This is a genomic window from Natronorubrum halalkaliphilum (assembly GCF_009834785.1).
Lineage (GTDB): Archaea > Halobacteriota > Halobacteria > Halobacteriales > Natrialbaceae > Natronorubrum > Natronorubrum halalkaliphilum.
In genome coordinates, this window is record NZ_WUYX01000069.1 from 203,368 (window position 1) to 261,038 (window position 57,671).

The 57,671-nt window shown below is 64.8% G+C and carries 50 protein-coding genes and 2 pseudogenes (2 of these 52 only partly in view); 33 read left to right on the forward strand and 19 right to left on the reverse strand.

Annotated elements, in window-relative coordinates; translation table 11 throughout:
- From GS429_RS19095 to GS429_RS19115, 5 genes are all read left to right on the forward strand, one after another.
- Window positions 1–2,597: the 3' portion of a leucine--tRNA ligase gene (locus tag GS429_RS19095; RefSeq protein WP_160067145.1), read on the forward strand. It extends 166 nt beyond the left edge of the window; the window shows 2,597 of its 2,763 coding nt (coding positions 167–2,763); its start codon lies beyond the left edge, outside the window; it ends in the stop codon at window positions 2,595–2,597.
- Window positions 2,598–2,788: 191 nt separating this feature from the next.
- Window positions 2,789–3,085 carry a DdfA family disk-determining factor gene (gene ddfA, locus GS429_RS19100; protein ID WP_160067147.1) on the forward strand — a complete coding sequence of 99 codons (297 nt, stop codon included), beginning with the start codon at window positions 2,789–2,791 and terminating at the stop codon, window positions 3,083–3,085.
- A gap of 58 nt (window positions 3,086–3,143) precedes the next feature.
- Window positions 3,144–3,746, forward strand: coding sequence for a DUF420 domain-containing protein (locus tag GS429_RS19105; protein ID WP_160067149.1), 603 nt, complete (start codon window positions 3,144–3,146; stop codon window positions 3,744–3,746).
- A 54-nt stretch (window positions 3,747–3,800) separates the two neighbouring features.
- Window positions 3,801–4,295, forward strand: coding sequence for a pyridoxamine 5'-phosphate oxidase family protein (locus tag GS429_RS19110; protein ID WP_160067151.1), 495 nt, complete (start codon window positions 3,801–3,803; stop codon window positions 4,293–4,295).
- A 116-nt stretch (window positions 4,296–4,411) separates the two neighbouring features.
- Window positions 4,412–7,501 (forward strand): PAS domain S-box protein, encoded by a 3,090-nt coding sequence (locus GS429_RS19115; protein WP_160067153.1) that lies wholly within the window; start codon window positions 4,412–4,414, stop codon window positions 7,499–7,501.
- Window positions 7,502–7,571: 70 nt separating this feature from the next.
- On the opposite strand, the gene GS429_RS19120 is transcribed toward GS429_RS19115, so the two are convergent.
- The 3 genes from GS429_RS19120 to GS429_RS19130 all read right to left on the reverse strand — a co-directional run bounded on the left by GS429_RS19120 (window position 7,572) and on the right by GS429_RS19130 (window position 10,750).
- Window positions 7,572–8,345, reverse strand: a complete 774-nt coding sequence (locus GS429_RS19120) for an ABC transporter permease (RefSeq protein WP_160067155.1) — start codon at window positions 8,343–8,345, stop codon at window positions 7,572–7,574.
- The gene (locus GS429_RS19125; protein ID WP_160067157.1) at window positions 8,342–9,316 is read right to left on the reverse strand and encodes an ABC transporter ATP-binding protein; all 975 of its coding nucleotides are present in this window, start codon (window positions 9,314–9,316) and stop codon (window positions 8,342–8,344) included. The genes GS429_RS19120 and GS429_RS19125 overlap by 4 nt, the downstream gene beginning before the upstream one ends.
- Before the next feature lie 93 nt (window positions 9,317–9,409).
- Window positions 9,410–10,750, reverse strand: coding sequence for a metallophosphoesterase (locus tag GS429_RS19130; protein ID WP_160067159.1), 1,341 nt, complete (start codon window positions 10,748–10,750; stop codon window positions 9,410–9,412).
- A 154-nt stretch (window positions 10,751–10,904) separates the two neighbouring features.
- Between GS429_RS19130 and GS429_RS19135 the strand changes: the two genes are divergently transcribed.
- Entirely contained in the window at window positions 10,905–11,861 is a 957-nt protein-coding gene (locus tag GS429_RS19135; RefSeq protein ID WP_160067161.1) for a TIGR03557 family F420-dependent LLM class oxidoreductase, read from the forward strand.
- A gap of 27 nt (window positions 11,862–11,888) precedes the next feature.
- Here GS429_RS19135 and GS429_RS19140 read toward each other — a convergent pair whose 3' ends face one another.
- Window positions 11,889–12,212, reverse strand: coding sequence for a HalOD1 output domain-containing protein (locus GS429_RS19140; protein ID WP_160067163.1), 324 nt, complete (start codon window positions 12,210–12,212; stop codon window positions 11,889–11,891).
- Window positions 12,213–12,783: 571 nt separating this feature from the next.
- On the opposite strand from GS429_RS19140, the gene GS429_RS19145 reads away from it, so the two are divergent.
- Together GS429_RS19145 and GS429_RS19150 are read left to right on the forward strand one after the other, a co-directional pair.
- Window positions 12,784–13,371, forward strand: a complete 588-nt coding sequence (locus GS429_RS19145) for a GrpB family protein (protein ID WP_160067165.1) — start codon at window positions 12,784–12,786, stop codon at window positions 13,369–13,371.
- A gap of 36 nt (window positions 13,372–13,407) precedes the next feature.
- A pseudogene (locus GS429_RS19150) lies at window positions 13,408–14,412 on the forward strand (formate/nitrite transporter family protein); the annotation flags it as partial.
- Window positions 14,413–14,454: 42 nt separating this feature from the next.
- Here GS429_RS19150 and GS429_RS19155 read toward each other — a convergent pair.
- On the reverse strand, window positions 14,455–14,865 hold the full coding sequence (locus GS429_RS19155; RefSeq protein ID WP_160067167.1) for a universal stress protein: 411 nt from the start codon (window positions 14,863–14,865) through the stop codon (window positions 14,455–14,457).
- 218 nt (window positions 14,866–15,083) lie between these two features.
- Here GS429_RS19155 and GS429_RS19160 point away from each other — a divergent pair, with 218 nt between their 5' ends.
- Window positions 15,084–16,091 carry an aldo/keto reductase gene (locus GS429_RS19160; protein ID WP_160067169.1) on the forward strand — a complete coding sequence of 336 codons (1,008 nt, stop codon included), beginning with the start codon at window positions 15,084–15,086 and terminating at the stop codon, window positions 16,089–16,091.
- A 132-nt stretch (window positions 16,092–16,223) separates the two neighbouring features.
- Here the strand turns inward: GS429_RS19160 and GS429_RS19165 are convergent, their stop codons facing one another.
- Window positions 16,224–16,865, reverse strand: coding sequence for a DsbA family protein (locus GS429_RS19165; RefSeq protein WP_160067171.1), 642 nt, complete (start codon window positions 16,863–16,865; stop codon window positions 16,224–16,226).
- 66 nt (window positions 16,866–16,931) lie between these two features.
- Window positions 16,932–18,398, reverse strand: a complete 1,467-nt coding sequence (locus GS429_RS19170) for a heme o synthase (protein WP_328821491.1) — start codon at window positions 18,396–18,398, stop codon at window positions 16,932–16,934.
- A gap of 61 nt (window positions 18,399–18,459) precedes the next feature.
- On the opposite strand from GS429_RS19170, the gene GS429_RS22300 reads away from it, so the two are divergent.
- Window positions 18,460–18,837, forward strand: coding sequence for a DUF7410 domain-containing protein (locus GS429_RS22300; protein ID WP_235920859.1), 378 nt, complete (start codon window positions 18,460–18,462; stop codon window positions 18,835–18,837).
- A 25-nt stretch (window positions 18,838–18,862) separates the two neighbouring features.
- On the opposite strand, the gene GS429_RS19180 is transcribed toward GS429_RS22300, so the two are convergent.
- On the reverse strand, window positions 18,863–19,171 hold the full coding sequence (locus tag GS429_RS19180; protein ID WP_160067173.1) for a DUF7111 family protein: 309 nt from the start codon (window positions 19,169–19,171) through the stop codon (window positions 18,863–18,865).
- A gap of 251 nt (window positions 19,172–19,422) precedes the next feature.
- Here GS429_RS19180 and GS429_RS19185 point away from each other — a divergent pair, with 251 nt between their 5' ends.
- Window positions 19,423–20,343: a DUF3267 domain-containing protein gene (locus tag GS429_RS19185; RefSeq protein ID WP_328821492.1), complete on the forward strand. Its 921-nt coding sequence runs from the start codon at window positions 19,423–19,425 to the stop codon at window positions 20,341–20,343.
- 68 nt (window positions 20,344–20,411) lie between these two features.
- Complete coding sequence (locus GS429_RS19190; protein WP_160067175.1) at window positions 20,412–20,711, forward strand: helix-turn-helix transcriptional regulator; 300 nt, start codon at window positions 20,412–20,414, stop codon at window positions 20,709–20,711.
- Between the two features lie 63 nt (window positions 20,712–20,774).
- Here GS429_RS19190 and GS429_RS19195 read toward each other — a convergent pair whose 3' ends face one another.
- Entirely contained in the window at window positions 20,775–21,923 is a 1,149-nt protein-coding gene (locus GS429_RS19195) for an acyl-CoA dehydrogenase (protein ID WP_160067177.1), read from the reverse strand.
- A gap of 82 nt (window positions 21,924–22,005) precedes the next feature.
- Window positions 22,006–22,649 (reverse strand): annotated as a pseudogene (locus tag GS429_RS19200) (SDR family oxidoreductase).
- Between the two features lie 260 nt (window positions 22,650–22,909).
- On the opposite strand from GS429_RS19200, the gene GS429_RS19205 reads away from it, so the two are divergent.
- From GS429_RS19205 to GS429_RS19260, 12 genes are all read left to right on the forward strand, one after another.
- Window positions 22,910–23,956: a phytoene/squalene synthase family protein gene (locus GS429_RS19205; protein ID WP_160067179.1), complete on the forward strand. Its 1,047-nt coding sequence runs from the start codon at window positions 22,910–22,912 to the stop codon at window positions 23,954–23,956.
- 207 nt (window positions 23,957–24,163) lie between these two features.
- Entirely contained in the window at window positions 24,164–24,457 is a 294-nt protein-coding gene (locus tag GS429_RS19210; RefSeq protein ID WP_160067181.1) for a hypothetical protein, read from the forward strand.
- A gap of 61 nt (window positions 24,458–24,518) precedes the next feature.
- Entirely contained in the window at window positions 24,519–24,671 is a 153-nt protein-coding gene (locus GS429_RS19215) for an AbrB/MazE/SpoVT family DNA-binding domain-containing protein (RefSeq protein ID WP_160067183.1), read from the forward strand.
- A 373-nt stretch (window positions 24,672–25,044) separates the two neighbouring features.
- A complete protein-coding gene (locus tag GS429_RS19220) occupies window positions 25,045–25,638 on the forward strand; it encodes an SRPBCC family protein (RefSeq protein WP_160067185.1) in 594 nt (197 codons plus the stop codon).
- Window positions 25,635–26,522, forward strand: coding sequence for an FAD binding domain-containing protein (locus tag GS429_RS19225; RefSeq protein WP_160067186.1), 888 nt, complete (start codon window positions 25,635–25,637; stop codon window positions 26,520–26,522). The genes GS429_RS19220 and GS429_RS19225 overlap by 4 nt, the downstream gene beginning before the upstream one ends.
- Window positions 26,519–27,169, forward strand: a complete 651-nt coding sequence (locus GS429_RS19230) for a (2Fe-2S)-binding protein (RefSeq protein ID WP_328821493.1) — start codon at window positions 26,519–26,521, stop codon at window positions 27,167–27,169. The genes GS429_RS19225 and GS429_RS19230 overlap by 4 nt, the downstream gene beginning before the upstream one ends.
- Window positions 27,166–29,649 (forward strand): aerobic carbon-monoxide dehydrogenase large subunit, encoded by a 2,484-nt coding sequence (locus tag GS429_RS19235; protein WP_160067188.1) that lies wholly within the window; start codon window positions 27,166–27,168, stop codon window positions 29,647–29,649. The genes GS429_RS19230 and GS429_RS19235 overlap by 4 nt, the downstream gene beginning before the upstream one ends.
- Window positions 29,650–29,774: 125 nt before the next feature.
- Entirely contained in the window at window positions 29,775–31,085 is a 1,311-nt protein-coding gene (locus GS429_RS19240) for an XdhC family protein (RefSeq protein WP_160067190.1), read from the forward strand.
- Window positions 31,082–32,185, forward strand: a complete 1,104-nt coding sequence (locus GS429_RS19245) for an AAA family ATPase (protein WP_160067192.1) — start codon at window positions 31,082–31,084, stop codon at window positions 32,183–32,185. The genes GS429_RS19240 and GS429_RS19245 overlap by 4 nt, the downstream gene beginning before the upstream one ends.
- On the forward strand, window positions 32,182–33,642 hold the full coding sequence (locus GS429_RS19250; RefSeq protein WP_160067194.1) for a VWA domain-containing protein: 1,461 nt from the start codon (window positions 32,182–32,184) through the stop codon (window positions 33,640–33,642). The genes GS429_RS19245 and GS429_RS19250 overlap by 4 nt, the downstream gene beginning before the upstream one ends.
- Complete coding sequence (locus tag GS429_RS19255; RefSeq protein WP_160067196.1) at window positions 33,639–34,643, forward strand: Rossmann-like domain-containing protein; 1,005 nt, start codon at window positions 33,639–33,641, stop codon at window positions 34,641–34,643. The genes GS429_RS19250 and GS429_RS19255 overlap by 4 nt, the downstream gene beginning before the upstream one ends.
- A 39-nt stretch (window positions 34,644–34,682) precedes the next feature.
- Complete coding sequence (locus GS429_RS19260) at window positions 34,683–35,852, forward strand: XdhC family protein (RefSeq protein WP_160067198.1); 1,170 nt, start codon at window positions 34,683–34,685, stop codon at window positions 35,850–35,852.
- Window positions 35,853–35,899: 47 nt separating this feature from the next.
- On the opposite strand, the gene GS429_RS19265 is transcribed toward GS429_RS19260, so the two are convergent.
- Window positions 35,900–37,228, reverse strand: coding sequence for a hypothetical protein (locus GS429_RS19265; RefSeq protein WP_160067200.1), 1,329 nt, complete (start codon window positions 37,226–37,228; stop codon window positions 35,900–35,902).
- 242 nt (window positions 37,229–37,470) lie between these two features.
- Here GS429_RS19265 and GS429_RS19270 point away from each other — a divergent pair, with 242 nt between their 5' ends.
- The 3 genes from GS429_RS19270 to GS429_RS19280 all read left to right on the forward strand — a co-directional run bounded on the left by GS429_RS19270 (window position 37,471) and on the right by GS429_RS19280 (window position 40,085).
- A complete protein-coding gene (locus GS429_RS19270) occupies window positions 37,471–38,250 on the forward strand; it encodes a hypothetical protein (protein ID WP_328821494.1) in 780 nt (259 codons plus the stop codon).
- 180 nt (window positions 38,251–38,430) lie between these two features.
- Window positions 38,431–39,225, forward strand: a complete 795-nt coding sequence (locus GS429_RS19275; protein WP_160067202.1) for a class I fructose-bisphosphate aldolase — start codon at window positions 38,431–38,433, stop codon at window positions 39,223–39,225.
- 2 nt (window positions 39,226–39,227) lie between these two features.
- On the forward strand, window positions 39,228–40,085 hold the full coding sequence (locus GS429_RS19280) for a class 1 fructose-bisphosphatase (protein WP_160067204.1): 858 nt from the start codon (window positions 39,228–39,230) through the stop codon (window positions 40,083–40,085).
- A 28-nt stretch (window positions 40,086–40,113) separates the two neighbouring features.
- Here the strand turns inward: GS429_RS19280 and GS429_RS19285 are convergent, their stop codons facing one another.
- Together GS429_RS19285 and ppsA are read right to left on the reverse strand one after the other, a co-directional pair.
- Complete coding sequence (locus GS429_RS19285; RefSeq protein ID WP_160067206.1) at window positions 40,114–41,457, reverse strand: ATP-grasp domain-containing protein; 1,344 nt, start codon at window positions 41,455–41,457, stop codon at window positions 40,114–40,116.
- Window positions 41,457–43,742 carry a pyruvate, water dikinase gene (gene ppsA, locus GS429_RS19290; RefSeq protein ID WP_160067208.1) on the reverse strand — a complete coding sequence of 762 codons (2,286 nt, stop codon included), beginning with the start codon at window positions 43,740–43,742 and terminating at the stop codon, window positions 41,457–41,459. Before ppsA ends, GS429_RS19285 begins: the two co-directional genes overlap by 1 nt.
- A gap of 116 nt (window positions 43,743–43,858) precedes the next feature.
- On the opposite strand from ppsA, the gene GS429_RS19295 reads away from it, so the two are divergent.
- Complete coding sequence (locus GS429_RS19295; RefSeq protein WP_160067210.1) at window positions 43,859–45,232, forward strand: ADP-dependent glucokinase/phosphofructokinase; 1,374 nt, start codon at window positions 43,859–43,861, stop codon at window positions 45,230–45,232.
- Window positions 45,233–45,270: 38 nt separating this feature from the next.
- Here the strand turns inward: GS429_RS19295 and GS429_RS19300 are convergent, their stop codons facing one another.
- Complete coding sequence (locus GS429_RS19300; protein ID WP_160067212.1) at window positions 45,271–46,164, reverse strand: universal stress protein; 894 nt, start codon at window positions 46,162–46,164, stop codon at window positions 45,271–45,273.
- Between the two features lie 99 nt (window positions 46,165–46,263).
- Window positions 46,264–47,505 (reverse strand): glycosyltransferase, encoded by a 1,242-nt coding sequence (locus GS429_RS19305; protein WP_160067214.1) that lies wholly within the window; start codon window positions 47,503–47,505, stop codon window positions 46,264–46,266.
- Between the two features lie 138 nt (window positions 47,506–47,643).
- Here GS429_RS19305 and gap point away from each other — a divergent pair, with 138 nt between their 5' ends.
- The 3 genes from gap to GS429_RS19320 are packed head-to-tail and all read left to right on the forward strand — an operon-like array spanning window position 47,644 to window position 50,947.
- Window positions 47,644–48,714, forward strand: a complete 1,071-nt coding sequence (gap, locus tag GS429_RS19310; RefSeq protein ID WP_160067216.1) for a type I glyceraldehyde-3-phosphate dehydrogenase — start codon at window positions 47,644–47,646, stop codon at window positions 48,712–48,714.
- A 34-nt stretch (window positions 48,715–48,748) separates the two neighbouring features.
- Window positions 48,749–49,960: a phosphoglycerate kinase gene (locus tag GS429_RS19315; protein WP_160067218.1), complete on the forward strand. Its 1,212-nt coding sequence runs from the start codon at window positions 48,749–48,751 to the stop codon at window positions 49,958–49,960.
- Between the two features lie 6 nt (window positions 49,961–49,966).
- Complete coding sequence (locus GS429_RS19320) at window positions 49,967–50,947, forward strand: nucleotidyltransferase family protein (protein ID WP_160067220.1); 981 nt, start codon at window positions 49,967–49,969, stop codon at window positions 50,945–50,947.
- 18 nt (window positions 50,948–50,965) lie between these two features.
- On the opposite strand, the gene GS429_RS19325 is transcribed toward GS429_RS19320, so the two are convergent.
- Both GS429_RS19325 and GS429_RS19330 read right to left on the reverse strand, forming a co-directional pair.
- Entirely contained in the window at window positions 50,966–51,187 is a 222-nt protein-coding gene (locus GS429_RS19325) for a DUF8119 family protein (protein WP_160067222.1), read from the reverse strand.
- A 61-nt stretch (window positions 51,188–51,248) separates the two neighbouring features.
- Complete coding sequence (locus GS429_RS19330) at window positions 51,249–52,421, reverse strand: hypothetical protein (RefSeq protein WP_160067224.1); 1,173 nt, start codon at window positions 52,419–52,421, stop codon at window positions 51,249–51,251.
- 1,273 nt (window positions 52,422–53,694) lie between these two features.
- Between GS429_RS19330 and GS429_RS19335 the strand changes: the two genes are divergently transcribed.
- Complete coding sequence (locus GS429_RS19335; protein WP_160067226.1) at window positions 53,695–54,045, forward strand: DUF5658 family protein; 351 nt, start codon at window positions 53,695–53,697, stop codon at window positions 54,043–54,045.
- 96 nt (window positions 54,046–54,141) lie between these two features.
- Here the strand turns inward: GS429_RS19335 and GS429_RS19340 are convergent, their stop codons facing one another.
- On the reverse strand, window positions 54,142–54,900 hold the full coding sequence (locus GS429_RS19340) for a PH domain-containing protein (protein ID WP_160067228.1): 759 nt from the start codon (window positions 54,898–54,900) through the stop codon (window positions 54,142–54,144).
- A 325-nt stretch (window positions 54,901–55,225) separates the two neighbouring features.
- Here GS429_RS19340 and gdhB point away from each other — a divergent pair, with 325 nt between their 5' ends.
- Window positions 55,226–56,506: a glutamate dehydrogenase GdhB gene (gdhB, locus tag GS429_RS19345; RefSeq protein ID WP_160067230.1), complete on the forward strand. Its 1,281-nt coding sequence runs from the start codon at window positions 55,226–55,228 to the stop codon at window positions 56,504–56,506.
- Window positions 56,507–56,743: 237 nt separating this feature from the next.
- Here gdhB and GS429_RS19350 read toward each other — a convergent pair whose 3' ends face one another.
- Window positions 56,744–57,671, reverse strand: partial view of an outer membrane protein assembly factor BamB family protein gene (locus GS429_RS19350; RefSeq protein ID WP_328821495.1) — the 3' portion only. It continues 212 nt past the right edge of the window; only the last 928 of its 1,140 coding nucleotides appear in the window; the start codon falls outside the window, past its right edge; its stop codon occupies window positions 56,744–56,746.

Below are 57,671 nucleotides of genomic sequence, written 5' to 3' on the forward strand. Positions count from 1 at the left end.
CGATTACGGACGCCTACGCGCGGTACCGCCGGATGCAAGGTGACGACGTGTTGCATCCGATGGGATGGGACGCGTTCGGCCTGCCGGCCGAGAACGCCGCCTACGAACGGGCGAGCGATCCCGAATCCTGGACGCAGGCGTGTATTCGGCGCATGCGCGAAGAACTCGAGACCATGGGGTTTGGCTACGACTGGTCTCGAGAGATCACCACCTGCGACCCCTCCTACTACCGGTGGAACCAGTGGCTGTTTAAGCGACTCTACGAGGCGGGGCTCGTCGAGTACGAGGGAGCAACGGTCAACTGGTGTCCCGACTGCGAGACCGTCCTCGCGGCGGCTCAGGTCGAGGAACGCGAAGCCTCGGCGGGAGCGAGCGGCGACGCCCCGAGCCGCGAACCCAAACGCAGTGAGACCTCGAGTCAGGTCACCACCGACCGGGTCTGCTGGCGCTGTGAAACACCCGTCGACCGGCGCGAACTCGACCAGTGGTTCTTTTCGATCACTGACTACGCGGAGGAACTCCACGAGGGACTCGACGACCTCGAGGGGTGGCCCGACGGCGTCCGCGAGATCCAGCGAAACTGGATCGGTCGACAGGAAGGGGCCAAAATTACGTTCGAGACGGCGGACCACGGATCCGTCGACGTCTTCAGCACCCGTCCGGAGACGATCTACGGGGCGACGTCGCTCGTGGTGTCGCCCGGCCACGACCTCGCTCGCACGCTCGCGGACGACTCCGAGGCGGTCGCCGACTACATCGACGCCGTCCGCGAACAGGATCCCGACGAGGTCGGCTTTTCGGGCGTCGAGACCGACGCGACGGCGATCCATCCGCTGACCGGCGCCGAACTGCCGGTCTACGTCGCGGGCTACGTCCTCGACGACGTCGGCACCGGCGCGGTGATGGGCGTTCCCGGCCACAACGAGCGCGATCACGAGTTCGCACTCGAGCACGACGTGCCGATCGAACGGGTGATCGAACCGACGGACGGTGACGGTACCGGCGACCTGCCGTACACCGGCGACGGGACACTAACCGCGAGCGGCGAGTACGACGGCACCGCGAGCGAGGCCGCTCGAGAGCGGCTCGTCGCCGATCACGGGGCCCTTGAGGAGGACGTCACCTACCGGCTTCGGGACTGGTTGATCTCCCGACAGCGCTACTGGGGGACGCCGATTCCGGTCGTTCACTGCGACGACTGCGGCCACGTCCTCGTACCCGACGAAGAGCTCCCGGTCGAGTTGCCGGAGTTCGTTCGCACGACGGGGAACCCGCTCGAGGAACACGATTCGTTCCGCGAGACGACGTGTCCCGACTGCGGCGGGCCCGCTCGGCGCGAGACGGACACGATGGACACGTTCGTCGACTCCTCGTGGTACTACCTGCGATTCCTCTCGCCGGATCTCGAGGACGCGCCGTTCGATACGGAACTCGCCGACGAGTGGCTGCCGATCGACGTCTACGTCGGCGGCGACGAACACGCCATCCTCCACCTGCTCTACACTCGGTTCTTCACGCGCGCGCTCGCCGACCTGGGGCTGCTCGATCGCCGGGAGCCGATCGAGGAGCTCAGAAGTCAGGGGACGGTACTGTACGACGGGGAGAAAATGTCCAGTTCGAAGGGGAACGTCGTCGCGCCACAGGAGTACGGCGCGGAGACGACGCGGCTGTTCGTGCTCTCGGCGGCCCACCCCGAACAGGACTTCGAGTGGACCGCGAACAACGTTCGGGGTGCCTACGACCTCCAGCAAACCCTGTACGGCATGGCGACGGCGTTCGTCGACGAGGGCGATACGCGAGTCGAGCGGCGGAGTCACGACGAGTACGTCGCCCGGGAGATCGACCGGACGATCGCCGCGGTCACCGAAGAGTACGAGCGGTTCCGGTTCCACCGAGCCGCGACGGAGATTCGGGAACTGGCGCGACTGCTCCGTCGGTACCGAGGGTACGACCGGCCACACGGCGAACTCTACCGGCGCGGCCTGCTGGCGCTTGCGGCCATGATCTCGCCGATGGCACCCCACCTCGGCGAGGAATGCTGGAACAAGCTTCGGGGCGACGGGCTGGTCGTCGAAGCCGACTGGCCCGAACCCGAACGCGACGTGGCCGACTATCGGCGAGAGCGCCGACTCGTCGAGACGACGCTCGCCGACGTCCGCGACATCGTCGACACCGCCGCAATCGACGAACCGGAACGAATCGAACTCGTCGTCGCCCAGGAGTGGAAGTACGAGGTCGCCAGACTGCTTGGCGAGCGACTCGACGACGCGACCGACAGCGTCGAGACCGCGTCGGTCGTCGATCGGGTGCTGGAAGCCGAGCTAGCTGTTGATCTCGAGTCCAGAGCCGACGCCGAGGCCGAAGCCGAGGTCGACCGCGAAACCATCGCGGCGTTCGCCGCCGAACTGGCCGAACGAGACGGGCATCAGGATCTCGAGCACGGGCTTACGGCCCGGACCGAACTGGCGATCCTCAATCGGAGCACGTGGCTCGTCACCGACGAGTTCGACGCCGACGTCACCGTTCGGAGGGGGGCCGAGGACGACGAGCTGGGGGAGAAAGCACGGCCCGGCAAACCGGCGATCCACATCAGTTGAAAACGTGGGGTAGTGTCAGTACTGACCATCGGCCCGGAATTGCACAAATCGAAGGTTCCGCGACGTTCAATAACTGCCGTCAAATAGGTATCGGTCCTTGCTTTCGATATCGAAGGCGGCCGGGAATATTTCTCTCATATACGCGATCAGGAAGGACAGTTTTATTCTACCGGATTTGGTAGGGTGGCTATATGACGGAGGGGGACGGTGACAGTGTCGATTCGTGGTGTCAGAAACCGCCAAGTCAGGCGATTATCGAAGCCGTTGCCGAAGCAGAAGGAGTGAGTCCCGAAGACGTCCATCCACCGACGTACGACGCATTGCACACCGTCGTCGATCCGCAGGCACTCGATGCCCTCTTCGCCACCCGACCCGACGGCGCACCGCGGGCCGGCGGCGACGTCTCGTTTCTGTACTGTGGCTACGAGGTTACGGTCGAACGGGACGGCTCGATCACACTCGAGGAGTCGACCGACCACGCCGAATAGCGTGATACGAGACGGCCGAACAGCAAGACAAATACGGAGTCTCTGCTAACCTTCAATAATGGCAACCGCCGACGCGAGACGACGGCTTCGTAAACGGCCGATCGGCACCACGATTTTCCTGACGATCATCGGCTACGCGCTGGTTATCGGCACGTTCGTTCTCGACATCCCGTTGTATCCGGATCTCACGCTCGAGCAGATCAATCTGTTGACCCACGCGATTGCGGTTATCAATCTGGCCGCGACGGTGTTTCTGGTGGCCGGCTGGTACTGGATTCGGGCCGGCGAGGTCGCGAAGCATCGGTTGGCGATGCTCAGTGCGTTCGCGCTGATCCTGCTGTTTCTGGTCGTTTATCTGGTCAGGGTCGGCGGCGGCGGCGAGAAGGTGTTCGTCGGTCCCGATCTGGTCAGGTACGCCTATCTCATCATGCTCGCGATCCACATTCTGCTCTCGATCGTCTCGGTTCCGGTCGTCCTCTACGCGCTGATCCTCGGTGTGACCCACACGCCCGCTGAACTGCGAGAAACCGCTCACGCGAAGATCGGACGCATCGCGGCCGCCTCGTGGATTCTGAGTCTCGTTCTCGGCGTCGTCACCTACGCGTTGCTCAACCACATCTACAGCTACGAGTTCGGGATCCTGCTCGTGCCGCTGTGGTGACCGACCGCCCGTTTGGCAGGTCGCTTTTTTGTGCTCGCGATCGTTGCAGCAGGTATGCAACGCCGTGGTAGCCTTTCACAGTCCGAGATCGTAACGTTTCTCGAGGGGGCGACGATCCCGGTTCGGCTCGGCTGTCGGACGCCCGAGGACAACCTTTGGATGTGTTCGCTGTGGTTTCGACTCGTCGACGCCGACGGCGATCCGATCGGAGCCGAGTCGGCGACCGACCGCGAGGACTGGACGCTCCAGTGTGCCACGTCTGCGCAAGCGGACATCGTCTCCTTCCTCGAGCACGATTCGGGCGTTTCCTTCGAGGTATCGACGAACGACCCCCCGTACGCGGGCGTGAGGGGGCGTGGCTCCGTCTCGATCGATCCCGACCCCGAAAAGGAAACGCTTCGGGCACTCCTCGAGCGGTATCTCGAGGATACGGAGTCCGGACTGGCCCAGAGCCTGCTCGACGACGGGCGCGACGAGGTGACGATCACGGTCGATCCTGCCGTTGTCTACGGCTGGGACTTCTCGGATCGAATGCGTGACACGCAGTGAACGCGCGGGTTTGCAGGCCGAATTCTGTGAGCGCGTCGACACGAAGGCAGTTCGTACCGTCGGGGAAGAGAGTCCGGCGAAAGTCTTTAGCAGTGACTACGGGTTATACTGTATCAATGGATCCCCCCTTCGATAGCGCTGGCGCGAACCAAAACCACCGTCTTCGCCAGCAACGGGTCGTCGCCGACCTCGGCACCCAAGCGCTCGAGGGCACCGACCTCGACGACTTATTTCGGGAGGCGGTAACCGCTGTCGCGACGACGCTGGAGACGGATTCGTGCAAGATTCTCGAGTTGCAACCCGGGAACGACGAGTTCCTGCTTCGGGAGGGGATCGGGTGGAGCGACGGGCTCTTGGGAACGGCGACGGTTTCGACCGACCGCGACTCGCAGGCAGGCTACACGCTAGAGGTGGAGGATACAGTCGTCGTCGACGACCTGCGAACGGAGGACAGATTCGCCGGCCCGGAGCTCCTTCGCGAGCACGACCTCGTCAGCGGAATCAGCGTCGTCATCGGATCGGCCGACGACCCGTGGGGCGTCCTCGGCACGCACGCGACCGCACAACGGGCGTACGACGAGGGTGACGCGGTCTTCCTCCGGAACGTGGCGAACGTCCTCGCCTCGGCGATCGAGCGCGACCGGGCGGACCGACGCCGCGATGCGGAGGCAATGCTCAGGCAGAAGATCGTCGACACGAGCCCGATCGGTATCACGATCGTCGGCGAGAACGGCGAGCTGCGGTTCGCCAACGACCGCGCCGAGGAAATCTTCGGCCGGAGTCGGGAGCGGATCAGTGAACTCGAGTTCGACGATCCCGCGTGGGACGAGATCGGTCCCGACGGTGATCCCCTCACCGCCGAGGAACTCCCGTTCCCGCGGATCGTCGAGTCGGGTGAGCCGCTGTTCGATCAGGTTAGCGGCGTGTTGCGGCCGAACGGGGAGCGAATCTGGATCTCCGTCAACGGTGCTCCGCTTTGGAACGACAATGGAAATATCGACGGCGTCGTCTTCGCCATCGAGGACGTCACCGACAGGTTCCACCGGGATCGCAAACTCGAGCGCTACGAGACCATCGTCGAGACGGCCCACGACGGTATCTACGTGCTCGACGAGGAGCGTCGGTTCGAACTGGTCAACGACGCGTTCGCCGAACTGACGGCGTTTTCTCGCTCGGAATTACGCGGCAGCCACGCCTCGCTCGTCTTCGGCGAGGAGTTCGCGTCGACGGAGGCCCAGCAGTTAGAAGCCGCGTCTGCACCGGAGAGCCCGACGTTCGAAGAGACGATCGAAACCGGTCCGGACGAGACGCTGGCGATCGAGAACCGATTTACCATCCTGCCGGTAGACGACGGCACGGGAACGAAGCGAGTCGGCGTCGTCCGCGACATCAGCGAACGCAAACACCTCGAGGCCGAACTGCGCGCCGAACGCGACCTGAAGGATCGGATCCTCGAGACGAGTCCGATCGGGATCACGCTCATCGACGCCGACGGGATGAACGTGTTCGCCAACGACCGAGCCGAGGAACTGTTCGGGCGCTCGCTCGAGGAACTTCGGTCGTACGTCCACGACGACGACCGGTGGAACCTCGTCGACGAGGACGGCCGGCCGCTGTCGGGCGAGGAATTGCCGTTTACGACCGTCAAGGAGACCGGGGAGCCGGTGTACGGGGACGTCCTCGGTCTCGACCAGCCCGACGGCACGCGGGTGTGGCTCTCTGCACACTGCGGCCCGCTTTTCGACGCTGACGGGACGTTCGACGGAGCCGTCTACGCGCTCCGTGACATCACCGAGCGAAAACGCCTCGAGAACGAACTCGAGCGGACGCTCGACCGGGTCAGTGACGCGTTCAATTCGATAGATACGGACTGGAACTTCACCTACGTGAACGACCACGCCAAGGAGTTGCTCGACGTCGAAGACCGCGAACTCGTCGGGACCAACGTCTGGGAGGAGTTCCCCAGCGCCGTCGGCTCGCGGTTCGAGGAGGAGTACCGGCGAGCGATGGATACCCAGGAGACGGTCAGGTTTGAGGAGTACTCGCCCGTCGCCGACGCCTGGCTCGAGGTCGCCGCCTACCCCTCTGAGTCGGGGCTCTCGGTCTACTTCCGCGATATCACCGACCGGAAGGATCGAGAACGGGCTTTAGAAGAGAGCGAACAGCGCTACCGGACGCTCATCGATCACTTCCCGAACGGGGCCGTCGCCCTGTTCGACGACGATCTGCAGTATACGATCGTGGGCGGCGAACTGATCGACGAAGGCGAGTACACTCCGGACGAAATCGTCGGCATGTCGGTCGGCGAGTGGGGCGACGAGATCGAGGCGGACTTCGAGCCGAAGTTCCGGGCCGCGCTGGCGGGCGAGGAACACACGTTCGAGGTCGACTACGAGGGCCGAGAACTGCTCGTGTACACCCTCCCCGTCCGAAACAATCGGGGCGAGGTGTTCGCCGGGATGATGATGGTACAGGATATCACCGAGCGAAACGAGTACCGGCGAAAGCTCGAGGAGTCCAACGAACGGCTCGAGCAGTTCGCCTCCGTGGCCTCACACGACCTCCAGGAGCCGCTGCGAATGGTGTCGAGTTACCTGTCGCTCATCGAGAACCGATACGGGGAGGAACTCGACGCGGACGGCCAGGAGTTCCTCGAGTACGCCGTCGACGGGGCGGAGCGAATGCGGGCGATGATCGACGGATTGCTCGAGTTCTCACGGGTCGAAACGCGGGGAGAGCCGTTGGAACCCGTCGAACTCGATGACGTATTCGAGGACGTCCGGAAAGATCTGGCCGTTCGCATCGAGGAGAGCGAAGCCGAAATCGAGGCCGACTCGCTACCTCGCGTGGTCGGCGACTCCGATCAGTTGCGGCAGGTGTTCCAGAATCTACTGAGCAACGCCATCGAGTACTCGGGCGACGCGCCACCGCGGATCGATATTTCGGCCCACAGCTACGGCGACAGGTGCGAGATCGAGATTAGCGACGACGGGATCGGGATCGATCCGGCCGACGCAGACCGTATTTTCGGCCTGTTCAACCGACTGCACACCGTCGACGAGGCCAGCGGCAGCGGTATCGGACTGGCGCTCTGTGAGCGCATCGTCGAGCGCCACGGCGGCGAGATCCGCGTCGACTCCGAGCCCGGCGAGGGATCGACGTTCTCGGTTACCCTACCGACGGCGGATAAGTCAGCCGAGCGATAATCGCGATCGCATTCGCGTCGCGGACAGTGTTCCGGGCTCGAGACGTGGAGAAGCCCCGCCCGAATACCGGTCAGTCCGTCCGCGGAATCGATCGTGCACCCAGTGCGAACGCGATCACGGCCAGAACCGCGATGATGCCGAGATTCGCCAGCGCCGGATCGACGCCGGCGACCGCGGCCGCGCCGGCGTCGGGATAGGTCGCCGCGCGAACGCCGCGAGCGAAGTACGTCAGCGGCGAGAGGTTCACGAACGGCTCGAACCAGCCGGGCAGTTGCTCGAGCGAGATGAACGTCTCGGAGAGGAACAGGAGGGGAAGCCCGATCGCGTTGCTCGCGGCGACGGCCCCGTCCTGCGAATCGGTGTAGCTGCCGAGCATCGCGCCGATCCCGCAGAACGCCACGACGCCGACGAGAATGTACGGAAGCAACAGCGGCGAGAACGCGATTTCGGCCCCCGTCAACAGAACGACGAGCGCGAGGATCAGCAGGCTCGCGAGGCCGATGATGACCGCGTTGACCACGGTCTGAGCGAGCAGCCACTCGCCGCGGGTCAACGGCGTCGTCGCGAGTTTCTCGAATCGGTTGCCCTCCCGGTGGCGCGCGACCTCGCTGCCCAGTCGCGAGAGCGGCGTAAAGAGGACGACGACGGCGAGATAGCCCGGCACGTAGTACGCCGGCGGCTCCGTGAACAGTCCCTCACCTGTCGGATCGGTTCGAACGAGCGCGCCGAAGATGACGATCAGGATCACCGGGAAGAAGAAGGTGAAAAAGACCGCCGTCCGGCGACGGATGAACGACCGCCAGCCGGCGCTGGTCTCGGCCCTGATGCGACCGAGTCCGCTCATGCAGTCTCACTCGCGCTCGCGAGGTCGTCCCGTTCGCTCGTGTCGGGGCTGGTTCGCTCGAGTTCCGTACGGTCGGCCAGTTCGAGGTATACGTCCTCGAGATCGGGTTCGGCCCACGAGAGGCCGGTGTACTCGAGGTTTCGGTCCTCGAGGTAGTCGACGACGGCTCCGATTTCGGCGGGTGCGATGTCGCGGACGACGAGCGCGCCGTCGGGGGTGCCGTGGCGACCGCGTCCGGGACGCTCGACGGGATACTCGAGGTCCTCGAACGCCTCGCTTTCGGCCGTCGTCTCGATGGTGAGGCGACTCGAGCCGCCGTGCTTGCGGACGAGCGCCGCCGGTGTGTCGCAGGCGACGAGAGAGCCGTCGGCCAGCAGGCCCACGCGGTCGGCCAGCCGCTCGGCTTCGGCCATGTCGTGGGTGGTGAGCAGAACCGTCGTCCCGCCCGCGGCGAGGTCTTCGATCAGTCGCCACACCGTCCGGCGGCCCGCGGGATCGATTCCCGTCGTCGGTTCGTCCAGAAAGAGAACGTCGGGGTCGTTGACCAGCGTCGAGCCGACGCAGACGCGCCGTTGCTGGCCGCCGGAGAGATCCTCGTACCAGGTGTCGCGGGCGTCGGCGAGACCGACGTCGGCGAGCACGGCATCGGGATCGCGCGGATCATCGTACAGCCCGGCGTAGTAGGCGAGCAGTTCGCGAGCGGAGAGGCGATCCGGCGGCGAGAAGTCCTGCGGGAGGACGCCGAGGCGGCCGCGATCGATGGCCGCCGGGGCCTCGCCCAGCACGCGGGCCGTCCCCGAATCGGGCTCGGTCGTCCCCGTCAGCGCGCGTACGAGCGTCGTCTTCCCGGCTCCGTTCGGACCGATCAGCCCGAAGACTTCGCCGGCGGTGACGGAAAGCGACGCCCCCGATAGCGCCACCGTCTCGCCGTAGGTCTTCTCGAGGTCCGTCGCTTCGACTACGGCAGTCATACGGGGCGGTTCCCGCGCGTCGGGGGTAAGGGGTTCGATTCGCATCTCGAGCACGGATGGAGTGGTGGCTGACTCGAGTACACCCAATCCCGATCAGTCGGTTGACTCCGCGGTCGGAGCGGTCTTCGATCGTTCGACGACGTGCCGATCGGGGAGATCCGGTTCTGGTTCGCGGCCGACGGTAAAGAACCGCTCGGTGCGGGTGAGTTCTTCCGAAGCGGGGCTGGGCTTCGTGACCTGTTCGTACTCGATCGCGACGCCGTCCGCTTCAGGGGCGATCCGGACCGCCGCAAGCTGATACGACGGGTAAAACACCGGCGGAAGGATCCCGATGATGCCGTCGCGGCGGTGGAGACGCTTCAGCCACGTGCCGGTGTTGACAAGCACGCCGCCGTCGACCTCGTTCAGCAGCGGTCGGTGAGTATGGCCGAAGCAGAAGATCGTCGTCTCGGGCTCCTCGGCGAAGACCTCGCGAGCCGTCTCCTCGTAGGTGGCGGTCGGATCGACCGTGAGTTCGGTCTCGAAGACGCCGAACCGATCGACCGTCTTCCTGACGTCTCGACGGATGAAGTACAACGGGATCCCGATGAGCACCAACAGCCCTGCGATGCCGATGTTCAACGCGAGAAGGGACCAGGCGATGGTGCCGGCCGTCCCGAACTGACCGAGAAACTCGGTCGTCCACTCGACGGGTGTCGACCAGATCCCCGCCAGATGGAGTCCGGACAGGACCACGAGGAGGATGCTGATGTTGAACAGCAACAGAAACGGGACCAGCGAGTACCGAATCAGGGGGTTCATCTCCCGGTAGAAGTACTTCGAGAACAGCCAGATCGGCATCCGCTCGGTCGGCGTCACCGCCTGGACGTCCTTCAGCCAGTTGTACCGGCCCCGATCGGAAAGCTGGCCCGCACGGCTCGTAACGAGGGTGTTGTAGTAGTAGCCAAGCGGCGTTGCGTGGGGGTTCCCCCAGTCCTCGATCCGGTTGTTGTCGTCCTGCTGGTGGCCGTGTTCGAAGTGGATCGCCTGGTCGCCGACCGGCCGCGTGATAGCGTCGTCCTGCACAAGATCGACGTTGTACTCGGCAAAGCGCTCGACGTACTCGTCGTAGGCCGCGAGCTCGTGGTCGTGGTTGCCCGGCAGCATCGTGATCCGGACGTTCTCGCCGGTCGCCCGGAACTGCGCGAACAGCTCCGGATACGTCTCCTCGAGGACGTCGAACTTCTCGATCCCCTCGACCGTCGTGAACTCCCAGAGGCCGAACGCGTCGCCGTTGATCACCAGTTCGGCGTTTTCGTCGGTCTCCTCGAGTCGCTCGAGGAAGGCGAGCAGTTCGTCGAGGAACGGAACCTCCTCTAACTGCTCGTCACCGCCGATGTGGAGATCGCTGATGACGTAGTAGACCCGATCGTCGTCCTCGGATTCCCTAACCATTCGTTCCCAGCCTGTCGCTCGACTACGAAAGGTGTTGCCGTCTGCTTCGCGCCGAGAGTCTCGGCCCGATGGTGGCCGCCGGGTGTCGTCCGACCCGAAACCGCGCCCTCGCAGGCTCAACCATTACTGCTGCAGTGGTGGTAGCCGGTCGGGAATGACCCGGATCGGTTACACCCTCTCGAGCGAAGAGCACGGCCCGAACGAACTCGTCGATATCGCGGTTCGCGCCGAGGAAGCCGGCTTCGACTTCCTCTCGATATCGGATCACTTCCACCCGTGGGTTTCGGCGCAGGGCGAGTCGGCGTTCGTCTGGACGACGTTAGGCGGGATCGCAAGAGCGACGGACGACATCGAGGTCGGCGTCGGCGTCACCTGTCCGACGGTCAGAATCCATCCGGCCAACGTCGCCCACGCCGTCGCGACCGTCGACGAGATGTTCGGCGATCGCTTCACGTTCGGCGTCGGCACCGGCGAGAACCTGAACGAACACGTTACGGGCGAGCGCTGGCCCGAACACGACGTGCGCCTCGAGATGTTAGACGAAGCGATGGACGTCATGCGCGCGCTCTGGACCGGCGAGACGACGAGCCATCACGGCGAGCACTACACAGTCGAGAACGCGCGACTCTACACCTGTCCCGACGAGCAGCCGACGACGATCGGAAGCGCATTCGGCCCGCAGACGGCCGAGTGGGTTGCCGAAACGACCGACGGCCTCTGGTGTTCCGGGCCGAAGGCGGAGCCGGTCGAGGCCTACGAGGACGCCGGCGGCGAGGGGCCGAAATACACGCAACTGCACGGCTGCTACGCCGAAACCGAGGAGGAGGCCGTCGAGACCGTCTACGAGTACTGGCCGAACGGCTCCATGCCTGGCGAACTCGCACAGGTACTGCCGACGCCGGCCCACTTCGAGCAGGCCGCCCAGATGGTCGAGAAGGAGGATATCGCGGAGGCCGGGACGACGACCAGTCCGGACCCCCAAGACCACATCGACAGCATCGAGCAGGCGATCGACGCCGGCTACGATCACGTCTACTTCCACCAGATCGGGCCACAGCAGGATCCGGCCATCGAATTCTACGAGGAATCGGTATTGCCGTCGTTCCAGTGAGGCGCGTACCGGACTCGAGAAAGCCCCTCACGACCGGTATTGGACTTCAATACAGCCGTCGTCGTCGATCTCGACCGTATACGTGTTGTCGGCGTCGACCGCGAACGAGACGACCGTTTCACCGTTCCCGGTTCCGTCGGCGAGGAGCGCATCGATCGCGTCCGGATCGACGTGTTCGTGCAACACGAAGCCGAGTTCGGTCGGCGCGTCGATCGGATCGACGTCCGTGAGGGCACAGATCGCGTGGATCACGGCGATACTGGCGGGCGTCTCGCCGTCGTACTCGTATTCGAGCGTGTCCGGTTCGCCGTCCGACTCGAGGTCACGAGGCAACGCGTTTTTCGAACCCATCGTCGAATGGCAACTCCGTGTTCGGAAGGGCACACGGGATGCATTTGCAAGCGCGATCCCATAAGAGGCTGCAGAAGCCGTACAAAAGACTCCACCGGCCACTGTCGGAAACTGCTGGCGAAGTGCGATAGCTCGTCGCAAACGCTCCAGAGCAGGGTTTCGAACGGGGAGTGGGAGAAACCACTCGCGGGGTCGTCGCATACTATCGGTGCAACGTGACGGGGAGTCCATCGCACCCGAGAGCTCATTCGTAGCGGGTCCCCCGCGAGTGTATGTGGTGCTATCACAGACCAAGGGAAGAGCGTGCGGCCAAATAATATTGGACCGGAACGCCGATACTGTTCGGTGGCCGTACACCCCTTGCAGAGTGATACTGTCGGACAGAAGTCAATACGAAGCCGATCGTGTATTCGGGGTCGTCGCCGACGGTGACGACTCCAGCAGACCGATCGGCTTCACGTCGTTCTGTCCAACAGTATAATAGAGCGGGTCGAAACGAGTGTGCGACGGTAGGAAGGGTGATTGTAACCCCACAGACACATTCAAGTGGGAGAGACGTGTCCGCCAAACAATGGTCAGTACGAACGACGATCCGATCGAACTCGTTCCGGCCAGGACCGAAACATGGCGCGAACAGTTCACCGAGGAACGCGACCGCATCGACGAAACGCTCGCCGATGCGTCCCTCGAGTCGACCGTCGAACGAATCGAACACGTCGGCTCGACCGCGGTTCCCGACCTCGCGGCGAAGGACATCGTCGACCTCGATATCGTCGTCGCGGACGGCGCGGTTCGCGAAGTCTCGCGAACGCTCGAGACCGAACTCGGCGGCGACCGGATCGAGAATAGCGACGAGTGGCACCCCGTATTTCGCCGCGAAAACGGCCAACGGTTCAACGATCACGTCTTCGCGGCCTCGAGCGACGGCTGGAAAATCAGCGTCGTTACGCGCGAGATACTCGCGGCCGAACCGACGCTCCGTGCGGAGTACGAAGCGCTGAAACGGGAACTGGCGGCCGAACACGACGAACTCGTCGCGTACTCGAGGGGAAAGACCGCGTTCATCAAGCGCGCGCTCGACGTTGCACGAGCGAGCGACGGACTGTCGTTCGATTTCGAGGTTCCGATCAATAATCGTGATGACCTCTCCGACGAATGAGAGGTGTTTTCCCCGGTGGCCACCGAAGCCGACTAAGTGCCGGACTCCGATCGAGATCTTCGAGAGAGCGTCGAACAGTCACGGCACGGAGCCCCGGCGGTAGGCGCGGTCGTCCGTGATCGCTTCGAAAGCAACGAAGTGTTCCAGCGGATTATCGCCGCCGCCGACGAAGAAATCGATATCGGTCTCCGCGAACTGTTCTTTAGCAGTCTCGCGGGCGGGTTCGCGATCACGCTGACGTTCTTGATCTACGCGTCGATGACCGCATCGACCGACGGCCATCCGATCCTGAGCGGGATTCTCTACCCGATCGGCTTCGTCTACATTATTCTGGGCGGCTACCAACTGTACACCGAGAACACGCTCCCGCCGGTCGCGCTCGTCCTCGAGCGACTGGCGAGTCTTCCGGCGTTGCTTCGGATCTGGGTGGTCGTGTTGATCGGCAACTTCGCCGGCGGCGGTCTCGGCGCGCTCGTTCTGGCCTACACAGGGGTGTTCTCACCCGAGGCGGCAACCGCCGCCACCGGAATCGCGATGGCCGGAATGGAAACGCCGTTCTGGGATCTGTTCTTCAAAGCCGGCTTCGCCGGACTGATCGTCGCCGGAGTCGTCTGGCTCGATTACGCCGTTCGCGATACCATCACCCGATTCTTCCTCATTTATATGGCGTTCCTGATGATCCCCTACGCCAACCTCTACCACGTCGTCGTCTCCTTCACCGAAGTGATGTATCTCGTGTTCCTGGGATCGATCGGCATTATCCCCGGCCTCACCGGATTCATTCTCCCGGTGTTACTCGGGAATACGATCGGTGGCGTCCTTCTGGTTACCGTCGTCAACTACTTCCAGACGACCGAACGTCGTCTCGAGAGCGCCCGGAAAGACGGGGCAGAGCGCCAGTTGACGATCCGGGAGTGGCTCATCGGCGGCCCCGTCGGTCGAGCGTACGTGCCGGCGAGACCCGCTGTCGAAGCGACGCCGGCCGGCGAGCAACTGGACGTCGATCCGACCGACGAGGTGGAGCCGCCGATTGCCGAACCTGACGGCGCGGACGACGGCCTCGAGTATTCCGAAGACGAGTGATCACCGAACGACGGTAACCGGACAGTTCGCGCGGCGCATGATCGTCTCTGCGATGCTGCCGAGCAGCACCCGTTTCACGCCGTCTTTGCCCCGGCTTCCGACGACGATCTGGTCGATATCGTTCTCTTCTGCGTAGGAAACCATCGCTTTGGCGGGATGGCCGAACACCAATTCTGGTTCGATAGTGCGGTCGTGCTCCGCCGCGATCGTCATCGCCGTTTCGAGGATCGCTTCCGCACGGTCTTCCGCTTCGTCGGTCATCGACGCAGTAGCGCTAGTATCGAAGGAGATGTTCTGTACCTCCGGGACGTGAGCGGCGTAAATCGTGGCCTCAGGAAACTGCTCGAGGGCGTATTTCAGCGCGTCACGGGCCTCTTGGGAGTCGTCGACGGCGACAAGTACGCGATCCATGCGTTCTCGTTAGTGACGCCTCCGTAAAACCATGGAGCCTCGGCGGTAAGCGAGAGTTCGCGGTAGCGACGTCGCCGTCTGATTCGATTCTCATCGACCACCGTGGGTATTGAGCCCCAATACGACGGAATTACCCGCGCAACGACGAACGGGCTGGTCGTTCCGTCCCGGTCGCCGCTTCCCCATCCGTTTTGCCCCTCGGATGAGAATCGGCGTCCATGGAGTACACCACCCTCGGTAACACGGGGACGACCGTCTCGAAACTCTGCTTCGGCACGTGGCGCTTTGCCAAGGAAAGCGGCGGCACCGTCGAGACCGACCGGGAGGAGGCTCACGAACTGCTCGACGCCTGTTGGGATCACGGGGTCAACTTCATCGATACGGCGAACGTCTACGGCGACCCCAACGGCACCAGCGAGGCGTGGATCGGCGAATGGCTCGAGGAACGCGACGACGTCGACCGCGAGGACCTCGTTCTCGCCTCGAAGGTCTACTTCCCCTTCAACGGCCGTGGCGAGCCCGGACCGAACGACTCCGGGCTCGGTCGCAAACACATCCGGGCTCAGATCGAAGGGACCCTCGAACGGCTGGGAACGGACTACCTCGATCTGTACTACATCCACCGCTGGGACGAGAACACGCCGATCCGCGAGACCATGCAGACGCTGACCGAACTCGTCCGCGAGGGCAAGGTCCACTACCTCGGCGCCTCGAGCATGGCCGCCTGGCAGCTTACCAAGGCGCTGTGGACCAGCGACGTCGAAGGCCTCGAGCGCTTCGACGTGACCCAGCCGATGGTCAACGCGGCCCAGTACGACGAGGTCGGGGACTACCTCGACGTCTGTGCGGATCAGGATCTGGCCGTCTGTCCGTACTCGCCGCTCGGCGGCGGGTTGCTGACCGGCAAGTACGACCGGACCGAGGACGGCGGCGTCGAGGCTCCGGACGGCTCACGAGGCAGTCTCGACGAGATGTTCGACGAGTACTACGCGACCGAGCAGGCCTGGGACGTCCTCGAGGCCGTCGAGTCGGTCGCGAACGAGGTCGACGCCACCCCCGCACAGGTCTCCCTGCAGTGGCTGATCGAACAGGATCGGTTCACCTGCGTTCCGATCGTCGGTGCGCGGACGCCGGCCCAGCTCGAGGAGAACGTCGGCGCCGTCGAAATCGAACTCAGCGACGAACAGTTCGAGCGGATCGATTCGGCGCGAACCGACGCCGAGTAATCGGACGACTGCAACCGGAAACCAGAGGGGCGTCCTTTCAGCGAATTCAACCGGCTACCGTACCGCAGGATCGATCGCCTGTCCGTACCGAAGCGACCCCGTTCGCGGAAAGAGCGACGGTCGAGGGACGGCTCAGAGCGCGTCCTCGATCGCATCGACGACCGCATCGGGATCCGTCGGGTCCTCGACAGTGTTTCCGTCGACGATGACCGTCGGCGTCCTGTCGACCCCCTCATCATCTCCGCGATTCCGGTCGGCGACGAGCGTCGGATAGTAAGTCCCGTTCTCGAGTGCGTCGGAAACGGCGTCGGGATCGACGTCGACCGTCTCCGCGAGGGTCGCGAGTTCCTCGTCGCTCCAGTCGTCGTGGTTTATGACGGCCGTTTTGTACTCGAAGAACGCGCCGGTCGGCTCCTCGTCGGTTCGCGTCTCGTCTTGGACGGCCCGCGCGGCGTTTGCCATGGCAACCGACTCGTCTGCAGCCCCAACCGGGAAATCGTAGTGTCGGTACGTGATTTCGTCGGAGTCGATAACCTCTCGCTCGAGGACCGGAAACACGGTTGCCTGAAACTCGTGACAGGCCGGACAGCCGAGATCCTCGTAGACGTCAACGGTGATTGGGCCGGACCCAAGCGTCGGTACCGGGAGTTGGTCGCTATCGGGTTCGACGTCCTCGAGGTCGTCGGGGGTGCCCCCTTCGAGGAGCGACGTACAGCCGGCGAGGGAAAGCGTTGCCCCCGCTCCGACAAGCGACAGGAACGAACGACGGTTCATCATCTGTGACTACGGCTGGAACAGTGTTAGGCGCACGGTTTCCGGAACGGGGATCTCGAAAACCGGTCAGAGCACCGCTCCGGTGAGCACGAGCGCGTCCACCAGAATTGCGACGAGGACGGCCCCGAGGAAGGCGTTCGAGGCGTGGAACGCCCGGAATGCCGCGGCTTCGGTTTGCTCGAAGTGGAGTTTGATCGCCGCCCAGAGGAAGATCCCGCCGAATATCGCGACGGTCGCCGCGTAGAGCGCGCCCAGGTCGGTGATCCAGGCGAGTGCGACCGTGCTGATGAGCGTCGCCGCGATGTAGTAGAGGATGTGTTTCCGGGTTTCCGTCTCGCCGCGGACGACGGGCATCATCGGGAAGCCGCCGCGAGCGTAGTCGTCCTGATAGGCCAGTGCGAGGTTGTAGAAGTGAGCCGGCGTCCAGAGGAAGATCACGCCCGCCAGCGCGAGCGCCGGCCACCCGATCTCGTTCGTGACGGCGGCCCAACCGATGAGTGCGGGAAGGGCACCTGCAGCGCCGCCGATGACGGTGTTCTGGACGGTGTTGGGTTTGAGCAGCAGCGTGTAGACGACGCTGTAGAAGATGATCGCGGCGAGACCGAGCGCGGCCGCGAGCCGGTTGATCGTCAGGAACGCGCCCAAGGAGGCGAGTGTCAACAGGCCGCCGAACAGCAATGCGTTCCGGACGGGAACGAGGTCCGTCGCCAGCGGCCGATCCGCCGTGCGCGACATCTGCTGGTCGACGTCGCGCTCTAACACGTGGTTGAACGTCCCCGAAGCACCGATCGCGAGGACGCCGCCGCCGAGCGTGGCGACGATCGTCTCGCGGGTGAGGTCGGGGCCGGCAGCCAGCGCCATCCCCGCGGCGGCGACGAGACAGAGCAGCCACATCAGCCGGGGCTTCATCATCTTGAAATACGCGAAAGCGGTGAGCCGGGCTCGAGCGAGCCGGCCGGCGGGAAGGGATCGGGCCGTGCCTGTAGCGTCCGCCTCAGCACCAGTCTCAGCTACGGACACGGAATCGAGTGGTTCCGGCGTGTCGATCGTGTCGTTCTCGCGGCCGGTCGCGAGTTCGAGGTCCCAGGCGAGTGCGAGGACGATGGCCGTGAAAATCACGAGCCCGAGGCCGAGGTGGAGTCCGGGAGCGATCGCTGCGGGGCCGGAAACCGCCGTTACAGCGCCGACGCCGACCTGAACGACGTAGAGGACGGAGCCGACGAGGATCGCCGTGCGAACGCGACTCGAGACATCGCCGAGGACGGCGGTGACGGCCGTCGCGGCGACGAGGACGCCGACGAGGACGGCCGCGATGCGGTGACCCCAGGCGATTACGAGTTCCGTCTGACTCAGCGGATCGGCCGGCGCGTGGCAGGTCGGCCAGGTCGAACACGCTGAGGCCGCGTTCGTCAGCGAGGTCGTTGCGCCGACGATCAATAGGAGGTAGACGCCAAGCGCAGTCACTGCCAGGAGCGCGGAGAAGCGTTGTCGAGTGCCGATCGGACGGGGAAACGGCGAGGATTCGGTTGCCACGACTATTCTCGCCTAGACCGTTCGACTCCGCGTATTTATGATTCCCGCTTTTTGTCCCCCCGTGGGTTTCAATCGCTGCAACGAAGGGGCACATCCATGGGGCGCCGACGGCATCAGTTCGGTACCGGTGTCTCCGTCCAGCCACCCGGAGGAACGCGTCGGTGTCGGGGAACAACGTCGCGACGGCCCGGTCGCCGTTCGGGGCGGCGAGCCGGCTGCTCGCTGTCCCTACTGCGACCACCCGTTCCACGACGAGCGACTCGAGACGCTCCACCGCGGACTCGAGCACCCGACCCGAATCGCCGATCGCGAACGGGCCGCCTTCGAACGCGCCTACCTCGAGGAGGAGGCGGCGATTCGTCGGTTTCGGCTGCAGGCACTCGGCGCCGTGCTCCTCTGTTACTTCTCCGTGCTGTTTCTCTACGCGGTCGTTACGTGACGTAATTTCTGGAGCCGACTCGAACTCACATCCCCAGATCTTCGGCCGCCGCCGGCACCGGAAGATCGTGTTGGGAGACGCCCAACAGCTCCGCAGCGTGGTCGAGCGCCATATCGAACCCGTAGTAGCGCTCGAGTTCGTCGCCGTCGGCCGTCGGGCGCACCTTCAGCATGGCGTACCCCTCGCGGTTCTGGGCGATCGCCGCGGTCGTACCGGGTCGGGCCGTCGCGGCGTCGTCGGTCGCTCGAAACTCGAGGACCCGCTCCGTTTCGGTCTCATCGTAGCTGGCCCTAATGCCGTTTGCTTCGGCGGTTCGGTCGTAATCGTCGCTCATGACGGATACTCGCGGATCGAGCACCGGGAAGCTATCGGTTCGGAGCCGACTCGAGTCGTGCCGGTGAAAGCGGTGTCGGAATGCGGTTTCCGGAGGTCATTCCAGAGTCGCTGGGAGGCGTGCATTCGTGCTGATAGGGAGGACACCGCCGTGAGAGAGACTCGTCCCGGTTGGCTTCGACTCCCCGGCGGCGCGTCGCTACGGAGCGCTGAATCGGTACCGATTTTTTCGTCCCGTGTGAGCGTTCGGCCGTGAGTCGCCCGTCGCCTCGAGAGAGCCCCACCCCCCAGTTGGTCGCGACGGTCCGCCGCACGCGAGCGACGGCGCTCCGGTGGCTCGTCGTCGCAGTGGTAGGGTTCGTCGCCGCCGCGTACGCGTTCGGTCACGTCCTCGCGGTGCTCCTCGGTGGCACGCTCGAGCCGATTCTCGTGCCGGTGTTCGGACCGACCGACGCGCTGGTCTGGCTCGTCGTCGCAGCGGGACTCGTCGCGCTCGTCGTCGTCCCCCACGAGTTGCTACACGGCGTGGTCATGGCCCGCTACGGCGGCACGCCGAGCTACGGCGTCGGGGTCGCCTACTTCGTGCTGCCGTACGCGTACGCCGAGACCGAACGGGTGAGCTACACGCGAAATCAGTTGCTCGTCGCCCTGCTGGCCCCGTTCGTTACGATTACGACCGTCGGACTGGCGGCGATGATCGTCTACCCGTCGCCGCTGTTGATCGTGCCGCTTGCGGCCAACGCGGCGGGTTCGATCGGCGACCTCTGGATGGCCGGCGTCCTCCTCCAGTATCCGCGGGAGGGCCGGGTCGGTCCGCTGCCTGCGGACGACGCCCAGGGGTTCGGCATCTACGCCGACGGCTCGAGCGCCGGCGACGTGCGTCGACGGCCGGGAATGCGAGCCCTCTCGCGGTTCGTTTCGGGCGCCGTCGGTACGTTCGCGGTCCTGACGATCACGCTCGTCGGCGCGGTGTTCGCCTCGCTGGCCGTCGGTTCGGGAACCGTCGTGATCGGCGACCCCGACGGCTGGCTGCTCTTTCGCCACGAACTCGATCCCCACGGCGGCACGGTTTTCCTCGAGGTCGGCGCCTCGCTGCTGGCGGGCGTCGCGGTCGTCGGCGGGGTCGCGTGGGCCCTCCTCGCCGAAGGCGCTCGAGCGCTCGTTCGGCCCTGAGATCGACGGGAAGCCGGCGACGAACCCGAACCGAAACGCTCGAGCGGCCGTCGCGCCGAAACGCGTACATGTCCAAGTGGCTCAGAAGCGGCCGTCGCCGCGACATCTGTTTCCTGCTGGCCGCCGCTGACGACGGCGAACTGCGCGGCCAACAGCTGAAATCGCGCCTCGAGTCTCACTACGACGATCACCTCGAGCCGAAGTCGTTCTACGGCTCGCTGTCGGCGCTCGTCGACGCGGGGTTTGTCGAGAAACGGACTGCGGGGATCCACGACGCGTACGCGCTCACCGAGGGCGGCGAACGGCGGGTGCGAGAGCATTACGAGTGGGTACGGAAGTGTCTCGAGGACGACGGAGAAGAGGCGTGAACAGGTCGAACGTGATCGGTTTCGGGTTCCGATTCCGATTGCGGCTGGTGATGAAACCCCGACTCAGGCTTCGTCGAGCAGCTGATCGCCGATGGTGTTTCGCAGCACCTCGCTGGTCCCCTCGTAGATCTCGTTGAGTTTGGCGTCCCGGTAGAACCGTTCGGCCGGGAAGTCCTTGGTGTAGCCGTAGCCGCCGTGGATCTGGATTCCCTCGTTTGCGACCTCGCGGCTCACTTCGGAGGCGTAGAGTTTGGCCTGCGAGGCGTCCTTGATGTAGTTCTCGCCGCGGATCTTCTTGTCCGCGGCCTTGTGCATGAGCATCCGAGCGGCCTGGATCTTCATGTCCATATCCGCCAGCTTGTGTTTGATCGACTGGAACTCGCCGATCGGCTGGCCGAACTGCTCGCGCTCGTTGGCGTAGTCACGGGCCTCATCGAAGGCTGCGCGAGCGATCCCGACGCCGCGAGCCGCGATGGTGATGCGGCCGCCGTTGAGGGTCTTCAGCGCGTGGACGAAGCCCTCGCCCTCCTCTCCCAGCAGGCGGTCCTCAGGAATTCGCATGTCGTCGAAGCGGAGTTCGGCCGTCGGACAGCCCTTGTCACCGAGTTTCTCCTCCGTCCCTTCGACGATGAACCCGTCGTCCTCCTCCGGCCGGACGACAAACGAGGAGATGCCCTTGTTGCCCGCCTCGGGGTCGGTCTTGGCGAACAGGGTGACGGTCTCCGCTTCGGAGCCGTTCGAAATCCAGAGCTTGCCGCCGTTGACGACGTATTCGTCGCCGTCTTTCTCCGCGGTGGTCTCCATCGCCGGCACGTCGCTGCCCGCTCCGGCTTCCGAAAGCGCGAACGCGCCGACGTCGCGGCCTTCCGCCAGCGGCGTCAGGTACTCCTCCTTCTGGGACTCGTCGCCGAACTCGTAGAGCATGTTCCCCGCGAGCGACGTGTGGGCGGCGACGATCGTCCCCACCCCGCCCGATCCGCGGGAGATCTCCTCGAGGCCGATCGCGTAGGAGTGATAGTCGAGCCCGGCACCGCCGTACTCCTCGGGGAAGGGCATTCCCATCAGCCCGAGTTCGGCCATCTCGTCGATGAGGTCGTGGGGGAACTCGTCGTCGTGATCGATCTCGTCCGCGACGGGAACGATTTCCTCGTCGACGAACTCCGATACCATATCCCGGATCTGCTGTTGCTCGGCCGAGAGTGCAAAGTCCATGCTCGAGCTATCGAGCCGTCGCTTCTTTATTGTTATCTCTGGCCGGCGGCGTTTCGGCGACCGGCGTCGTCCGGGTCGGGTCTCAGTCCGATCCGATCGCCGCGAGCGCCGCTTCGATCGGTTCGTCGCCGCCGAGCAGCTCGAAGGTCTCCCCGACGAGGCTATCGCGCTCGAGCGTCGCGATGAGCGTCCGTGCGACGTCCTCGCGTGGAATATCGCCGTCGCCCAGTTCGAGCGAGTCGGCGACCCGGATCCGCCCGGTCCCGGATTCGGTCGTCAACTCGCCGGGGCGGACGATCGTGTGGGCCAGGTCGCTGTCCCGAAGGTACTCGTCGGCTTCGGCCTTGGCCCTCAGGTACTCCTCGAGCGCGTCGGGCCCCGATTCGGGATCGTCGGCCCCATCGAACTGAGCATCACGAATCGGTCGACGCCGCGATCTTCCGCGGCGTCGATCAGGTTGATCGCCCCGTCGCGATCGACGCCGTAGACGTTCTCACCGCCGGAGCCGGCGGCGAAAACGATCGAATCGCAGCCCTCGACTGCGTGATCGACGGCTTCGGTGAGGTCCGCGACGACCGTTTCGTCGGCACCCAGCGACTCCATGGCCCCGACCTGGGAGTCGTCGCGGACCATCGCTCTGGCTACGTGCTCGCCGTCGCCGAGTTGTTCAGTGAGATGCTGTCCGACCTGACCGTGAGCGCCGGCAACGAGGACCGTTCGGGTCACGGATGCCGTTCGTCCCCGCCCGCTATAGCCGTGGTGTCGGAGCACGCTGGGCGTCGATTGCAAATCGAATCGACCGGCGGGTTCGAGCGCTCTCCTTTCATCACCTCGCAGGACCTAATAATTTTCCGGACTGTCGCTGTGAATTACAGGGCGGTGACGGTCGATCCGAGTACGGAAGGTACTCGACAAGCGCTCTGTGCGGAACGACCCGCCGGGACCGCGGTGTTTTTCCGGGATGGGGACAAAGTGAAATCGAGTAGATGACCACGGGCCAGACCGAACCTTCAACCGACGCCGATCTCGAGTGGTGTTACGACGCCGTTCACGGCGTTTCGCGGACTTTTTCGATCACTATCGATCGGCTCGAGGAGCCGATGGCGAAACAGATCTGTATCGGCTACCTCCTCTGTCGAGTTGCTGACACGATAGAGGACGCGGGACACATTCCGCCGGAAACGCAGACAGAACTGCTAACGACGTACGACCGATTGCTCGATCCGGAAACCGACCAGACCGCCTCGGCGTTTATGGACGACGTCGAGCCCTGGATTCCCGACGACCGAACGGACGACTGGGACGTCGTCGCCGAGACCCCCCGCGTCGTGCGGACGTTCGAATCCCTGGACGAGGAACCGCGCGAAATCATGCGCGACCCCGTCCGCGAACTCGTCGACGGGATGGCGATGTTCACCGATCGGTACGCCGACGAGGGCGGCCTCCGCCTGCAGACCTTAGAGGAACTCGAGGAGTACTGCTGGTACGCCGCCGGCACCGTCGGAACGCTCATCACCGGGCTGGTCGCCCGTGGGGCGTCCCCGGAGCGAGCCGCGGAGATGCGGGAGAACGCCCGGTCGTTCGCCCTGCTCTTGCAGTTGGTCAACATCGCCAAAGACGTCGAGTCGGACTACCACGACGAGAACAACGTCTATCTGCCCGCCGAATGGCTCGACGAGGAGGACGTCGACGTCGAGCGGGTTACCGACGAGTCCAATCACCGGGGCGTCACGAACGTCATTAAACGGGTCACCGGGCGAGCGGAGACCTACCTCGACGACGCACACCGGTATCTCGAGGTCGTCCCCGAGACCCACGGCAACAAGCTCGCGGCGTGGGCGATTCCGTACCTGCTCGCGGTGGGAACGATGCGCGAACTCCGCGAGCGTCCGGAGGACGTCATCCGCGACGGCGACGTCAAGATTTCCAGAGCGGAGGTGTACGCGCTGCTCCAGACGTTCGAAGGGGAGATTTCCCGATCGGCGCTGTCCGAACTCCGTAAGGAGATGTCGGAAAAGCCCCTGCATCAGTAGCCGATTTACGCCACCGCCGGTCTCGCTCGCCGAGCCGCTCGAGTATCGGCCACCGGCCCAATCGTCTGGCCCGCCGACTGCTGGTTTCTATCCCGTTCTCCGTCCGTACGAGTATTCGTGGTCGCCCCACCGGATAGCTACAATCATATAATCCGAGTGGAGTGTGCCGTCAGAAACTATAACAGCATTCCGGTCGACTACCCCTTCATGTGTCGGGAAACGAAGCGCGAACCGGCGTGGGTGTCGGCGATCCGACTGGCATTTCTGCAGGGCCAGGTCGACGTCGACGGCGTGATGGAAGAAGCGAATCTGATCCCCGGTCGCGAAGGAACGGTTCGAGACGTGCTCTCGACGATGGCCGATCGGGACCTTCTCACGCCGGTCGCCGGAGTGGACGACCGGTACGTTCCGGGTCCCGTGCTCGTCGAATCCGACCGATACGACCTCGATTTCACCAAGGCCTCCGACGGCGGAGCCCATCGCTGGCAGTCGAGCGGGTGACCCGCCCCCGCTCCGGGGTATAGCGTAAGCTATGTATTGACTAGGGTACTACGGCCCGACGATGGGAACGCTCACGAATACGAAGGTTTCCGAAAAGAACCTGACGACGGTGCCGAAATCAGTTCGCAACTTCCTCGACGTCGGCGCCGGAGACCGAGTCGAGTGGCACGTCGAAGACGGACAGATCATCGTCAAAAAACTCGACGACGAGTAGGCCGTCTCGTTCTTTCGCCGCCGCGTTCGTAGGCGCGCTCGGTCTCGAGACGCTCCCGACCGTGTTTCCGTGCTATCCGCTCGAGCGAAGTCCGTAACCGCGATCGATAACCGTGTGACGATGACCGTGTGAGTTCGATCATCGACTCGAGTTTCCCAGGTTCACGCCGTCGCGTGGCTTCTCGTTCGGTAGTCGCCCGAGCGGACGCTGGAATCTATCATTAAAAAGCACTAACGTTTATTTGTGTGGCACAGTATAACACATGGTGTGGTAAATAGTATGCACATAGTGCAGGGTTATAAAAGATGACGGCGAGCGTTACCGGCCTACGACGAACACGACGGCCACGGCGAACGCGGATCGGGTGGTCGTAATGGAGTTCGACGGCGAATTCGAACTCGAGGACGTCCCACCGGAACAGGCGTGGATCGTCCTCTCCGATCCGGTCGCGGTCAGGAACTCGCTGAAGGGCTGTCGGTACATCACGCCGATGGACGACGACTTCAGCTACGACGAGTACGAACCCGACGAGAACCTCGAGACGCTGCCCGAAGCCGATCCGGAGGCCGTCGCCGAGCGCGCGTTCAAAGAGGGACAGCAGTACGCCGCGTTGATGCAGGTCGGCGTCGGCAGCGTTAAACCTCGATTCGAGACGACGGTGACGATCGAAGAGCGCGACGAGGAGCAGTTCATCATGACCGCCACCGGAAGCGGGACGGCGAGCGGGAGCAGCTTCAGCATGGAGTCGGGGATGCAGATTCATCCGCTGGAAGGAAGCGAGGGCTCGCGGATCGAGTGGTGGACCGAAGCGGACATCTCGGGACGGATCGCCCAGCTCGGGTCGCGGGTCATCGAGCCCGTCGCGAACAAGATCGTGAGCAACTTCTTCGGTGATATCGAGCGCCAGATGAGCGACGTCGAAGAGACGGATTCGGGGATCACAGACCGGATCCGCGGGATGCTATGAAAGCGGCACAGTTCGAACAGCACGAACCCGAAACCGTCGAAGAGGCGGTGAGCCTCCTCGAGAGCTTGGACGACCGGGCGATCCTGGCCGGCGGCCAGAGTATGGTGCCGATGCTTCGGTTCCGACTTGCGGTTCCGGAGACCGTTATCGACATCAATCAGATCGACGCACTCGACTATCTCGAGGAGGACAACGACTGGCTCAGGATCGGCGCACTCGCGCGTCACGCGGACGTCGAGCACGCCGACGTGATCCAGGAGAAGTACGGCAGCTTCGCCGACGCGGCCCCGCTCGTCGCGGACCCGCAGATCCGCAATCGCGGCACCGTCGCCGGCGCGGTCGCGCAGGCGGACCCGAAGGGCGACTGGGGGAGCGTGCTGCTCGCCCACGAGGGCGAGGTCGTCGCGCACGGACCGGACGGCGAGCGGACCATTCCGGCGGACGAGTTCTTCCTGTTGCCCTACGATACGACCCTCGACGAGAACGAACTCCTCACCGAGCTTCGCGTGCCGACGCCGGCGGCCCACGAGGGGAGCGCCTACCACAAACTCAAGCGCAAGGTCGGCGACTACGCGATGGCCGGCTCCGCGGCGCGGCTCGTCCTCGACGACGACGGACGGATCGAACGCGCGGGGATCGGGCTCACCGCCGTCGACATCACGAACGTCCGAGCGACGGACGCCGAGGACCACCTCGAGGGCGAGCGGCCGGGAAGCGACCTGTTCAAACGCGCCGGCGAACTGGCGGCCGAACAGTCCAATCCCGAGTCCGACGAACACGGCGATGCGGGCTACAAGGAACGAATGGTAAACGTCCTGACCCAGCGCGCACTCGGCGACGCCGCCGAACGCGCCGGACTGGTCAAACGGAGGGTAACACAGTGACAGACACACGAGAGATCACGCTGACGGTCAACGGAACCGAACACACGATCGAGGTCGAGCCTCGGCAGCTGCTCGTCCACGCGATCAGGGAGGAACTGGACCTGACCGGAACCCACATCGGCTGTGACACCGGCAACTGCGGGGCGTGTACCGTCCTGAGGGACGGGGAGCCGATCAAGTCCTGTCTGATGTTCGCGACCCAGGCCGACGGGAGCGACCTCATGACCGTCGAGGGGATGGAAGACCTCCCCGAAGCCGGCGGCGAGTTACATCCGTTACAGGAGGGGTTCCGCGAGGAACACGGCCTGCAGTGTGGCTACTGCACGCCGGGAATGATCATGGCCGGGAAGGCGTTGCTCGACGAGAATCCGAACCCGAGCGAAGCCGACATTCGGGAAGCGATCAGCGGCAATCTCTGTCGGTGTACCGGCTACCAGAACATCGTTCGGTCGATCGAGTACGCCGCCGAGGAACTCGAGCACGGAGAGATCGCGGCCGCGGACGGCGGAGTCGCGATCGACGCCGACGCCAACGCTGACGGCGAGTTCGACTGCGGCGTCGAGAACTGCTGTGGCGGGCCGGCGGCGGAGGGGGACGGCGACGGCGACCGTGGCTCCGATCCCGCCTCGAGAGGTGAACGCCGATGAGCAGCGACTCCGAACGGTTCGCGGAAGCGGAGGACGGCGGTCCCCAACCCGAGAAACACTGCGGCCACGGCCGCGGCGGAATGGGTGAAGAAGTCAAACGCAAGGAGGACCAGCGGTTCATCACCGGCCGCGGCAACTACGTCGACGACATCAAGAAGTCGGGGATGCTCCACTGCGAACTCGTCCGCAGTCCGCACGCCCACGCTCGGATCGAGGACATCGACAAGTCCCGCGCGCTGGAGGTCGACGGCGTCGTCGCCGTGCTCACCGCGGACGACCTCCTCGAGTACGATCTCGCGACGATGCCGACGCTGATGGACGACACCCAGGACGTCCTGGTCAACGACAAGGTCAAGTTCCAGTCCCAGGAGGTCGCCGCGGTCATCGCGACCGATCGGTACACGGCGAAAGACGGCGCGCAGAAGGTCGACGTCGACTACGACGTGCTGGATCCGGTCGTCGACGCCGCGGACGCGCTCGAGGACGACGCGCCGCTGATCAGGGACGATATCGAGGGCCAGGAGGACAACCACTGTCTGGACTGGGAGACCGGCGACGAGGAAGCGACCGCCGAGGTGTTCGACGAGGCACCGGTCACCGTCACGGAGCAGATGCTCTACCAGCGACTCCACCCCGCGCCGATCGAGACCTGCGGTGCCGTCGGCGACTACGACCCCGGGAAGGACAAGCTGACGGTCCACATGACCTCGCAGGCGCCGCACATCCACCGCACGCTATTCGCGCAGGTCTCGGGGATTCCGGAACACAAGATCCGGATCGTTAGCCCGGACGTGGGCGGCGGGTTCGGCAACAAGGTGCCGATCTATCCCGGCTACGTCGTCGCCGCGGCGGCGTCGTACGTCCTCGAGCAGCCGGTGAAGTGGGTCGAGGAGCGCTCGGAAAACATCCAGTCGACCGGCTTCGCCCGCGACTACGATATGCAGGGCGAACTCGCCGCGACCGAAGACGGCGAGATTCTGGCGGTTCGAACCGACGTGCTCGCGGACCACGGCGCGTACAACGCCGTCGCCCAGCCGTCGAAGTTCCCCGCCGGGTTCTTCAACATCTTCACCGGATCCTACGACATCGACACGGCCTACGGCACGCTGACGGCCGCCTACACCAACACCGCACCCGGCGGCGTGGCCTATCGCTGCTCGTTCCGCGTGACGGAGGCTGTCTACCTCATCGAACGGATGGTGAAGGTGCTGGCCGACGAGCTCGGAATGGATCCCGCCGAAATCCGGCGGAAGAACTTCATCCAGCCCGAGCAGTTCCCCTACGAGAGTCCGACGGGGTGGAACTACGACTCCGGCGACTACGAGAAGGCGCTCGACAAGGCCCTCGAGATGGCCGACTACGACCACTACCGCGAGGAACAGCAGCGCCGGATCGAAACCGACGCCGACAAACTGCTCGGCATCGGCATCTCGTCGTTCACCGAAGTCGTCGGCGCAGGACCCGGGAAGAGCTGTGACATCGCCGGCGTCGAGATGTTCGACTCCGCGGAGATTCGGGTCCACCCGACGGGGAACGCGACGGTCCGCGTCGGCGTCCAGACGCAGGGCCAGGGCCACGAGACCACCTTCGCTCAGATCGTCGCCGAGGAACTCGGCATGGACGTCGACGACATCACGGTCGAACACGGCGACACCGATACGGACCCCTACGGCCTGGGAACGTACGGCTCGCGGAGCACGCCCGTCGCTGGGGCGGCCGCGGCCGTCGCCTCGCGGAAGGTCCGCGAGAAGGCCAAAGCCATCGCAGCCAACGAACTCGAGGCCGCCGAGGAGGACATCACGTGGGACCGCGAGAGCGGCGAGTTCCACGTCGCCGGCGCGCCGGATCGCTCGATATCGATCACCGAGATCGCGGCCGGGGCGTACATGAACAAGCCGGCCGGCGAGGATCCGGGACTCGAGGCGGTCAACTACTACGATCCGCCGGAGATGACCTACCCCTTCGGTTCCTACATCGTGGTCGTGGAAGTCGACCGCGAGACGGGCGAGGTTGAGTTCGAGAAGTTCGTCGCCGTCGACGACTGCGGCAACCGGATCAACCCGATGATCATCGAGGGCCAGATTCACGGCGGGCTGGCCCAGGGGATCGGGACGGCGATGATGGAACACGTCACCTTCGACGACAACGGCAACGTCACCGGCGGCGACTTCATGAACTACCTGCTGCCGACGTCGATGGAGATTCCGAACTTCGAAACCGGCCACACCGTGACGCCGTCGCCCCACCATCCGATCGGTGCGAAGGGCGTCGGCGAGTCGCCGACGGTGGGCTCGCCGCCGGCGATCGTCAACGCGGTCGTCGACGCCATGGCCCACGGCGGGATCAGCCACATCGAGATGCCGATGACGCCCGACGTCGTCTGGGAGAAACTCGACGAGGCGGGACTCGCCGCGGATCCCGCCGACGCGATCGCACTCGAGTTCGACGGCCAGTGGAGCGACGAAGCGGCGGACGACTGACCGATGCTCGGCCGCGAGACTGAGACGGGGGTCTCCGCCCGCAGATCACCGGCGGACCTGACGTGTGCGTCGGCAACCGCCAGCGCCGACGCGTTCGCCGCCGAATCCGATTTGATGCCACCGAAATGACACCGGACACACCACCACCAGACACCGACGATACCGAGTCACCGACCGATGCAAGCGATCGAGCCGCCGCAGTGACCGACGGCGATCTCGACCGGCGAGAGCGCGCCCTGGCAGATCGCAGGGAACCCTACGCCCGGGCGACCGTCGTCCGGCGCGAGGGGCCGATCTCGGCCAACGTCGGCGATCGAGCGCTTATCACGAGCGACGGCGACCTCACCGGGTGGGTCGGCGGAGCCGCCTGCGCACAGTCGCGGGTCCGTAGCGAGGCCCGCGCGGCCATCGAAGACGGCGATCCGCGGCTGCTCGGTCTCGCACCTGATCCCGACGAGATCGACCGCCCGGGACTCGACGCCTTTCCGATGACGTGTCACAGCGAGGGGACCCTCGAGGTGTTCGTCGAACCGATCGTCCCGTCGACGAGCCTCCTCATCGTGGGCGGTTCACAGATCGCTCGTTCGCTGGCCAGACTGGCGAGCGAGCTCGATGTCGATATTACCGTTGTTGATCCGGAGGCGGAGGCTGGGGAGGAGAGGGAAGCGGAGAAAGAAGAGAGAGATTCAGAGCCGACCCCGGCAGCCGACGGCCTCCCGAGCGAGGCCGCGGTACTCACCACGCTCGAGCCGGCGGCGATCGCCGACGCGGTCGCCGGCTCCGGCCCGTTCGTCGTCGTGGCCTCGATGGGAGAGTACGACGCTCGAGGGGTCGCCGCGGGCGTGCTCGCGGATGCGCCGTACATCGGTCTCGTGGCGAGCAACGTGCGCGCACGCACCGTCGTCGATCGCGCCGCGGGCCTCCTCGATCGAGACCCCGAGACGGTTCGGACGGCGGTGACGAACCCGGCCGGCGTCGACATCTCGGCCGCCACGGGAGCGGAGATCGCCGCGAGCGTGCTCGCCGAACTGATCGACGTGCGGGCCGGTACCGGCGCGGGTGCGGTAACCGCGTCGGCGACGCGTTGTGCCGAGGAGTCGGCCGAGTCTTCGACGGCGGTTCCGTCCGCGGACGCGGACGATGCGGTCGAGAACGGTGAGAACGGGGCGGAAACTGCCTCGCGTTGTGGGGGCACCGACGAAGGCGAGACGACGGCGACGGAAGCGACGACGGCGACCGAGCCGACGCAGGAGCCGGCTGACGAATCGGCTATCGATCCCGTCTGTGGCATGACCGTCGAGCCGGGAGACGCCCCGAGTGTGACCCACGAGGGATCCGTCTACCACTTCTGTTGTCACGGCTGCGCCGACGCGTTCCGGACCGACCCCGACGAGTATCTCGAGACCAGCGAGGACGAGGAACTGACCGCGACATGACGGGCGAGTCGCCGACCGAACCGTTCGAAGCGATCTCCGAGTCGACGCTGCGAGAGCGATTCGAGCAGCAGAATTACGTCGCGGACGATCGGCTCATCACGACCGTCTACCTTGCGATACAGCTCGGGCGGCCGCTCCTCGTCGAGGGGCCGCCCGGCAGCGGAAAGACCGAACTCGGGAAGGTCCTCGCGGAGGGGTTCGAGACGGAGCTGATCCGCCTCCAGTGTTACGAAGGGCTGACCGCCGAGAACGCCCTCTACGAGTGGAATTACACGAAACAGCTCCTCGCGGTGCAGTCGAACGAGGGGACGGTCGCCGGTGGAACGCGGGCCGACGGTCAAGTGGCCGATCCAGACGCACAGGCGGGATCCGGTACCGATCTCGATTCCGCCGTCAGCGATCCGAACGGAAGCGGGAGCGGGGACGGGACTGGGAACAGGGATCAACACCCGAACGCGAGCAGCGAGGACAGCCCCCGCTCCATCTTCGACGACGAGTATCTGCTCGAGCGCCCGCTCTTGCGCGCGCTCACCGCCGGAGACGACCGGTCGCCGGTCTTGCTGATCGACGAGATCGATCGGGCCGACGAGGCGTTCGAGGCGTTCCTGCTGGAACTCCTCTCCGATTACCAGGTCTCGATTCCGGAGTTGGGCGTGGTCAGCGCCGACAATCCGCCGGTCGTCGTCCTCACCTCGAACCGAACCCGCGGTCTCAGCGACGCGCTCAAACGGCGCTGTCTGTACCTCCACGTCGAGCCGCCGTCGTTCGAAACGGAGTACGAAATCGTCTCTCGCAAAGTGCCCGAACTCGACGCCGCGATCGCGGCCGAAGTGTGTGCCGTCGTCGAACGCCTCCGCGAGGAGTCGTTCCTCAAACGTCCGGGGGTTGCCGAGACGCTCGACTGGGCTCGAGCGGTCGCGACGCTTCGGGCGGACGGCGACGGCGAGTCGCTTTCGACGGCCGAGATCGAGCGCACGATCGGCTGTCTGCTGAAAGAAGTCGAAGACGTCAGCCGGGTCGATACCGCGTTGCTGGAACAGCTTCGCGACGCCGCGGCGACGGCCCGTGACCGGGACGAACCGACCGATACGGACACATGAGCCCGGATCCGAACCCGTCCGAAACTGCCGCGGAGTCCGATCGAATCGACGCTGAGAGCGACGCCACCGATGACTACGACGGCCTCGACCGTCCAACCGAACGCCACGGCCACGCCACGCCGGACTTCGAGGCCGCGCGCAAGCACGTCCTGACGGAGCTCGTTCGCTTCGTCGGTCGGCTCCGCCAGGAGGGGGCGAGCGTCCCGGCCTCCGGCGCGCTCGAGGGGGCGCGGGCGCTCGCGGTCGTCGGCTTCGACGACCGGGATCACGTGGCCGACGCGCTCCGAGCGTCGCTGCTCACCGGATCGGGCGACCGCGACGCGTTCGAGGCGGAGTTCCCGACGTTCTGGCACCGCCTGCGGACCGGAATCGACCGGATCTCGACGCACGACGACTCGCCGTCGCCCGACGGAACGGAGACCGACGCGGCCGATTCGCCCGCGGCACAGCTTTCGGGATCGGACCCGCTCTCCGACGCCGAGCTCCCGTCTCCCGACTCCGAGGACGGGCCCGAAACCGCCGACAGCGACGTTCGTCTCGCGACCGGGCGCAAGCACGCGACCGGCGAGCGTCCGGACGCCGACGGCGACGACGACGCGCGGCTGTACAGCGCGGTCGGGAGGCGCGAACCCGTCGCAGCCGCCGACGTGACGTTAGCCGAGACCGAGGCCGGCGCAGTCGATCGATTCGTTGATGCGCTGTCGACGATAGCCGGCCGGCGCAGCCGTCTCGCCGTCGCTGGCGACCGAATCGACGCCCGGCGAGCGCTCCGGGCCAGTCTGGGCACGGGCGGAACGGCGATGGATCTCCCGACCCGCGAAGCCGTTCCGAGCGAACTCCGCTGCTGTCTGTTGCTCGACGTCAGCGGCTCCGTCCTCGACACGATCGACCGCGAAACGCTGCTCGCCGTCGCCGAACGGGTCCAGAACGCCGCACGAAGGGGGTCCGTGTTCCTGTTCGACACGGACCTCGTCGAGGCGACCGAACAGTTCGATCGAGCGGACGGCGATCCGGCCCGCGCGCTGCGCGACGCCGAAATCCAGTGGGGCGGCGGCACGCAGATCGGCGGCGCGTTCGACACGCTCCGGCGGGACTACCCCCACGCCGTGGACCGACGCACCGTCGTCGTCATCGTCAGCGACGGGCTCGACGTCGGCGATCAGGACACGCTGGAGGACGGCATCACCTGGCTCGCCGGCCGAGCCGACGCGATCATCTGGCTCAACCCGCTCGCGGTGTCGCCGGCGTACGAACCCCGCTCTCGAGGGATGGCGACGGCGCTTCCCTACGTCGACGGGCTGTTCGGCTTCGCAGCACCGACCGATCTGGCCGAGGCGGCCCGACAGCTCGAGCGATACGGCGTGGACGGCCCCGTCGGCTACGAACACGATCCGCGCCGCGTCCGGGCCGAAGACGGTCCCGATTCACAGCGGTCCGACGGCGGTGGTCGGGAATGATCGACCCGATCCTTCCGGCCGTCGTCGACCGCCTCCGTTCCGTCGGGGCTCTCGAGCACGCCGCAGTGGAACGCGTCACGATCGGCGACTCGGTGGTTATGGTCGAACTGTCGGGCGTGAGCGGGGCGTCTCGGGTCGGCGCTGAAACGGCGGGTTCCGAAGAACGGACGCGGGCGTCCGGCCTCGCCCACCGGCCGCCCGGGGATTCGGCGTCGGTAGCGGAGACGGACCTCGAGACGCTCCTTCGGTGGGCGAGTTGCGGTCCCGGAGACACGTTCACTGATTTCGACGAGGGTGACGGTTCGAGTGGGAACGAAGACGGAGGCGAAGGTGCGGACGGAACCGACAACGGAGACGCCACCGCACTCGAGACCGCGCTGGGCGTCGCGACAGTCAACGCGCTGTCGGCGCCGTTCATCGACTGGAGCGAAGGTGATCCGATGGCGCTAGTGGAGCCGAGCGTCGATACGATCGCGACGGTCGGCGTTTTCAGACCCGCGTTTCGGAAATTCTCGGACGTCGACGTCCGCGTTATCGAACGCCGCGACGTCGGGGCCGTGTCGGCACCCGACGGGGTCCGCGTCACGACGTTCCGGCCGTCGGAAGCGACCGCGGCGATGGCCGACGCGGACGTCGTCTTCATCACCGGCTCAACGTTCGTCTACGGCGGCCTCGAGCGGTATCTCGAGGCCGCACCGGCGACGGCGACGGTTGTCCTGATCGGCGCGACGGCCTCCGTGCTCCCCGAACCGACGTTCGACGCCGGCGTGGACGTGCTCGCCGGGGCCGCGGTGACCGATCCCGAAGGCGTTCGCGAGGCCGTTCGGGCCGGCGCGTGTGGAACCGATCTGCACGACGCGGGCGTTCGGAAGGTGTACACGATGGTCGACGAGGCCGCGGGTCTCGAACGGGGTATGCAACGACGGAGAACCGACCGATCGGATCGAGACGGAGAGTCCGATGAGCAACCGAACGATACCGAAACCGAAGCCGACCAGTGACACGAACCAACTGAGCGACACCGAAACAGAACACGATCAATGACACAAAGCAACTGGAGCGTACCGGAGACCGAGGTTGTACAGCGCATTCACGAACGACTCGACGCGGACGGCACGGACGTCCTCGCGACGATCGTCGACGTCGAGGGGAACGCGTACCGGCGGCCGGGCGCGAAGATGCTCCTCGACGAAGCCGGCGACGGCGTCGGCAGCATTACGGCCGGCTGTCTCGAGGACGAATTGCTTGCGGAAGCCCAGTCGGTTCGCGAGCGCGGCCGACCGAAGCTGGTCACTTACGACCTGATGGAGGACGAAGACGACGTCTGGGGACTCGGCGTCGGCTGCAACGGCGTTATCGACGTCCTGCTCGAGCCGTTGACCGACGCCTACCGTCCCGCCGTCGAAGCCGTCGTCGACGGGCGAGACGTCGCCGTGCTCACCGTACTCGAAGGAGACGGCGACTCGTTCCGGCGCGGCGACCGGGTGTACTACCGGCCGACCGCGGCGGCTCTCGAAACGCCGGCCGGCGAACCAGCGACGGACTGGCCGGAGACGCTCGCCGAGCCCGCGGCGGACCTCGCGGAGCGCGGACGGGCCGATGTCGTCGAGATCACCCACCGCGGAGAACGGCTCACGGTGTTCATCGACGGTCTCGCGGCCCCCGACGAACTGGTCGTCTTCGGCTCCGGTCACGACGTGGGGCCGGTTACCGAACTGGCCGCGAAAAACGATTTCCGCGTCACCGTCGTCGGCTTTCGGGGGAGCGTCGATCTCGCGGATCGGTTTCCGGACGCCGACGCGACGACGACCACCGCTCCGGCAGCCGTCGACGAGGCGATCGATCTCGACGACCGAACCTACGCGGTCGTGATGACCCACAACTTCATCGACGATCGGTTAGCCGTCGAGCAGTTACTGGATTCCGGGGTCCCCTACGTCGGCTTGATGGGGCCTCGAGAGCGCTTCGAAGAGATGCTCGAGGAGTTTACAGAGGAAGGCCGATCGTTCGACGACGAGACGCTCTCGAGGCTGTACACGCCGATCGGGCTGGATCTCGGCGGCGGCTCTCCCTACCAGATCGCCCACAGTATCGTCGCGGAGGTACTGGCGGTAGCAAACGATCGAACGCCGAAGCATCTGACCGCTCGCGAGGGCCATATTCACGACCGAGTGAGCGTCGATTCGGAAGAAAATATTCCGTCGACGTAGTGGGTACTGTCGGGCGTTCGCGGACGATTCGTTTCGTATCGACACGATCACGGTTCTGCCGGCGTCTCCGCCTCGGCGAGCCGACGGCCCATGAGGCCGAGCGGATAACCGAACGCGACGATGAGGACGCCCCAGAACGCCAACAGGAGCCAGTAGAGAATCACGCCGAGCCCCGCCGGTGAGACGAGAAACGCCAGGGAGACGGCCCCGGCGATCAGTGCGAGCGCTGGGAGCACTGCGAAGAGCGCCGCAAAGGCGGGCTTCGAACGGTTCGTCGAAACGCGCCCGAGCGGCAAGAAGCACGCGGTAGCCAGTGCGAAGGGGAGCGCGATGACGGCCACTGCTCCGCCGAAGATCCACAGCAACACGCCGGTTCCCAGCGTCACGAGCCCCGCGATGCCGGCCAATCCGCGAGTGGTATGTCGGTAGGTGCTCCGCCGAGCCGCAATGCCGATCGAAGCGTACCCGATGCCGAGTGCGCTCAGCGCGCCGAGTCCGGGACTGAGCGGTCGACCGGTCGCCGCTACGCTCAGGGCGAGGAGTCCGACCGCACCGAGCGTTCCGACCGCGACGAACAGCCGCTCGAGGGTCGCCGGAGAAAGCGTCTCGCGACCCGGGTCGTAGCGACCGACCGCGACTCCCGCGAGCACGAGCAGCGTTCCGGGAAGGAGGCCGCCGAGAACGCCCCGTTCCAGCGCGGGCGGGCCGCGTTCGAGACCGATCGTCGCGTAGCCGCTTGCGGCGCCGCGGACGCTGTCTTCGCCGTAGGTGACGTACGTTTGCCGACTGAAATCACCGCCCGACGCGGACCCGTCGTCTCGCGTCCACGTCGCGGTGTTCCCGTCGACGCTGGCGTGGGCGGGATCGTTCGTGACGACCGTTCCGTCGGGTGCGTGGATCGTCACCCGCTCGGCGGTCACCGAGTAGCGGGTGTTCGACGCGACGTCCGCGAAGTAATCGACGAGCCAGGCGTCGCCGACGCCCGGCCGGGCGACGTCGTTGACGGTGTAGTTCACGACAACGGCCCCGTCATCTACGGTCGACGCCACGGTTCGAACGTCGCCGCCGGCCGCATGCGGTGTTACCCAGGCGTCGTCGACTGCGGACTCGAGTGCGGTCTCGTTGGCCCCGTAGCGATCGGCGGTCGAATCGGTGACGGGAACGCGGGCGCTCCAGAGCGAGTCGCCGGTTTCGTCGACGTAGATGTCGAGCGTGCCGGGTCCGGTCGACCCGTCGATTTCGGAGTCGTCGACGACTCCGGGGCCACAGACGCCACAGAGGGACGTCGGCGGGGGTGCGCCGACGACGACGGCGACGCCGGCCAGCGCGAGGAGGGTACAACAGAGGACGGCGAGTGGGAGTCGGGCGGGCCGCATTGTTTCGTTGTACAAACGTATATCACAAATAGGCTTTGGTGAGCTGAAATAATCGGCCGATTTCGGTACCGGATCGCTCAACGATGCACTTCGCGGGCTCGACGGCCTCAGAATCGGCCGGCGACTAGGGGCGTAGCCAGCGGTTTCGAAGGCGCGCTCGCTCGAGTCGACGCGCTGTAGTTCCACCCTGAGGACAACCTTCAAGGCAAGACAGTGTGAGCTACTGATAACCGGTGGGTCGCGTGAGCAAGAACAACGTCGTCAGGAAGCGGAATACGGAAGCGGGAAGCGACAACGAAAGTGCCGAAACCGTCGACCTCGGAATCGGAATTTCGGTCGCTCTCGACGTCGACCCTGCTGCCGTCGATGCCACCGACCTCGACCCTGATACCGACGCCGACACTGGCCCAGAACCCGACGGCAGTATCGAACTCGCGTTCGACGAACGAGAGATGATCGAGGCGGCTGACGACGGCAACGAGACCGCCGTCGACAATCGTTCGCGACTCGAGGCCGACGAACGGACGGCCCTGGAAGCGGTCGGTATCGAACCCGACGCGGTTCCGGAAAAGGAGTACTCCTATCGGATGTTGTTGGATGCGGGACTCGACGAAGCGGCCGCGGGGACGCTTCGGCGGCGGTTCTCGCTACCGTGGTCGTTCGAGACCGGCGGCGACGGGGACCTGGACCGTCGGTCGGACGAGGTTCGCGGACTCGGGGCCGCCGAACGGGAGTGGATCGCCGTCAGCGCGGACGAAGACTGGCAAGCGTTCGAGTACGAAACGTCCCCGGTCGCGGCGGTCGGCCGGGAGAAACCGTCCGAGCGACCGTGGCCGAAGCCGACGCCCGTAACCGCGGTGACCGGCGTCGGGCCCGACGACGCCGACGAGCTGGCCGAGGCCGGCATCCGATCGGCGGAACGGTTGGCGACGATCAGCGCGTTCGAAGTGGCCTCGGTTCTCGACCTAAACGTGTTGCACGTTCGGACGTGGCGACACAACGCACGGGAACTGCTGGACTGATCCAGCGTCCGCCTTGTTCGCCTGTTCTTACCGGCCTGAACTCGAGCCGATTCGAGTCCGTTTCTCGCCGGTTCGTCACTCCGAAGGACATCCATATCGACCTTACTTACTACTGTAGTACGTAATTTCGATAACTCGGACCATCAGAGATATATAGCGGCCTAGTGCACCGTCTAGCAGATGATTCCGATCGACGACTCTCCGATCGTTCGCGACGGCAAGTCACTGATTCTCGCAATGGACCACGGCCTGGAACACGGGCCGGTCGACTTCGAGGAGGTACCGGAGAAACTCGATCCGTCGACGGTCTTCGAGACGGCGACCCACGACGCAGTCACCTGCATGGCCGTCCAGAAGGGGATCGCGGAGGGGTACTACCCCAGCTACGAGGACGACGTCAACCTCCTGTTGAAGGTCAACGGAACCTCGAACCTCTGGATGGGCGAGTACGACTCGGCGGTCAACTGTTCGGTCGACTACGCGGCCGAACTCGGCGCCGACGCCGTCGGCTTCACCCTCTACGGCGGCTCGAACCACGAGGTCGAAATGGCAGAAGAGTTCCGCGACATTCAGGAGGACGCCCGCGAGCACGACCTCCCCGTCGTCATGTGGTCGTACCCGCGCGGTCAGGGGCTCAAAAACGATACCAAGCCGGAGACCATCTCCTACGCGACCCGCCTCGGCCTCGAGCTGGGTGCTGACATCGCGAAGGTCAAATACCCGGGCAGCTCCGAGGCGATGGAACACGCCTGCAAGGCCGCGGGCGACATGAAGGTCGTGATGAGCGGCGGTTCGAAGACCTCCGACTACGAGTTCCTCTCGACGGTCGAAGCCGCCGTCAACGCGGGCGCGAAAGGACTCGCCGTCGGTCGTAACGTCTGGCAGCGCGAGAACCCCACTCGCATCCTCGACGCCCTCGAGCAGGTCATCTACGAGGAGGAGACGGCCGACGCCGCACTCGAGGCGACTGAGTAGGGATGTCCGGGACCGATACGGTCGACGACGTCGTCGCGACGATCGCCCGCTCCGCGATCGAGATCCGGCAGGGGCTGGTCGGTCGCCGCGGGAAGGCCGACGTGGAAAACCCGAGCGGCGAGACCCAGGCCGAAGCGGATATCTGGGCCGACGAACTGCTCGCCGAGCGGCTGACGTCGATCGACGGCGTCGCCCAGTACGCAAGCGAGGAGCGCTCCGAGATCATCGACTGCGAGGACGAGGCCTACTGCGTCGCCGTCGACCCCCTCGACGGCTCGTCGAATCTCAAATCGAACAACACGATGGGGACGGTGTTCGGGATTTACGACGAGCCGCTTCCCGCCCCAGGATCCGCGCTGGTCGCTTCCGGCTGGATCCTCTACGGACCGATCACGACGATGGCCTACGCCCGGGACGGAACGGTCACGAAGTACGAACTCACCGGCGGCGAACCCTCTGTCGTCGAGGAAGACGTCACCCTCCCCGACGATCCGCTGGTTTACGGCTTCGGCGGCCGGGTCCCCGACTGGCCCGCGGACTTCCGCGAGTTCGCCCGCGAGATCGAATCCGACTCGAGCAACAAGCTCCGTTACGGCGGCGCGATGATCGGCGACGTCAACCAGGTGCTGACTTACGGAGGGATCTTCGCCTACCCGGCACTCGAGGACAGTCCCCGCGGAAAACTCCGCCTGCAGTTCGAGGGGAACCCGATCGCGTACCTCATCGAGGCAGCTGGCGGTCGCTCCTCCGACGGGAGTCAGTCGATCCTCGAGGTGGAGCCGACCGACCTCCACGACAGGGTCCCACTGCACGTCGGGAACGCCGAGTTGATCGATCGTCTCGAGGACGTCCTCGAGTAAACTGCACCTCACGCTCTGCATCTGGAGACTACTCCTCGATCCGTTCGTCGTTTTCGTCGCCGACTCCCGCGTCGTACGTGCTGCTGATGTCGATTCGGAACCCCTCCAGGACGTCCCGGCCGAGCAAGAGCGAATGCGCCGCCGTCGATCGGTCTTCGACCATGGCGTCGACGGTCCGTTCGGTACCGGCGATCCCGACGACGACGTCGACGATGGGGTGTCGCTTTGCCGTATCGTCCCGGTCGGGCGCCGAGTCGTCAACCCGGATGGGGCCGGCGCCGATGGCGGCGGCGAGTTGCAGGTCGATCCGCGTCCGCGAGCGTCCCGTATCGGCGCGTCCGACCACCGCTTTCGTGTTCGTCGTTCCGCTGACGATGACGCGTTCGGTGAGTCCGACGGTCGGCGCCTCGTCCTCGATCGAGAGTCCGGGTTTCGGAACGCAGAACGGAACCGAGTCGTCTAGTGTTTTCCGCAGCGTAGCGACTCGGTCCGCGTCGATCGAACCGCCGGCGCGCTCGATCGCGAGCGCTGCGATGTCTGGAGCCGGGCTCCGCCCTGTCGCCCGGAAAAGCCCCTTGAAACCGGCCGTCGGGTTGACCTCGAGGACGAACCAGCCCTCCTCGCCCTCGATGAGGTCGACGCCCGCACAGTCCAGCCCGACAGCGGCCGTCGCCCGTATAGCTATCTCGGCGACGGTTTCGGGCAGCGAATCCGTGACGTCCTCGACGGCGCCGCCGCGGGCGACGTTGGTTCGCCACTCCTCGTCGGCCGCGTAGCGGTACATCGCGCCCGCGACATCGCCGTCGACTACGTAGATCCGCAGGTCTCGCGGTCGTTCGCTCTCGGTCGCGACCAGTTCCTGGAGGAACGCTCGGCGTGATCCGACGCTCCCGGTGAGCAGGCTCGACCGGTCGACTTTCCAGGCCACGCCACCGTGGGTTCCGACGACCGTCTTGTAGACGTGTTCCTCGCCGAACTCGGGCCGAACGCGTGCGAGCGGTTCAGATCCGAGCGCGAGCGCCGTCTCGGGAACCGGGACGTCGTTTGCAACCAACGCCGCACCCGCTGCGATCTTGTGCGAGGCGAGCGCCGCGGCGTCGGGGTGGTTGACGATCGGCCGAAAGCGAGCGATCGCGTTGGCGAATCCGGCCGCTTCGGCCGGCTGTTTGGTCGTCGACAGCAGCAACCGGTTGATCACCACGTCGACGTCGGGTTCCAGGACGAATCCCTCGCCGGTGAATCGAACGAGGGCGTTCTTTTCACGGAGCCAGACGGGTTCGTGGCCGAGAGCCTCGACGGCGTTACAGATCACTTTCGATTCCTTGCTGTCGTGAAAACTCAGGACGCCGACGCGAACGGTTGATTCGTTCATCACTCCTCCCGCTCGAGCTCCGCGACGGTTAGCATCGTTTCGATGGCGACGTCCGGCGAGACGGAGATCGAATCGATCCCCGCTTCGAGAAGAAACTCGCTGTACTCCGGGATGGTCGAGGGTGCGTCGCCGCAGATACCGACTGGGAGATCCTGGCGGTGGGCCTCCTCGATCAGGGACGTTATCGAGCGCATCACTGCCTCGTCGGTCTCGTCGAACAACGAGGCGAGTCGCTCCGAGTTCCGATCGACGCCGAGGGTCAGTTGCGTGAGATCGTTCGACCCGATCGAAAAACCATCGAACAGGGCCGCAAACCGATCCGCGAGCACGATGTTCGAGGGCAGTTCAGCCATCACGTAGACGTCCATCTCGTCGCTCGAGAGGCCGTACTCGTCCATCAACTCGAGGACGCGCTCGCCTTCCTCAGGTGTCCGACAGAACGGGACCATCACGATGACGTTGTCCAGCCCCACCTCCTGGCGGACCTGGCGGAGCGCCTCGCACTCGAGGCGAAACGCCTCCCGGAACGCCTCGTCGTAGTACCGGGAGGCCCCGCGCCAGCCGAGCATCGGGTTTGCCTCGTCGGGTTCGTACTTCCAGCCGCCCTCGAGGTTGCGGTACTCGTCCGTTTTAAAATCGCTGAGCCGGAAGACGACCTCGTCGGGGTAGAATGCGGTGCCGATCTTCGCGACCCCTGTCCGGAGGGCTTCGATGAACCGGTCTTCCTCGCCGCGCCCGAGCAACTCGAGGGGATGAGAGCCAATGTGAGAGGTAACGATGAACTCCTCGCGCGCCAGGCCGACGCCGTCGACAGGGAGGCTCGCGAGCGCGAACGCTCGATCGGGATCACCGAGGATCAGCCTGACGTCAGTGTCGGTTTCGGGGAGGTCATCGACGACCTCTTCGGTGACCTCGTACTCGAGGTCTCCCCGGTAGATGCGGCCGGTATCGGTCGAACAGTCGACCGTCACGGCGTCGCCGCTGGACAACGAGTCGGTTGCCAAGCCAGTGCGAACGACGGCGGGAACGCCCAGTTCTCGAGCGACGATCGCGGCGTGGGAGGTTTTGCCCCCTCTGTCGGTGACGATGGCGCTCGCTCGCTTCATCACGGGCACCCAGTCGGGGTCGGTCATCTCCGTGACGAGCACGTCGCCGTCCTCGACGAGATCCATCCCCCGGTGGTCCTCGAGAACGCGGACGGTCCCGCCGGCGATCGCGTTCCCGATCGCGACGCCCTCAAGCAGCGGTTCGCCGGGCTCCTCGACCTCGAGACGGTACGTCCGGAGGAGGTTCCCCTCGGCTGCCCCGTGGACCGTCTCGGGTCTGGCCTGGACGATGAATAACTCGTCGAGGTCGCCGTCGACGAGCCACTCGATATCCTGTGGCGTTCCGAAGTGCTCCTCGATCCGGGTTGCGTACCGTGCCAGCTCTCGGATTCGGTCGTCCGAGATCGCGAACGCTTCACGCTGTTCTTCCGGCACCGACTCGAGTTTGGTCCCGCCGTTCCGTCGAACCATCCGCTGGGACTTCCCGCCGCATTCCTTCTCGACGATGCCGCTCGTCGGCTTGAAGACGACGTACCGGTCTGGGTCGACGATGCCCTTGACGATCGGCTCCCCGAAGCCGAAGGCGGCCTCGATCGTGACGACCTCGTCGAATCCCGTATCGGGATCGAGCGTGAACAGGACGCCCGACGAGGCCAGATCCGCCCGACCCATCTTCTGGACGGCACAGGCCAGTTTGACGTCGAAGTGGTCGAAGTCGTTGTTCTCGCGGTAGACGATCGCACGGTCGGTAAACAGCGACGCGAAACAGTGTTTGATCGACTCGAGGAGCTCCGTCTCGCCGGCGACGTTCAGGAACGTTTCCTGCTGGCCCGCGAACGACGCTTCGGGGAGGTCCTCCGCGGTCGCCGAACTTCTGACGGCGACCTCCGGATCGTCGATCCCGAGTTCGTCGCCCAGTTCGGCGTATCGATCGCGGATCGCCGACTCGAGTTCCGGCGGCATCGACGCCTCCGAAATCGTGCGCCTGATCTGCTCTCCGCGTCGCTGGAGATCTGCGACGTCGTCGACGTCCAGCCCCTCGAGTTGCGACTCGATCTCCGCGTGGATCCCGGTCTCGTCGACGTAGTAGTCGTAGGCCGATGCGGTCGTCGTGAACCCCGGCAGCACGGGCACGTCGAGGTCAGCGAGTTCGCCGAGATTCGCACTCTTGCCGCCGACTGCGTCCGTATCGTCGCCGCTCAACTCCTCCAACCACCGGGCGAACGTCTCTCGTGACATAGACCTGTCACTCGGACTACGCGGACGACAATAAGTTCGCAGGGGGCGAGCGAGGAAACGACGGACGGCACGAGCACCCCAGGATTAACCCGCTACGTCTGGGAGAGAGCCGTGCCATGCAGGACGCCCACGCCCAACTGGAAGCGGACGTCACCGCCCTCGAGGAATTGCCTGTGTTCGTCGCCTACAACGCGAACGTCGACGCGATCGTTCGGGTCGACGAGGAACTCGAGTCGTTTCTCGAGCGCCCGTCAGATCCCGGCTCCGAACAGCTCTCGAGCCCGTTGACCTCGAAACGAGAACTCGCGGCGGCGATCGCACACACGATGGCTGCCGGCCGAGGTGACGAGATCGCGATGACCGACGCGTTCGCCGCGACGCTCGAGGCGGAGTTAGCGCCCGACAACCAGCAGATGGGCGGGCAAGCAGGGATCATGACGAACCTGCTCACTGCGCTTGGAACCGCGCCGATCACCTACACGTACCTGATCTCTGACCGACAGCTTTCGATGTTCGAACACCCCGAGGAGGTGCGGTATCCGACCGTCGAGGACGGTCAGGTGAGCTATACGCCTCTCACCGAGGCCGTCAACACGGACCGAACGAAGATCAACTGGGTGTTCGAATTCAGAGAGGGGGACGAACTGTTCGGCGTAACGGCGACCGAAGGCACCCGGTTCATCGCCGCCTCGAGACCGCCGGAGTTCGACCTCTCCGCGGGAGCACTCGACGAGGCGATCGATCAGGTCGGCGAAGCCGTCGACGGCGCGCTCCTGGCAGGCTATCACAATCTTACGCCCGATCACGTCGAAGAGGGGTACGAGGAGACTCACAAACACGCACGCGACGTCCTCCGTCGACTCCGGTCGGGGAACGACGTCGACGTCCATGTCGAGTACGCCGTCACCCACGACGACGACCTCAGGGAGAGTATGTACGAGTGGATCCTGCCGGAGGCGAACGTCGTCGGCGCCGATACCCACGAGTTGACGATGCTGCACGACGACGCGGGTATCGACGTCGTCGAGGAGCCGCCGTCGGAAGCGACGCCGTTCGAACCCGAGGAGATCCTCGACCACTACCGGATGCTCGAGGCGGTTCGCGAGGAACTCGGCGTCGACTGTCTGCAGTTACACGCGATGGAGTACCACCTCGCCGTGATGGAGTCGTACCACTCGCCGGAGGCGCTCCGACGGGGCCTCGAGTTTTCCGCCGTCAACGCCGCGACGAAGGCGGCGCTGGGACACATCTCGGAACCTGAAGACCTCGAGACCGGTCTCGAGTACGAGCCCTCGGAGATGGGGCGAGAGGCGATCGAACTGCTCGCGGAGCACCTCGGCAAGACGGCCGAGGAGGGCGTACTCGCGACGCCCTCGGCCGCCGCCTGTCCGAATCGCGTCGTCGACGAGCCGGCGGGGACGGTCGGCATCGGCGACATCGTCTCCTCCTCGAGTTTCGTTCTGGAACTCGCCGTCGCGACCGATCGGTAGTACGTCACGGGACCGACGGTGATCTCCGGCGAGCGTCGTCACGGCGACTCGGCGCTAACCGGCACGCAAAGCACCGGCACCTCGGCCTGGCGGACGACGTTTTCGGTCACGCTCCCGAGGAACCACTGGCCGATCCCCGTCCGGCCGTGGGTCCCCATGACGATCAGATCGACGTCATGTTCGGTCGCGTACGTCATAATTACGGACGCAGGAGCACCGCTCGCGATCGACCCGGAAATCGAGACACCGGCGTCTCTGGCGCGGTCCCGTACCGTCTCGATCGCCTCCTCTCCCCGGCGCTCGAGCGCGTCGTGGATCTGGTCGGGCTCCTGGGCCCCGGTGAAGGGGCTTGGATCGACCGAATACAGCGTGTGTACCATCGATTCCAGTCGGGCCGCCAGTTCGATCCCCCACTCCATCGCGATCGTTGCACCGTCGCTACCGTCGGTCGGCAACAACAGGTGCTCGAACGCGACGTCACCGATCGCGGATTCGTCGGCATTCGGCGGAACCGCGAGGACGGGGGTCCGTGCCGTTCGAAGGACGTTCTCGGTCACGCTGCCGAGGAGCACCCTGTCGAGGCCCGTTCGGCCTTTCGTCCCCATGATGATAACGTCGATCTCGCGTCGGCTGGCGTACTCTCTGATCGACTGGAACGGAGTGCCCGTCCTGGTCGCCGTCGTAACGGCTATTTCCTCGTCGTGGTCCGCGGCTAGCCGGGCGATCTCCTCGACCGCGTTCTCGGCGCGCTCCTCGAGCGGCGGGAACTCGAGTTCGTCGAACTCCCCCGCACGGAGTCGGGATTCGACGACCGATAGCACGTGGACGTCGGCGTCGATCCGCGACGCGAGGGCGATCCCGCGTTTGGCTCCGGCGAGCGCCCCGTCGCTGCCGTCGGTCGGTATCAGTATCGCTTCGATGAACCGGCTCATGGGTGGGTCCCGGATTGCTTCACCGCCTCGGCGGATAACTGTGTGGGGGTGGTCGGCTGGCAGGATCCGACTGAGCCGAAACCGGCGAACGGGCCCGTATCAAGGCTCAGGCGCCAGTTCGGTGACGAAAATCTCGAGGAGGTCGACGACCTGTCGGGGTAGCAAGAACCGTTCCCGGACGTGTTCCCGGGCGTTGTCGCCGAACGATCGACGACGCTCGTCGTCCTCGAGCAGGTCGACGATCCGGTCGCCGGTACTTGGCGCGTCGTCCGGGTCGACGAGGTACCCGTTCCGGCCGTCCTCGACCTGCAGCGGAATCCCACCGACCGTCGAGCCGACGACCGGCGTGCGCTTCCAGAGTGCCTCCGAGACGACGAGACCGAACCCCTCGCGCAGGGACTTCTGGACGACGACGTCTGACAGCCGCTGGAGGGCGTTTATCGTCGCGTCCGGAAGATCGGTCAGGACGTGGACGTCCGGATCGTCGACAGCCTCGTCGGCGACCTGCTCGTACAGCTCCAGGCCCTCCGGATCGTCGCCGGCCATCCCGCCGGCCAGCGCCAGCTGTAGCTCCGGCACCTCCTCCTTGGCGGTTCGGTACGCCTTGAGCGTCCCGAACTGGTCTTTCCACGGGTCGAAGCGGGACACCTGCGTCACCACCGGCGCGTCGAACGAGAGCGGATCCAGGTGGTCCCGTTCGGTCGCCAGTTCTCCCTCATCGAGCGATCGGTTCTTTTCCGTCACCGGATCGATCGACGGGTAGACGATGCTCGTCGCCGGGGCGTCGACCGCCGCGTACGCCGAGCGGCTGAAGATCGCGTGATCGATCGGATCGGTGTACGCCGAGACGAACGCGAGATAGTCGTCGACCGGGTCGGTGAGATCGACGTGGCACCGCCAGACGATCGGTGCGTCCGGTAGCCGTTCGTCGAGTCGCTCGAGCATGCCGAGCGTCTGGGGATCGTGAGCCAGCACGAGGTCGTACTCGTCTTCGATCTCGGCCGCGTTGGCCTCGGTCACCTCGCGATAGGTCGCTCTCATCTCCTCGGTCAGCGGCTCGGCGTTTCCCTGGAGCCCGTTGTGCATCGCCTTCGTGACTTCGAAGAAGTCATCGTCGGCGTCCATGACGAGCCAGTCGGTTTCGACGCCGAGGTCGTTGCAGAGCGGCACGATCGATCGGAGCAACTCCGCGACTCCGCCGCCGGTCGCGGTCGAGTTGAGATGGAGGATCCGGGCGTCCGCGAGCGCGTCGGCGAGCGAGCGGAGGCGCTCGAGACGGTCGCGTTCCGTCACGGCGGCGTAGGCCTCGATCGATCGGTTCGAAAGAGAGGGGGGATGCATCGTCTACGCGCTACGACCACGACGACGCTCGTATCAGTTGGGGGTTGATCCGGTCGAAAACGAATTGGAAGCCTTGTATCTCCCGATATCCGACGGCTCGGCCAACAAATTTACCCGCCGAAGGTGGAGTCCACCCCCATGAACGGGAACACGAACGACGGCTCCGAAACCGACGAAACGCTTCGCATCGGACTCAACGGCTTCGGACGGGTCGGACGGTGTCTCCTCCGTGCGTCGCTGACCCACGACGACGTCGACATCGTGGCGATCAACGACGTGATGGACGACGACGACATGGAGTATCTGCTCACGTACGACTCGGTCCACGGCCGGCTCGACGGCGTCTCTCGCCGCGGCGACACGCTCTTCGTGGACGACCAGGAGTTCCGGTTGTTCTCCGAGCGCGAGCCGTCGGAACTCCCGTGGGACGAACTGGACGTCGACGTCGCCTTCGAAGCGACGGGCTTGTTCCGGACTCGCGACGAGGCTGGCCAGCATCTCGAGGCCGGCGCGAACAAGGTGATCATCTCGGCGCCGCCGAAGGGCGAACCGGAGGTCCCGATGTTCGTCTACGGCGTCAGCCACCAGGAGTACGACGGCGCCGACGTCCTCTCGAATGCTTCCTGTACGACGAACTCGGTCGCGCCGGTTCTCCAGGTTCTCAACGAGGATTTCGAGATCGTCTCCGGATTCCTGACGACCGTCCACGCCTACACCGGCAGTCAGGGGCTCGTGGACGGACCCATGGAGAAGCGACGGCGCGGCCGCGCCGCCGCCGAGAACATCGTTCCGACGACGACCGGTGCCGCCGGTTCGACCAGCGACGTGCTCCCCGAATTCGAGGGCAAACTCGAGGGGATGGCGATGCGGGTCCCGGTCCCGAACGGGTCGGTCACCGACATCACTGTCAACATCGAGGAGGACATCGAGCGCGTGGAGGTAATAGACGCAATCCAGGCAGCAGCCGACGACAGGCTGGCCGGCGTTCTCGGCTACACCGACGACGAAATCGTCTCGCGGGACATCGTCGGGCTGCCGTTCGCCTCGTACGTCGACCTCGAGTCGCTGATGGTCGCGGCCAGAGACACGGTAAAAGTGCTGGCCTGGTACGACAACGAGTACGGCTTCTCGAATCAGATGATTAAACTCGCGACACACGTCGCGAGCGAATCGGAGAGCATCGACGCCGGCCGAACCGTCGCCAACTGACGGGCGGAAACCCCGTACGCACTAATCACCAACCATGACTACGTTTCAGACGATCGATGATCTCGAGTCCGGTCGACGGCTGCTGGTCCGCATCGACGTCAACGCGGCCGTCGAGGACGGAACCGTCCAGGACGATAGGCGGTTCGCCCGCCACGCCGAGACGATCCGGGAACTGCTCGCGGACGATCATGCGGTCGCCCTGCTGGCCCACCAGGGACGGCCCGGCCGCGAGACGTTCGTCTCGCTCGAGGGCCACGCCGACATTCTCGCCGACCACCTCGATCACCCCGTCGCATTCGTCGCCGACACCTGCGGGGACGAGGCGCTCGCGGCGATCGATGACCTCGAGTTGGGCGATGTCATCCTTCTCGAGAACGTCCGCATGTGCGACGGCGAGTTACCCGAGGAGGAACCCGACGTCAAAGCCGAGACGGACCTCGTCCGAACCCTCGCGCGGGAGTTCGACGCCTACATCGGCGACGCCTACCCCGCCGCCCACCGATCACACGCCTCGATTGTCGGTTTTCCGCAGGTCATGGACGCCTACGCAGGCCGGGTGATGGAACAGGAGTACACGGCGATCAGGGCCGTCCGCGAACGGACGTTCGACGGCCCCGTTACGATGGTGCTGGGAGGCACGAAGGCCGAGGATACCATCCCGATCCTCGAACGGCTCGACGACACCGTCGATCGGTTCTGTCTCGGCGGCGTCGTCGGCGAACTCTTCCTCCGGGCCGGCGGCCACGACGTGGGCTACGACGTTGCCGGGACCGCACTCTTCGATCATCAGTGGGAGGACCATCGGACCGATCTCGAGCGCATCCTCGAGACCAGCCGTGACCGGCTGTTCCTCCCGACTGATCTCGCCTACGAGGATGACGCCGGTAAGCGCACAGAGGTGTCGCTGGAGGGGACGAGCAAGGAACGGCCGTTCCTCGACGTCGGCTCCGAGACGGCCGACCGGTACGCTGATCTCGCCGCTGATTCCGCCGCGGTGTTCGTCAAAGGCGCTCTCGGCGTCTTCGAGGACGACAGGTTTGCCGATGGAACCGTCACTGTGTTGTCGGCGATCGCAGACACCGACTGTTTCTCGGTCATCGGCGGCGGCGACACCGCCCGGGTGATCGAACTGTACGAGTTCGACGAGGACGACTTCTCACAGGTCTCGATCGCCGGCGGCGCGTACGTCCGCGCGCTCGCCGGCGAATCCCTGGTCGGGATCGGGGCACTCGCCGACAACCCGTGAATAGACATGAGCGAAACCACCACTGCCGTCGTTCTGGCCGGCGGCTACGCGACGCGACTGTGGCCGATCACGAAGCATCGACCGAAGATGTTTCTCCCGCTGGGCGAGACGACCGTCGTCGATCGGATCTACGCCGAACTCGAGGACGTCAGCCGGATCGACGAGGTCTACGTCAGTACGAACGAACGGTTCGCCCCAGACTTCGAGGCCCACCTCGCGGACAGTCCCTACGAGAAGCCGCGCCTGTCAGTCGAGGAGACGAAGGCCGAAGACGAGAAGTTCGGCGTCGTCGCTGCGCTCGAGCAACTGATCGACCGCGAGGGGATCGACGACGACCTGCTGGTGATCGCGGGCGATAACCTGTTCGACTTCGAGGTCGCGGACTTCCTCGCGTTCGCCGACCGAGTGGATGGGCCCACGATCGCCGCTCACGACGTTGACTCGCCAGATCGGGCGTCGTCCTACGGCGTGCTCGAACTAGACGGCGACCGGATCGTTCGCTTTCAGGAGAAACCGGCCGAACCGGAGAGTACGCTCGTCTCGGCCGGCTGTTATGCGTTCCCCCGTGAGACGCTGTCGCTGTTCTCGTCGTATCTCGAGATGGGAAACGATCCGGACGAACCCGGCTGGTTCGTCCAGTGGCTCCAGAACCAGGAACCGACCTACGCATTCACCTTCGAGGACGCGTGGTTCGACATCGGCACCCGGGCGAGTTACCTCGACGCCGTCGACTGGTACCTCGATGGCGAGTCGCGAGTCAGCGAGTCGACGACGATCCGACGCAGCAAGATCCACGAAGGCGTCCACGTGATGTCGGGTGCCACACTCGTCGACGCCGAGGTCGAACGATCGGTAGTTTTCCCCGAGGCGGACCTCGAATCGACGACCATACGGCGATCTATCGTCGACGAAGGCGCGAAAATCAGCGGCTACGACCTCAATCGTGCGCTGATCGGGGCGCACACGCGGTTGCCGGACGAACCGTGACGTCGTCTTCGTCCCCGTTCATCCGCTACGCCACGCGGCCGTGAAGGTGACGTACAGGCCGACGCCGAGTATCAACAGCAGGTAAAACGCCCACTGGGGCCACCCGGTCCCGAGAAAGATCAGCGTCAAGAAGACGACCCAGCAGGTGAGGATGAGTAGATCACCGACAAGTCGGGCGATGGATCTCACGATCCCAGGTTGGTCGGAACGATCGGAGCCGGTGTGGGTATCGGTTGCCATGAGTTAGTGGAGATGTGTTGGGAGGGAGGTGGGTGTGAAGCCTGTTTACAGTTCGGTGCAGTTAGAAGTGATAGCCGTACATCTCGGTCATTCGATAGGCACCGACGCCCCAGACGTAGCTCTGTCCCGGCCACCAGGTTCGAGCGTTGTTGAAGCCCGCGACGAGGACGTCCTCGTCGGCACCCACCGGATCGTCATAGTAGCTGACCGAGCCGCTGTCGCCGTCGGTGAGATCCATCTCGCCGCCCCAACGAATCTGCCCGCGTCGGCAGAAATCGTCAGTAAAGCAGGTGACGGCGTCGATTCCCTGTATCTTCCCAGTCGTGTGTCCGGTTACGGCCCCGACTTTCTCGAGGTTTTCGCCGCGAGCGATGAGGTCGGCGAGCCCGTATCGGGTGAGCTGACCGCGGACGCGAGTCGGCGACGGCGTGTCGAGCGCGGTCGATGGCTCGATCTGCCCGCCGGGAGCGACGGTAACGATGTCCTCGACAGGGTGGGAGTGCTCGACCGTTCCCAGCTCCACGGTGTCCGCTTCTTGCAGCGGAAGACTTAGCTGATCGCTGTCCGGCTCGGCTCCACCTTCGAAGGCGTGTTCGGCTGTCACGAAGAGTTGCTGGTCGCCGTCGGGATCGTACAATACGGGTCCGAGTGTCGCAATACTTCCGGAGGTTTCACAGGCGACACCGCCCGGAACGGAGCCACCCGAGATGGACCCGAGGATCCGCGGATCGAAGTCGTCGGGTCCTTCTTCCAGATCTTCGATATCGACGATCGTTTCGATATTGAAGGACACGCCGTCGAGAAGTCCGTCGAACGTCTCTCGCAACGAGTCGGCCCCGCTGTCGATGCCGACGGAGATCGATGCGGAGCCGCTTTCGTACGAGCCGGGCACGACCGCGCTGCCGAGATAGCCCGTAAACGCCCGCTGTGCCAACAGTTCGTTTATTTCGAGCGCCTTCTCGACCGCGGCGTACCACTCCGCCGGGACATATCGCGTGCGCTCCTCGAGCGACAACGGATCCTCGGGATCGGATCTGACGAACGCAGTGACGATCGGCACCTCGCCGTCGTCGGCTGCGAGGAAGTCGTCGACCCCAAGAAACTGGGCGACGCCGAGTGCGTAGCCGCCGGTAGCGAGGGTCCGGAGAAATTCGCGACGGTCCATACCTGCGTCGAGCCGGTCACGAAGTGTCGCGATCCGGTGGACGAGATGCTCTGTGTGTGTGCCTTCCATACCGCGGTGCTGAAACTCAGCTGTGCGTTCGCCCCGTGACGCCTAAGCTAATGTTCACGTACACGGGCATCGTTCACCTAGCGTGTATGACGCCGAAAGCGGCGAAACCGATTGTGCCTGCAATTGCTGCTCGCGGTTCAGCCCCTGCTCGTACTCCGTCCGATATCCGCGCCGGCTCCGGTGTATCACACGAGCGCGATCCGTAGCGCGGTCCGTGATCAAAGGTTCATCTCCGGACGGCTCACCGGCGGTTCGAGTCTCGAGCGGACGTGAAACGGCGATGATATATCTGCCCCAATATAATAGCTGAACGACTGAACGCAAGCGTTGGTGTCGAGAGCCCGTCGACCACTATCTGTCTCCGTGTTGGTGACCACGGAGGCAGCGACTCACTCCCGATCGGTTCGCGTCTCCACGACACGCGATCCTCCTCATCCCCTCGTGGCGAGCTCTGAACGATCAGTGGCGGTCGGAGACCGGACCATTTTCTCCTCTTCGCCGTACCGCTTCCCTATAGTAACAACTGGAGCTATATAGACACTGATCGCACTGTCCACGGTTCTCACCCTTCGGACTCCAAACCGCGCCCCCGTCGTGCGATCAGGTGTGGGTTGACTTTCAGTGGCTACTGTAGCCTCCGTAGTAGTCACGCCCGTTGCTGGTGGTGTTCGGGGCGGTGACTGAGGCGTTCGTCGACGCTATTGATACAGGTCTTTGTCACCGCTACTGGTACAGGTGTTCGTCACCGCTACTGACGCTGTCAAGCGAACCCGTCGACAGTATGCACGGATTACGCCGTGAGAAGGGTCCCGTTCGAGCCGCTCAGTCCAGTTCTCCCGAACAGCTCGCTCTTTGCGCCGGTGTGAGTGTTCCGCCTGCGCGGAACCGGCCACCGCAGGTCGCGGGACAGACGGTGTGGTCAACCACTCCTTACACCCTCGTAATCGTGGTCTCCAGCCGGGCGACTGATTCGTTGGTCAGCTGACTGACACGGACTGCTATACCGAGTTACTGGTGCAACTACGGCAACTGTGGGTGTCCCGGTACCGACAGACAGGAGGCCGTCCGCGCTACGAGGGCTGAAGGACGCTGTCGCTCGAGTGAACCGCGTCCGAGACCTTTTCAGACCGTTTCACGGTCGTTACCGGTGTTTTACGATCGCTGTGGATCGGCTACGCCTGCCATAACAATACCACCAGTGGTGAAACCGTCACGTGCTGCATTCCCGACGGTCAACCGCAGTGGTCACCGGTTCGACTCCGGTGGGGAGGCTATGAGTTCGGACAGCGCGCATCTGCGCTATCAGTTACCAGGTGATATTACGCCGGCCGCCCTCGAGCGGTTTTGTTGGGTACTTGTGGGACTCTCACTCGTTGGCGACATCGTCACGACGTTCGTCGGGCTTCACCTCGGACTGGCGGAATCCAACCCCGTCGCTCGCAGTGCGATCGAAGGGTACGGTCTGGCAGGGATGCTCGCACTGAAGGCGCTCGCTATCGGCGTCGGACTGGTCTGTCGGCCCATGCTTCCTAAAGCCTATCGCCCGATCGTTCCGGCAGGGCTCGCGATTCCCTGGACGATTGCCGTCTTCATCAATCTCTACATGATCTCACTGACGATCTGAGACGGTTTACTGTAATCAATTACCACCGATCACCGACCCCGTCCCTGGTGGTCGGCGGTACATAGTCACAGCCATCCGTATGAGTGCACTCGAGCGTCAGTCTGGTGACTCGTGCTCGAGGGTGACATCCTCGTCCGTGGAGGCATTCGACTGAGACCCGGTCGGAGATCCAGATTGCGATTCGGATTCGAGTCCGGGTTCGGGTTTGGATCCGGCTCGAGAGCGGACAGTTCCCTCCCTCCGTCCCTCGGATTCACCCTTCAGCGAGGATCGGATCGCTCGCAGTTCCGTGAGGATTTCCTCGAGTATCTCGTCGGTCGATCGCTCCGCTGGCGGCGTTGTCGGCCGATCGCTGTTCCGGTCGCGAGAAACGCGACTGCTAATCAGTTGTTGGATTTCGCGGGGGTTCGGGACGGAGTTGAACCGCATCTCGACGCCGGAGCCCCCGGCGGAACTGACCTCGACGTGACCGTAGCCAAAGCGTGCCCCAAGCGCACTCTGGCTGTAGGACGTGTTCTGAACCTTCTCGAAGTCGATTCGCTTGACATCGCGCGAAAGGACGCCGTGTTTCGCGTAGAGCCCGCTGGAGGTGACGACGTAGTCCGTGTTGCGAACCCGGAGGACGGCCCAGGCGACGACCGGCACGGTGAGCAGCCCCAGGAAACCCGCGATAGCCAATCCGGCAATCGTATTAAACGGGACGACGCCGAGTGCGAGTACCGGCAGGATGAGCAGAATCGCCGTCGGCGCAATCGTCCGCCGGTCCGGCCCGCCAGCCCAGAGGACCGATTCGCCGTCCAGTGAGAGCCACTCGAGGTTCCGGTCGTGCTCGTCGGGAGCCGTTGATTCGGTCATTGGTTCGGAATCGCCCGGCCACCACAAAAGCGTCGTGTTCGCGCCGACTCGCTTATCGCACTCGAGCGCCTCAGTCTAGTTGCGTCCCACCGAAACGGCACGGTTCACCCTCAACCACGTCCCGTTACTCTGTCCGCGGTGTCCGAAGCACCGGCGCGGATCCGGGTTCGATCGAGTATGCAAATATTGCACGAACCTAATCGAATTAGCAAGGGTTATCCTTTCGGCTGGGAAATCCGTTTCATCAGTACCCGAAGTGACTCGCTATTGGGGCGGTGCCGTCGAGAGACGCACCGACGATCCCCGCTTTGGGCAACCCACTACAATGACATCAGCGCCACCCACATCGGAATCGGAACCGGAAGAGGAGAGTGCCGTCGAGACAGCCCGCCGCCAACTCGAGCGCGCAGCCGCACACCTCGACGTCGACGACGGGATCGTCGAACGGCTTCGGCATCCGACGAGCGTCTACCGCATGACGATCCCCCTCGAGCGCGACGACGGAACGCGGGAGATGTTCACGGGGTATCGAGCCCACCACGACGGCGTCCGTGGACCGTACAAGGGTGGAATCCGCTACCATCCGGACGTCACCGAGGAGGAGTCCGTCGGCCTGTCGATGTGGATGACCTGGAAGTGCGCCGTGATGGACCTCCCCTTCGGCGGTGCGAAGGGGGGTGTCGTCGTCAACCCGAAGGAGCTCAGCAACAAGGAGAAAGAGCGCCTTACCCGTCGCTTTGCCGAGGAACTGCGGCCGATGATCGGCCCGATGAAGGATATCCCCGCGCCGGATATGGGTACGGATCCCGAGACGATGGCGTGGTTCATGGACGCCTACTCGATGCAGGAAGGCCAAACCGAACCCGGCGTCGTCACCGGCAAGCCGCCCGTCGTCGGCGGCTCCTACGGCCGCGAGGAAGCGCCCGGACGGAGCGTCGGCATCATCACGCGAGAGGCGATCGACTACTACGACTGGGATCGCGAGGACACGACTGTCGCCGTCCAGGGATTCGGCAGCGTCGGCGCGAACGCCGCTCGCTACCTCGACGACCTCGGTGCCTCCGTCGTCGCCGTCTCGGACGTCAACGGCGCGATCTACGACCCCGACGGACTCGATACGAACGACGTGGAAGACCACGACGAGACGCCGGGAATGGTCTCGGGCTACGACGCGCCCCAGTCGCTCACGAACGAGGAACTCCTCGAACTCGACGTCGATGTGCTTATCCCGGCCGCGATCGGCAACGTTCTGACCGCCGAAAACGCCAACAACGTCAATGCAGAGATGATCGTCGAAGGCGCCAACGGACCGACGACCTCGGCCGCCGATCAGATCTTCGAAGAGCGCGGGATCAACGTCATTCCGGACATCATCGCCAACGCCGGCGGGGTGACGGTCAGTTACTTCGAGTGGCTCCAGGACATCAACCGTCGCAAGTGGCGTCTCGAGCGCGTCAACGAGGAACTCGAGACCGAGATGCTCCGGGCCTGGAACGCCGTTCGCTCGGAGTACGAAGCGCGGGACGTAACCTGGCGCGACGCGACCTACATCGTCGCCCTCGAGCGGATCGCTGAGGCACACGAGACGCGCGGGCTCTGGCCGTAGTCGGGTCGGTTTCGAGAATCGACTTCGTGGCTGAACGCTTCGAGTCGCCGGGCAAACGACTCGCATCCCACACCCCTCGTTCAGACTGAAACGGCGCTGTTCATCCCCGTCCACGGTGGGGCGGGGCATCCGCCTTGTTTCCGTTTTGAAATCCTTGGGGAGTCACCACCGTGGCAGGCCAGTAACTGAACGGTGACCCTTTCGAAGTCACGATCGACCGATTTGTCGAACTGCTGATCAAGTCGCATCGTGATGTCCGAGTGTCCCGTGTTCGATCCGCGAGTCCTCGCTCGAGCCACTGACACTCGCATCCAGTGCGTACACGTTGTGGTTATAGCTCCCGACAAAGAGGGTATCATCTACCACTGTCGGCGATGATTCGATCTTCCCAAGGTTTCTGGCGACCCACCGTTCCGAGCCGTCTTGCAGATCCAGTGCGTGGATTTGACCGCCGAGGCTACCGACGATGGCTGTGCTATCGACTACCGTCGGCGACGACCAGACTCCGGCATCGGTCTCAACCGTCCACATCTCCGCCCCCGTAGCCGCATCCAGCGCGTACAGGGTCGTATCCTCGGGCTCACGATACTCTCCGCTGCCGATGAAAACGGTCCCATCGGCCACCGTCGGCGACGACCAGATACCGCCTCCGGTCTCAACCGTCCAGATTTCCACCCCCGTAGCCGCATCCAAGGCGTAGACAGTCCGGTCCCAGCTTCCGACGAAGACCGTCCCGTCTACCACCGTGGGCGACGACTGGACCCAGCTACCGGTTTCGAACGCCCAGCGTTCGGAGCCCTCTTCGGCAGTTACCGCGTAGACGTGGTTGTCGTGACTCCCGACGTAGACGGTACCGTCAACTACCACGGGCGACGATCGGACCCAGCTACCGGTTTCGAACGCCCAGCGTTCGGAGCCGTCTTCGGCGTTTAACGCGTACACACAGTGGTCAGTGCCGCCGACGAAGACGGTCCCATTGGCCACTGCCGGCGACGAATAGAACGACCAACTGCCGATATCGAACGCCCACCGTTCCGTGCCGTCCTCGACATCCAGTGCGTACAGTTTGTCGCTCCCGACGAAGACGGTGTCATCTACGACTCTCGGAGACGCCCAGATCTGATCGCCGGTGTCGAACGTCCACTGCTCCTCGCCATCGTTCGCG

What these genes read in the sequence shown, in the direction of transcription:
- ddfA (WP_160067147.1), top strand. Translation starts at nt 2,789, where the DNA reads ATGACGGAGGGGGACGGTGACAGTGTCGATTCGTGGTGTCAGAAACCG.
- GS429_RS19105 (WP_160067149.1), top strand. Translation starts at nt 3,144, where the DNA reads ATGGCAACCGCCGACGCGAGACGACGGCTTCGTAAACGGCCGATCGGC.
- GS429_RS19110 (WP_160067151.1), top strand. Translation starts at nt 3,801, where the DNA reads ATGCAACGCCGTGGTAGCCTTTCACAGTCCGAGATCGTAACGTTTCTC.
- GS429_RS19115 (WP_160067153.1), top strand. Translation starts at nt 4,412, where the DNA reads ATGGATCCCCCCTTCGATAGCGCTGGCGCGAACCAAAACCACCGTCTT.
- GS429_RS19120 (WP_160067155.1), bottom strand. Translation starts at nt 8,345, where the DNA reads ATGAGCGGACTCGGTCGCATCAGGGCCGAGACCAGCGCCGGCTGGCGG.
- GS429_RS19125 (WP_160067157.1), bottom strand. Translation starts at nt 9,316, where the DNA reads ATGACTGCCGTAGTCGAAGCGACGGACCTCGAGAAGACCTACGGCGAG.
- GS429_RS19130 (WP_160067159.1), bottom strand. Translation starts at nt 10,750, where the DNA reads ATGGTTAGGGAATCCGAGGACGACGATCGGGTCTACTACGTCATCAGC.
- GS429_RS19135 (WP_160067161.1), top strand. Translation starts at nt 10,905, where the DNA reads ATGACCCGGATCGGTTACACCCTCTCGAGCGAAGAGCACGGCCCGAAC.
- GS429_RS19140 (WP_160067163.1), bottom strand. Translation starts at nt 12,212, where the DNA reads ATGGGTTCGAAAAACGCGTTGCCTCGTGACCTCGAGTCGGACGGCGAA.
- GS429_RS19145 (WP_160067165.1), top strand. Translation starts at nt 12,784, where the DNA reads ATGGTCAGTACGAACGACGATCCGATCGAACTCGTTCCGGCCAGGACC.
- GS429_RS19155 (WP_160067167.1), bottom strand. Translation starts at nt 14,865, where the DNA reads ATGGATCGCGTACTTGTCGCCGTCGACGACTCCCAAGAGGCCCGTGAC.
- GS429_RS19160 (WP_160067169.1), top strand. Translation starts at nt 15,084, where the DNA reads ATGGAGTACACCACCCTCGGTAACACGGGGACGACCGTCTCGAAACTC.
- GS429_RS19165 (WP_160067171.1), bottom strand. Translation starts at nt 16,865, where the DNA reads ATGAACCGTCGTTCGTTCCTGTCGCTTGTCGGAGCGGGGGCAACGCTT.
- GS429_RS19180 (WP_160067173.1), bottom strand. Translation starts at nt 19,171, where the DNA reads ATGAGCGACGATTACGACCGAACCGCCGAAGCAAACGGCATTAGGGCC.
- GS429_RS19190 (WP_160067175.1), top strand. Translation starts at nt 20,412, where the DNA reads ATGTCCAAGTGGCTCAGAAGCGGCCGTCGCCGCGACATCTGTTTCCTG.
- GS429_RS19195 (WP_160067177.1), bottom strand. Translation starts at nt 21,923, where the DNA reads ATGGACTTTGCACTCTCGGCCGAGCAACAGCAGATCCGGGATATGGTA.
- GS429_RS19205 (WP_160067179.1), top strand. Translation starts at nt 22,910, where the DNA reads ATGACCACGGGCCAGACCGAACCTTCAACCGACGCCGATCTCGAGTGG.
- GS429_RS19210 (WP_160067181.1), top strand. Translation starts at nt 24,164, where the DNA reads ATGTGTCGGGAAACGAAGCGCGAACCGGCGTGGGTGTCGGCGATCCGA.
- GS429_RS19215 (WP_160067183.1), top strand. Translation starts at nt 24,519, where the DNA reads ATGGGAACGCTCACGAATACGAAGGTTTCCGAAAAGAACCTGACGACG.
- GS429_RS19220 (WP_160067185.1), top strand. Translation starts at nt 25,045, where the DNA reads ATGGAGTTCGACGGCGAATTCGAACTCGAGGACGTCCCACCGGAACAG.
- GS429_RS19225 (WP_160067186.1), top strand. Translation starts at nt 25,635, where the DNA reads ATGAAAGCGGCACAGTTCGAACAGCACGAACCCGAAACCGTCGAAGAG.
- GS429_RS19235 (WP_160067188.1), top strand. Translation starts at nt 27,166, where the DNA reads ATGAGCAGCGACTCCGAACGGTTCGCGGAAGCGGAGGACGGCGGTCCC.
- GS429_RS19240 (WP_160067190.1), top strand. Translation starts at nt 29,775, where the DNA reads ATGACACCGGACACACCACCACCAGACACCGACGATACCGAGTCACCG.
- GS429_RS19245 (WP_160067192.1), top strand. Translation starts at nt 31,082, where the DNA reads ATGACGGGCGAGTCGCCGACCGAACCGTTCGAAGCGATCTCCGAGTCG.
- GS429_RS19250 (WP_160067194.1), top strand. Translation starts at nt 32,182, where the DNA reads ATGAGCCCGGATCCGAACCCGTCCGAAACTGCCGCGGAGTCCGATCGA.
- GS429_RS19255 (WP_160067196.1), top strand. Translation starts at nt 33,639, where the DNA reads ATGATCGACCCGATCCTTCCGGCCGTCGTCGACCGCCTCCGTTCCGTC.
- GS429_RS19260 (WP_160067198.1), top strand. Translation starts at nt 34,683, where the DNA reads ATGACACAAAGCAACTGGAGCGTACCGGAGACCGAGGTTGTACAGCGC.
- GS429_RS19265 (WP_160067200.1), bottom strand. Translation starts at nt 37,228, where the DNA reads ATGCGGCCCGCCCGACTCCCACTCGCCGTCCTCTGTTGTACCCTCCTC.
- GS429_RS19275 (WP_160067202.1), top strand. Translation starts at nt 38,431, where the DNA reads ATGATTCCGATCGACGACTCTCCGATCGTTCGCGACGGCAAGTCACTG.
- GS429_RS19280 (WP_160067204.1), top strand. Translation starts at nt 39,228, where the DNA reads ATGTCCGGGACCGATACGGTCGACGACGTCGTCGCGACGATCGCCCGC.
- GS429_RS19285 (WP_160067206.1), bottom strand. Translation starts at nt 41,457, where the DNA reads ATGAACGAATCAACCGTTCGCGTCGGCGTCCTGAGTTTTCACGACAGC.
- ppsA (WP_160067208.1), bottom strand. Translation starts at nt 43,742, where the DNA reads ATGTCACGAGAGACGTTCGCCCGGTGGTTGGAGGAGTTGAGCGGCGAC.
- GS429_RS19295 (WP_160067210.1), top strand. Translation starts at nt 43,859, where the DNA reads ATGCAGGACGCCCACGCCCAACTGGAAGCGGACGTCACCGCCCTCGAG.
- GS429_RS19300 (WP_160067212.1), bottom strand. Translation starts at nt 46,164, where the DNA reads ATGAGCCGGTTCATCGAAGCGATACTGATACCGACCGACGGCAGCGAC.
- GS429_RS19305 (WP_160067214.1), bottom strand. Translation starts at nt 47,505, where the DNA reads ATGCATCCCCCCTCTCTTTCGAACCGATCGATCGAGGCCTACGCCGCC.
- gap (WP_160067216.1), top strand. Translation starts at nt 47,644, where the DNA reads ATGAACGGGAACACGAACGACGGCTCCGAAACCGACGAAACGCTTCGC.
- GS429_RS19315 (WP_160067218.1), top strand. Translation starts at nt 48,749, where the DNA reads ATGACTACGTTTCAGACGATCGATGATCTCGAGTCCGGTCGACGGCTG.
- GS429_RS19320 (WP_160067220.1), top strand. Translation starts at nt 49,967, where the DNA reads ATGAGCGAAACCACCACTGCCGTCGTTCTGGCCGGCGGCTACGCGACG.
- GS429_RS19325 (WP_160067222.1), bottom strand. Translation starts at nt 51,187, where the DNA reads ATGGCAACCGATACCCACACCGGCTCCGATCGTTCCGACCAACCTGGG.
- GS429_RS19330 (WP_160067224.1), bottom strand. Translation starts at nt 52,421, where the DNA reads ATGGAAGGCACACACACAGAGCATCTCGTCCACCGGATCGCGACACTT.
- GS429_RS19335 (WP_160067226.1), top strand. Translation starts at nt 53,695, where the DNA reads ATGAGTTCGGACAGCGCGCATCTGCGCTATCAGTTACCAGGTGATATT.
- GS429_RS19340 (WP_160067228.1), bottom strand. Translation starts at nt 54,900, where the DNA reads ATGACCGAATCAACGGCTCCCGACGAGCACGACCGGAACCTCGAGTGG.
- gdhB (WP_160067230.1), top strand. Translation starts at nt 55,226, where the DNA reads ATGACATCAGCGCCACCCACATCGGAATCGGAACCGGAAGAGGAGAGT.